This is a genomic window from Amycolatopsis eburnea (genome assembly GCF_003937945.1).
Classification (GTDB): Bacteria; Actinomycetota; Actinomycetes; order Mycobacteriales; family Pseudonocardiaceae; genus Amycolatopsis; species Amycolatopsis eburnea.
Genome location: NZ_RSEC01000060.1, coordinates 1 through 57136 on the forward strand (window position 1 = coordinate 1; position 57136 = coordinate 57136).

General features: G+C 71.2%; 53 protein-coding genes (1 of these 53 cut by a window edge). 6 read left to right on the plus strand and 47 right to left on the minus strand.

All coding sequences use genetic code 11. From position 1 onward, the window contains the following. Window positions 1–422: 422 nt before the first annotated feature. Window positions 423–1079 (minus strand): TetR/AcrR family transcriptional regulator, encoded by a 657-nt coding sequence (locus EIY87_RS35590; RefSeq protein WP_225440244.1) that lies wholly within the window; start codon window positions 1077–1079, stop codon window positions 423–425. Window positions 1080–1215: 136 nt separating this feature from the next. On the opposite strand from EIY87_RS35590, the gene EIY87_RS35595 reads away from it, so the two are divergent. The 3 genes from EIY87_RS35595 (at window position 1216) to EIY87_RS49350 (ending at window position 3757) form a co-directional block, all read left to right on the plus strand. Then, window positions 1216–2421 (plus strand): cytochrome P450, encoded by a 1206-nt coding sequence (locus EIY87_RS35595; protein ID WP_225440245.1) that lies wholly within the window; start codon window positions 1216–1218, stop codon window positions 2419–2421. A gap of 8 nt (window positions 2422–2429) precedes the next feature. Continuing rightward, window positions 2430–3365 carry a ketopantoate reductase family protein gene (locus EIY87_RS35600; RefSeq protein WP_225440323.1) on the plus strand — a complete coding sequence of 312 codons (936 nt, stop codon included), beginning with the start codon at window positions 2430–2432 and terminating at the stop codon, window positions 3363–3365. A gap of 224 nt (window positions 3366–3589) precedes the next feature. Next, entirely contained in the window at window positions 3590–3757 is a 168-nt protein-coding gene (locus EIY87_RS49350; protein WP_225440324.1) for a GNAT family N-acetyltransferase, read from the plus strand. Here EIY87_RS49350 and EIY87_RS35610 read toward each other — a convergent pair. The 4 genes from EIY87_RS35610 to EIY87_RS35625 are packed head-to-tail and all read right to left on the minus strand — an operon-like array spanning window position 3720 to window position 7383. Then, entirely contained in the window at window positions 3720–5216 is a 1497-nt protein-coding gene (locus tag EIY87_RS35610) for an MFS transporter (RefSeq protein WP_225440246.1), read from the minus strand. The genes EIY87_RS49350 and EIY87_RS35610 overlap by 38 nt on opposite strands. A 54-nt stretch (window positions 5217–5270) precedes the next feature. Further along, window positions 5271–5576 carry an EthD family reductase gene (locus EIY87_RS35615; protein ID WP_125314351.1) on the minus strand — a complete coding sequence of 102 codons (306 nt, stop codon included), beginning with the start codon at window positions 5574–5576 and terminating at the stop codon, window positions 5271–5273. 17 nt (window positions 5577–5593) lie between these two features. Then, window positions 5594–6511 (minus strand): aldo/keto reductase, encoded by a 918-nt coding sequence (locus tag EIY87_RS35620; RefSeq protein ID WP_125314352.1) that lies wholly within the window; start codon window positions 6509–6511, stop codon window positions 5594–5596. Then, window positions 6508–7383: a helix-turn-helix transcriptional regulator gene (locus tag EIY87_RS35625; protein ID WP_125314353.1), complete on the minus strand. Its 876-nt coding sequence runs from the start codon at window positions 7381–7383 to the stop codon at window positions 6508–6510. The genes EIY87_RS35620 and EIY87_RS35625 overlap by 4 nt, the downstream gene beginning before the upstream one ends. Window positions 7384–7555: 172 nt before the next feature. On the opposite strand from EIY87_RS35625, the gene EIY87_RS35630 reads away from it, so the two are divergent. Next, on the plus strand, window positions 7556–8434 hold the full coding sequence (locus EIY87_RS35630) for an NADP-dependent oxidoreductase (protein WP_158641425.1): 879 nt from the start codon (window positions 7556–7558) through the stop codon (window positions 8432–8434). 51 nt (window positions 8435–8485) lie between these two features. Here EIY87_RS35630 and EIY87_RS35635 read toward each other — a convergent pair whose 3' ends face one another. The 13 genes from EIY87_RS35635 to EIY87_RS35695 all read right to left on the minus strand — a co-directional run bounded on the left by EIY87_RS35635 (window position 8486) and on the right by EIY87_RS35695 (window position 21586). After that, window positions 8486–9793: an MFS transporter gene (locus tag EIY87_RS35635; protein WP_125314355.1), complete on the minus strand. Its 1308-nt coding sequence runs from the start codon at window positions 9791–9793 to the stop codon at window positions 8486–8488. 66 nt (window positions 9794–9859) lie between these two features. Then, entirely contained in the window at window positions 9860–10336 is a 477-nt protein-coding gene (locus tag EIY87_RS35640) for a (2Fe-2S)-binding protein (protein ID WP_125314356.1), read from the minus strand. Then, entirely contained in the window at window positions 10333–11148 is an 816-nt protein-coding gene (locus tag EIY87_RS35645) for an FAD binding domain-containing protein (RefSeq protein ID WP_125314357.1), read from the minus strand. The genes EIY87_RS35640 and EIY87_RS35645 overlap by 4 nt, the downstream gene beginning before the upstream one ends. Next, window positions 11145–13454 (minus strand): xanthine dehydrogenase family protein molybdopterin-binding subunit, encoded by a 2310-nt coding sequence (locus EIY87_RS35650; protein ID WP_125314358.1) that lies wholly within the window; start codon window positions 13452–13454, stop codon window positions 11145–11147. The genes EIY87_RS35645 and EIY87_RS35650 overlap by 4 nt, the downstream gene beginning before the upstream one ends. 37 nt (window positions 13455–13491) lie before the next feature. After that, a complete protein-coding gene (locus EIY87_RS35655) occupies window positions 13492–14292 on the minus strand; it encodes an enoyl-CoA hydratase/isomerase family protein (RefSeq protein ID WP_125314359.1) in 801 nt (266 codons plus the stop codon). After that, window positions 14292–15077: a cyclase family protein gene (locus tag EIY87_RS35660; protein WP_125314360.1), complete on the minus strand. Its 786-nt coding sequence runs from the start codon at window positions 15075–15077 to the stop codon at window positions 14292–14294. The genes EIY87_RS35655 and EIY87_RS35660 overlap by 1 nt, the downstream gene beginning before the upstream one ends. A 79-nt stretch (window positions 15078–15156) precedes the next feature. Further along, window positions 15157–16134, minus strand: a complete 978-nt coding sequence (locus EIY87_RS35665; protein WP_263855652.1) for a LacI family DNA-binding transcriptional regulator — start codon at window positions 16132–16134, stop codon at window positions 15157–15159. A gap of 117 nt (window positions 16135–16251) precedes the next feature. Further along, complete coding sequence (locus EIY87_RS35670; protein WP_225440247.1) at window positions 16252–16677, minus strand: VOC family protein; 426 nt, start codon at window positions 16675–16677, stop codon at window positions 16252–16254. A gap of 78 nt (window positions 16678–16755) precedes the next feature. Further along, window positions 16756–17583, minus strand: coding sequence for a helix-turn-helix transcriptional regulator (locus EIY87_RS35675; RefSeq protein WP_225440248.1), 828 nt, complete (start codon window positions 17581–17583; stop codon window positions 16756–16758). A 197-nt stretch (window positions 17584–17780) separates the two neighbouring features. Beyond that, entirely contained in the window at window positions 17781–18722 is a 942-nt protein-coding gene (locus tag EIY87_RS35680) for an amidohydrolase family protein (protein WP_263855653.1), read from the minus strand. Between the two features lie 47 nt (window positions 18723–18769). Beyond that, window positions 18770–19648 (minus strand): aldo/keto reductase, encoded by an 879-nt coding sequence (locus EIY87_RS35685; RefSeq protein ID WP_125314363.1) that lies wholly within the window; start codon window positions 19646–19648, stop codon window positions 18770–18772. A 74-nt stretch (window positions 19649–19722) separates the two neighbouring features. Next, window positions 19723–20649 (minus strand): ketopantoate reductase family protein, encoded by a 927-nt coding sequence (locus EIY87_RS35690; RefSeq protein ID WP_125314364.1) that lies wholly within the window; start codon window positions 20647–20649, stop codon window positions 19723–19725. Further along, on the minus strand, window positions 20639–21586 hold the full coding sequence (locus EIY87_RS35695; protein WP_225440250.1) for an NADP-dependent oxidoreductase: 948 nt from the start codon (window positions 21584–21586) through the stop codon (window positions 20639–20641). The genes EIY87_RS35690 and EIY87_RS35695 overlap by 11 nt, the downstream gene beginning before the upstream one ends. A 445-nt stretch (window positions 21587–22031) precedes the next feature. Here EIY87_RS35695 and EIY87_RS47860 point away from each other — a divergent pair, with 445 nt between their 5' ends. After that, the gene (locus EIY87_RS47860; RefSeq protein WP_158641426.1) at window positions 22032–22199 is read left to right on the plus strand and encodes a hypothetical protein; all 168 of its coding nucleotides are present in this window, start codon (window positions 22032–22034) and stop codon (window positions 22197–22199) included. A gap of 153 nt (window positions 22200–22352) precedes the next feature. On the opposite strand, the gene EIY87_RS35700 is transcribed toward EIY87_RS47860, so the two are convergent. The 24 genes from EIY87_RS35700 to EIY87_RS47865 form a co-directional block, all read right to left on the minus strand. Further along, complete coding sequence (locus tag EIY87_RS35700; RefSeq protein WP_125314365.1) at window positions 22353–23198, minus strand: FAS1-like dehydratase domain-containing protein; 846 nt, start codon at window positions 23196–23198, stop codon at window positions 22353–22355. Next, entirely contained in the window at window positions 23195–24349 is a 1155-nt protein-coding gene (locus EIY87_RS35705) for an acyl-CoA dehydrogenase family protein (RefSeq protein WP_125314366.1), read from the minus strand. The genes EIY87_RS35700 and EIY87_RS35705 overlap by 4 nt, the downstream gene beginning before the upstream one ends. Next, window positions 24346–25146, minus strand: a complete 801-nt coding sequence (locus tag EIY87_RS35710; protein WP_404800128.1) for an HpcH/HpaI aldolase/citrate lyase family protein — start codon at window positions 25144–25146, stop codon at window positions 24346–24348. Before EIY87_RS35710 ends, EIY87_RS35705 begins: the two co-directional genes overlap by 4 nt. Continuing rightward, window positions 25143–26324, minus strand: coding sequence for an acyl-CoA dehydrogenase family protein (locus EIY87_RS35715; protein WP_125314367.1), 1182 nt, complete (start codon window positions 26322–26324; stop codon window positions 25143–25145). The genes EIY87_RS35710 and EIY87_RS35715 overlap by 4 nt, the downstream gene beginning before the upstream one ends. Before the next feature lie 44 nt (window positions 26325–26368). Then, window positions 26369–27238 (minus strand): TIGR03621 family F420-dependent LLM class oxidoreductase, encoded by an 870-nt coding sequence (locus EIY87_RS35720; protein ID WP_125314368.1) that lies wholly within the window; start codon window positions 27236–27238, stop codon window positions 26369–26371. Then, window positions 27219–28841 carry a PQQ-binding-like beta-propeller repeat protein gene (locus EIY87_RS35725; RefSeq protein ID WP_125314369.1) on the minus strand — a complete coding sequence of 541 codons (1623 nt, stop codon included), beginning with the start codon at window positions 28839–28841 and terminating at the stop codon, window positions 27219–27221. The genes EIY87_RS35720 and EIY87_RS35725 overlap by 20 nt, the downstream gene beginning before the upstream one ends. A gap of 30 nt (window positions 28842–28871) precedes the next feature. Next, the gene (locus tag EIY87_RS35730) at window positions 28872–30350 is read right to left on the minus strand and encodes an aldehyde dehydrogenase (protein WP_125314370.1); all 1479 of its coding nucleotides are present in this window, start codon (window positions 30348–30350) and stop codon (window positions 28872–28874) included. Further along, window positions 30347–31579, minus strand: coding sequence for a CoA transferase (locus tag EIY87_RS35735; protein ID WP_125314371.1), 1233 nt, complete (start codon window positions 31577–31579; stop codon window positions 30347–30349). The genes EIY87_RS35730 and EIY87_RS35735 overlap by 4 nt, the downstream gene beginning before the upstream one ends. Then, on the minus strand, window positions 31576–31986 hold the full coding sequence (locus tag EIY87_RS35740) for a Zn-ribbon domain-containing OB-fold protein (RefSeq protein ID WP_225440251.1): 411 nt from the start codon (window positions 31984–31986) through the stop codon (window positions 31576–31578). The genes EIY87_RS35735 and EIY87_RS35740 overlap by 4 nt, the downstream gene beginning before the upstream one ends. Then, the gene (locus EIY87_RS35745; protein WP_125314373.1) at window positions 31983–33116 is read right to left on the minus strand and encodes a thiolase family protein; all 1134 of its coding nucleotides are present in this window, start codon (window positions 33114–33116) and stop codon (window positions 31983–31985) included. The genes EIY87_RS35740 and EIY87_RS35745 overlap by 4 nt, the downstream gene beginning before the upstream one ends. Beyond that, the gene (locus tag EIY87_RS35750) at window positions 33116–34132 is read right to left on the minus strand and encodes an alcohol dehydrogenase catalytic domain-containing protein (protein WP_125314374.1); all 1017 of its coding nucleotides are present in this window, start codon (window positions 34130–34132) and stop codon (window positions 33116–33118) included. The genes EIY87_RS35745 and EIY87_RS35750 overlap by 1 nt, the downstream gene beginning before the upstream one ends. Continuing rightward, the gene (locus EIY87_RS35755) at window positions 34114–35508 is read right to left on the minus strand and encodes an FAD-binding oxidoreductase (protein WP_225440252.1); all 1395 of its coding nucleotides are present in this window, start codon (window positions 35506–35508) and stop codon (window positions 34114–34116) included. Before EIY87_RS35755 ends, EIY87_RS35750 begins: the two co-directional genes overlap by 19 nt. Next, a complete protein-coding gene (locus tag EIY87_RS35760; protein WP_125314375.1) occupies window positions 35502–39014 on the minus strand; it encodes an indolepyruvate ferredoxin oxidoreductase family protein in 3513 nt (1170 codons plus the stop codon). The genes EIY87_RS35755 and EIY87_RS35760 overlap by 7 nt, the downstream gene beginning before the upstream one ends. Before the next feature lie 29 nt (window positions 39015–39043). Next, the gene (locus EIY87_RS35765; RefSeq protein ID WP_125314376.1) at window positions 39044–39961 is read right to left on the minus strand and encodes a TIGR03620 family F420-dependent LLM class oxidoreductase; all 918 of its coding nucleotides are present in this window, start codon (window positions 39959–39961) and stop codon (window positions 39044–39046) included. After that, window positions 39958–40356, minus strand: a complete 399-nt coding sequence (locus EIY87_RS35770) for a Zn-ribbon domain-containing OB-fold protein (protein ID WP_125314377.1) — start codon at window positions 40354–40356, stop codon at window positions 39958–39960. The genes EIY87_RS35765 and EIY87_RS35770 overlap by 4 nt, the downstream gene beginning before the upstream one ends. Window positions 40357–40358: 2 nt before the next feature. Further along, on the minus strand, window positions 40359–41540 hold the full coding sequence (locus tag EIY87_RS35775) for a thiolase family protein (RefSeq protein WP_125314378.1): 1182 nt from the start codon (window positions 41538–41540) through the stop codon (window positions 40359–40361). 19 nt (window positions 41541–41559) lie between these two features. Further along, a complete protein-coding gene (locus EIY87_RS35780; protein WP_125314379.1) occupies window positions 41560–42519 on the minus strand; it encodes a cyclase family protein in 960 nt (319 codons plus the stop codon). Then, the gene (locus tag EIY87_RS35785) at window positions 42516–44105 is read right to left on the minus strand and encodes a class I adenylate-forming enzyme family protein (RefSeq protein WP_125314380.1); all 1590 of its coding nucleotides are present in this window, start codon (window positions 44103–44105) and stop codon (window positions 42516–42518) included. The genes EIY87_RS35780 and EIY87_RS35785 overlap by 4 nt, the downstream gene beginning before the upstream one ends. Then, window positions 44102–46153, minus strand: a complete 2052-nt coding sequence (locus EIY87_RS35790; RefSeq protein ID WP_158641427.1) for a hydantoinase B/oxoprolinase family protein — start codon at window positions 46151–46153, stop codon at window positions 44102–44104. Before EIY87_RS35790 ends, EIY87_RS35785 begins: the two co-directional genes overlap by 4 nt. Beyond that, entirely contained in the window at window positions 46150–48252 is a 2103-nt protein-coding gene (locus tag EIY87_RS35795; protein ID WP_125314382.1) for a hydantoinase/oxoprolinase family protein, read from the minus strand. Before EIY87_RS35795 ends, EIY87_RS35790 begins: the two co-directional genes overlap by 4 nt. A 185-nt stretch (window positions 48253–48437) precedes the next feature. Continuing rightward, the gene (locus EIY87_RS35800) at window positions 48438–49769 is read right to left on the minus strand and encodes an MmgE/PrpD family protein (protein ID WP_125314383.1); all 1332 of its coding nucleotides are present in this window, start codon (window positions 49767–49769) and stop codon (window positions 48438–48440) included. A gap of 1 nt (window position 49770) precedes the next feature. Continuing rightward, window positions 49771–51123, minus strand: coding sequence for an MFS transporter (locus EIY87_RS35805; RefSeq protein WP_225440253.1), 1353 nt, complete (start codon window positions 51121–51123; stop codon window positions 49771–49773). Window positions 51124–51345: 222 nt separating this feature from the next. Continuing rightward, window positions 51346–51993, minus strand: coding sequence for a TetR/AcrR family transcriptional regulator (locus EIY87_RS35810; protein WP_158641428.1), 648 nt, complete (start codon window positions 51991–51993; stop codon window positions 51346–51348). A 460-nt stretch (window positions 51994–52453) separates the two neighbouring features. Next, window positions 52454–52897 carry a PP2C family protein-serine/threonine phosphatase gene (locus EIY87_RS47865; protein WP_158641429.1) on the minus strand — a complete coding sequence of 148 codons (444 nt, stop codon included), beginning with the start codon at window positions 52895–52897 and terminating at the stop codon, window positions 52454–52456. A 99-nt stretch (window positions 52898–52996) separates the two neighbouring features. Between EIY87_RS47865 and EIY87_RS35820 the strand changes: the two genes are divergently transcribed. Next, entirely contained in the window at window positions 52997–53908 is a 912-nt protein-coding gene (locus tag EIY87_RS35820; RefSeq protein WP_125314386.1) for an NAD(P)/FAD-dependent oxidoreductase, read from the plus strand. A gap of 145 nt (window positions 53909–54053) precedes the next feature. On the opposite strand, the gene EIY87_RS35825 is transcribed toward EIY87_RS35820, so the two are convergent. From EIY87_RS35825 to EIY87_RS35845, 5 genes are all read right to left on the minus strand, one after another. Beyond that, on the minus strand, window positions 54054–55286 hold the full coding sequence (locus EIY87_RS35825) for an alpha/beta hydrolase (protein ID WP_125314387.1): 1233 nt from the start codon (window positions 55284–55286) through the stop codon (window positions 54054–54056). Beyond that, the gene (locus tag EIY87_RS35830) at window positions 55283–55531 is read right to left on the minus strand and encodes a hypothetical protein (RefSeq protein WP_125314388.1); all 249 of its coding nucleotides are present in this window, start codon (window positions 55529–55531) and stop codon (window positions 55283–55285) included. The genes EIY87_RS35825 and EIY87_RS35830 overlap by 4 nt, the downstream gene beginning before the upstream one ends. Continuing rightward, window positions 55528–56157, minus strand: coding sequence for a VOC family protein (locus tag EIY87_RS35835; RefSeq protein ID WP_125314389.1), 630 nt, complete (start codon window positions 56155–56157; stop codon window positions 55528–55530). The genes EIY87_RS35830 and EIY87_RS35835 overlap by 4 nt, the downstream gene beginning before the upstream one ends. Window positions 56158–56300: 143 nt before the next feature. Then, window positions 56301–57017: a TetR family transcriptional regulator gene (locus EIY87_RS35840; RefSeq protein ID WP_125314390.1), complete on the minus strand. Its 717-nt coding sequence runs from the start codon at window positions 57015–57017 to the stop codon at window positions 56301–56303. After that, a protein-coding gene (locus tag EIY87_RS35845) for a maleate cis-trans isomerase family protein (protein WP_125314391.1) crosses the window boundary here: on the minus strand, window positions 57014–57136 show its 3' end. 627 nt of this gene lie beyond the right edge of the window; the window shows 123 of its 750 coding nt (coding positions 628–750); the start codon falls outside the window, past its right edge; its stop codon occupies window positions 57014–57016. The genes EIY87_RS35840 and EIY87_RS35845 overlap by 4 nt, the downstream gene beginning before the upstream one ends.

The following is a 57136-nucleotide window of genomic DNA, read 5'->3' on the forward strand; positions in this document are numbered from 1 at the left end:
GAGTTCCTGCACCACTACAACCATCACCGAGCCCACACCGCACTCGGCGGCCGCCCACCCATCACCCGAGTCAACAACCTCACAGGGCACAACACCTAGGCGGCCGGCATCGGCTGATCGGCGTGCTTCGGTGATCAACGTCCGGCATCAGCGGCTCAGACGGTCCGTGGCGACGTGACGCCGTCGCACCAGTTCGGAACCAGCATCCGTTTCCGGCTTCGACGAGCATCAGGTTCGCACCTGATCCTTCTGAACCGCTGGACCACGCTGATCATGCTCGCGCACGCCTTTCCTTGCCATCGCCGCAGCCCACGCTCGCAACACACCACCGGCCGAGGACCTAACCCGTTGACCCGCGACGAGATCAGCCACCCCTCTACCTCCGGCCCGTGGAACGACGCCTCGCCGCTCGCCGGCGTGTGTCAGGCGTCCTCGCCCTGCCTCTGGACGTGGTGCAGCCCCAGCGGGCTGGCCGGAGGCAGGGGCTCGCGTTCTGCTCCGCCTTCGGTGCTGAACGTCTGCAGCAGGTAGACGACGAACCGTCGGGAGAGATCCTCCGCGTGCTCCGGCGGGGCGTTGCGGAGGCCACCGTTGGCCAACAGGACCATGACCAAGTCGCCGTAGTCGAAGTCCGGCCGCAGCCGGCCGGCCTCCTGCGCACGGTGGACGAGCTTCTTGAAAGCCGTCTCGACGTCCCTGCGCCGCTTCTCGTAGTCGATCTCGCCGGCGAACAAGGCGAGAAACGCCTCGGTCAATCCGCGGTCCTTCAGCTGTTCGGCGCAGGTGAACTCGATGAGCCGGCAGAAGCCGTGCCACGGATCCGGATCGTCGACCGCATCGTCCAACACGACCTGACAGCGTGCGATCTGTTCGGCGAACACCTCGATCACCAGAGCGTCCCTGGTGGGGAACCGCCGGAAGAGGGTCGCCACGCCGACGCCTGCGTGCCGGGCGATCGTGTTCATCGGGACGTCGATGCCGCGGGTACGGAACAGTTCCCGGGCTGTCTCGACGATCCTCGCGCGGTTGCGCGCAGCGTCGGAGCGCAAGCCGGTCTCGTCGGTCCGTGCTGCATCCACGCCTCCAGTGAACCGCACGCGACGTCGGACTTCCAGCCGGCTTGCGCCGTAGCGAGATGAGTCACCCGGACGACGGTTGTTCTCACTTCCGCAGGAGCGGACGAACCGCTCGATTTCCGGGGTTATTGTCAACGAAGTGATCATCGGAACACATTCGGGAGAATCCGTGACAGCAAGTCGTACCGATCGGCCGGCAGATATTCCGTTGCCCATGCGGCGGGCTGGTCTCGATCCTGCTCCAGAGCTGCTTTCCTTGCGCGACCGCGATGGCGTTCTGCGCATCTCGAGCCCGCTCGGTGCTCCGGCCTGGCTGGTCACCCGGTACGCGGACGTCAAAGCCGTCCTGGCGGACACGGACCGGTTCAGCAATGCCGCTCCGCTGCCGGGATTCGCCGAAGCGACCACTGAACAGAAGCAATCCGTCGCCGGCAACCTGCTTCTTTCCGACCCGCCGGACCACCGCCGTTTGCGCCGGATGCTCAGCGGTCAGTTCACCATCCGGCGGATACGCGCACTCGCTCCGCGCGTCGAGCAGATCGTCGCGGACCACATCGACGTGATGGAGCAGAAGGGGCCGCCGGCCGACCTCGTCACCGACTTCGCCCTTCCGGTGCCGTCGCTCGTGATCTGCGAACTGCTCGGCGTGCCTTGGAGTGATCGCGACGAATTCCAGCGGCGCAGTGCCGAGCAGATGGACGTCTCCCGCCCCGAACACGAACGCGTGGCCGTCCTGCACGAGCTGCACCAGTATCTGAGCGGGCTGATCGTCCGAGCGCGGCGAAGTCCTGGCGACGAGTTGACAGATCCCGAACTGGCGGGGATGGCGCTGCTGCTCCTCGTGGCCGGCCACGAAACGACGGCCACCATGATCGGCTTGGGCACCTTGGCGCTGTTGCGCCACCCCGACCAGCTGGCCGTGGTCCGCGACGACCCCGCCGCGACAGAACGCGCGGTCGAGGAACTCCTGCGGTGGCTGTCAGTGGTCCACACAGGTGTTCAGCGCACCGCGACCGCCGACGTGGAGCTGGCCGGCGTCACCATCCGCACCGGTGAAGCCGTGCTCGTCGCCCTTCCTGCCGCCAACCGCGATCCCGCGTTCATCGCCGACCCCGGCGTACTCGACGTCGGGCGTGGGGAAGCGGGCCATCTCGCCTTCGGTCATGGGGTGCACCACTGCCTCGGAGCCCCGCTCGCCCGCTTGGAAATGCGTGCGGCCTTCCCCGCCCTGCTTCGCCGCCTGCCCTCGCTGTCGCTGGCCGTACCGGACAGTGAGGTCGAATACCGCGTGTTCAGTTCCGTCTACGGCGCCGCTGCGCTACCCGTCGACTGGGAGATCCGATGAAGGTCCTGATGTTCGGGCGGGGGACGATCGCCACCCTCTACGGCTGGGCTCTGGAGAAAGCGGGGCACCAGGTCGATTTCTACGTCCGCCCTGGCCGGAGTGCCACGCTCGGCTCCACTGTGGACCTGCGGATCAGGGACGGGCGGGTGCGCCGCGGCGCTCCGGTCGACCACCGGTGGCCGATCACCTTGCGAGAGGAACTGGCCGCCGGGCACGACTACGACCTGATCGTGCTGAGCGTCAACCACGACCAGCTGGACGAGGCCGTCGACTTCCTGAGCACTCGGGTCGGCGACGCCTCCGTGCTGATGTTCGGCAACGTCTGGGCGGAGCCATCGGCTGTCGTGTCCCGGCTGCCCGCCGACCAGGTTGTCTGGGGCTTCCCCGGCGGCGGCGGCGGGTTCACCGGTTCCACCCTCCGCGGTGGCGTCGTGAAGAACATCTTCATGGGTTTCTGCGAAGGCTCGAACCGGACCGAGCGGTACCAGGCCGTTCGAGCTCTGTTCCAGGATGCCGGCTTCTCGGTGTCCGAACAGCCGGACTTCCGCACCTGGCTCTGGATCCACTTCATCATGGACGCCGGACTCCTGACTCAAGGGCTGGCGGTGGGAGGGCAAGCGCGCCTGGTCGCCTCGCGCAAGGCGGTCAAGCAGTCCGTTCTCCTGGTGCGCGAAATGATTCCGCTGGTGAAGGCCAGAGGCGGAACGCCGGGAGGGGGCGCCGCCCTCCTCACCCGCGTTCCGGCGGGGCTGCTCGGCTTCCTCCTCCACCGGCTCCTCGCCGGGAAGAACCTGTACAGCTTCATCATGGAAGAGGTGGAACGGGCGGGGCACATGACCCGAGAGGGTGCGGGCCTCTACGCCAGGGACGTCCTCGCGGAGGCACGTCGAATCGGGTTCCCGCTGCCACGGCTCGCAGCCCTGGAGACCGTTTTCGCGGCATGAGTGGCCACCCACGCCACCTTGGGCGTGCCACTACCGTGGGCTCATGGTCACCACATGACTGGCAGAGCCGTCGGAGGTCGACGGCGTCACACGACTGGCGCAGGATGCCTATGAGGGCTACGTGAGCCGGATCGGCCGCCGTCCGGCCCCCATGGACACCGCCTACGCCGCCATCGTGCGCGAGGGAAACCTGTGGGTAGCGCTGGATCGCGACCGGTTGCTCGATTTCGCCGTCCTGGTCGACGCCGACGGATCACTTGCTCCTGGACAACGTCGCCGTCGATCCCCGGTTCCACGGGCGAGGCGTGGGCACGAAGCTGTTGGCCTCACATCGGCCAGGACGCGGACCGCGTGCTACCGAGCACGAGCCCGTAGCCGTGTCCGCCCGGTAGCAGACCTCTTCGACGGCCGCGCGGGGTTCTCGTTCAGGTCACCTCCGGTCAGCTCGCGGCGGCGGACCTCCGGGGCCGCTTCGGGTTGACGTGCCCTGTGGATCTCCGAGAGCGTGTCCAGGGAGGGAACGCGTTCGGCGCGCAGCGACAGCAGGGCGGAGGCGAACAGCAGCGTAGCGATGAGGATCGACACCGCGGTGATGGCGGCGGTCGACCCGTACGCGCCGGCCACGGTGTAGAAGAGACCGCCGATGATCGCAACCGACAACGCGGCGCTGATCTGCAGGGTCGCGTTGACCAGACCGCTGGCCAAGCCGGCGAACGCGCGCGGGATGTGCGTGACCGTGAGGCGGATCAGCGACGGCAAGGCGAGCCCTTGACCGAAGCCGATGAGCGCCAGGGGCGCGGCGGTCCACGCCGTCTGGCCGAACGCGGCGACGAGCCCGGCGAAGGCGAGGAAGCCGACGGTCTCCAAGCACAGACCGAGCGCGGCGATCCGGCGCCCCATGATCCGAACCAGGTACGGCACGGTCAGCGGGCCGATCAGGAAACCGATGCCCAGCGGCAGGATGTCCAGGCTCGCCTGCAGCGGCGTGCGGCCGACCGTCTGCTCGTGTTCGGAGAAGACGAGGAAGAACGCAGCGATCGAGTAGAACAGCGCCACCGCCACGAGCGCGACCCGCACACCGGGAGCGGTGACCGCACCGGGTGGCACCAACGGCATGCGCCGATCACCGTCGAGGGATGACTCGTGACGCCAGAACCTGCGCAGCAGGATGACGGCGGCGACGACCAGGACGAAGCACCACCAAGGCCAGCCCAGGGCGCGCCCTTCGACCAACGGGATGACGATCCCGGCCAGACCTGCGAAGAGCAGGACGGCGCCGATCCAGTCCAGCTTCTCCGCGCCCCGGGTGTGCGGGTCGCGCAGGAACAGGCTGCCCAGCAGGGCCACGGCCGCGACGGGCAGGTTGATGAGGAAGATCGCCCGCCAACCCAGGCCCCAGACGTCGGCGGTGACGAGGAGGCCGCCCAGGGATTGGCCGATGACCGCGGCAAGGCCGAGGGTCGCGCCGTGGAAGCCGAGGGCGACCGTCTGGTCACGGCCGTCGAGACTGGCGCGGATGAGAGCCAGCGACTGCGGCGCCATCAGCGCGGCCGTCAAACCCTGCAGGACGCGCCCGACGAGGAGCAGCCCGGGCTCACCGGCCGAACCGCACAGCAGCGAGGCCAGGGCGAACCCGACGAGACCGACGAGGAAGGCCCGCCGCCGCCCGTACAGATCACCGAGCCGGCCACCGAGGGTGAGCGTCACGGCGTAGGTGGCCGCGTAACCGGCCACGACCTGCTGCCCCAAGATGTCGCCGCCACCGAGGTCGTCTTGAATCGACGGAATGGCGAGGTTCACGATGAAGAAGTCCAGAGGCGGCAGCAGCGTGCCAGCCAGCAACGTGGCCACGCCCACCCACGTCCGGGCCGGCGTTTTCGAGGTGGAATGCATTGCGTGGGTCTCTCAGAAGGTGAAGTCGGTGCCCCGGAGCCGGATGGGGGTGAGATCGGTGTAGCGGAGAACGTCGTCCATCACGGCCGCGCTCTCTGGTGCGCCAAAGGCTTCGATGGCCGCCTGTTCGTCGCGGAACTCGTTCACCGCAACGGCCACGATGCCGTCGTCGCCGACCGGGTAGAGCGCCGTGGTGGACTCGAGACCGTACTGCTCCCATGCCTTGCGCACCAGCGGGAGGTGCTGGGACTCGTAGTAGTCGCGGTCGAAACGGAATTCTTTTACTGTTGCCCGGTAGATGACGAAGACGGTTTCCATGGATATCCTTTCTCGTTTCAGCCGCGCGAAGGAGGGCACGCGGCCGCGTCGAGCTCGGCCAGTTCCGCTTCGGTGAGGCGGAGCCGGGATGCGGCGAGGTTCTCTTCCAAGTGGGCGACCTTCGACGTGCCGGGAATGGGCAGGACGACGTCGGAGCGGTGCAGCAACCACGCCAGCGCCACGTTGGAAGGAGTGGAGCCGTGCGCCGCGGCGACGTGGTCGACCGGTCCTCCGGGGCTCGCCAGCTGCCCGGCGGCGACCGGCGCCCACGGGATGAACCCGATGCCGTGCCGGGTGCAGTAGTCGAGGACGTCGGCAGAGCTTCGGTCGGCGATGTTGTAGCGGTTCTGGACCGTGGCGATGTCGGCGACCAGCCGCGCCTGCTCGATCTGGCCGACCGTGACCTGGGACAGTCCGATCGCGACGACCTTTCCCTCGTCGTGGAGGTTCTTCAGCTCGCCGACCTGGTCCTCCAGCGGAACGCCGGGGTCGACGCGGTGGAGCTGGAACAGGTCGATCCGGTCGAGACCGAGCCGGCGCATGCTCAGCAGCGCCTGCTGGCGGAGGTACTCGGGGCGCCCGACCGGTGGCCAGGCTCTCGGACCGAGCCGCACCAGCTCGTCTCCTCGACTGATGGTGTCCGGACCGTTGCGCGTCAGGCCCGCCTTCGTCGCGATGACGACGTCGTCCGGGTAGGGGTGGATCGCCTCCCGGATGATCTCCTCACTGATGTGGGGCCCGTACGAATCGGCGGTGTCGATGAGCTGCACGCCGAGTTCCACGGCGCGCCGCACGACACGCACACACTCGGCGCGGTCCTCCGGTTCGCCCCAGATACCGAGTCCGGTCAGGCGCATGGCGCCGAAGCCGAGGCGGGCGACCTTCTTCCCGGCGATCTCAAAGGTGCCCACGCTGTCCGCGAGGGAGGTGGTCATGATCGGGTGTCGCCTTTCTCCAGGACCTCGTCCTGGTCGGCGTTGTCGGAGGCGGCTGTCTGCTCGGCGAGCCGGCGCAGGAGGACCAGACCGTCGTGGCTGGCGCTACCGGGTTCGGCGCTGTAGACGGACAAGTGCTGCCCGGGGGCACTGGCGACGGCCAGCGTCTCGAAGTGCAGCCGCAATTCCCCCACCTGTGGGTGCACGAAATGCTTCACCTCGGTGGTGCGCGGCCGCACCTCGTAGCGGGCCCACAGGTTCGCGAACGCCGGGCTGCGCAAGCTCAGTTCGCCGACAATCCGCTCGATGTGCTCGTCGGCGGGGAACTGCGAGGACGATGCCCGCAGGTTGCTCACCGCAAGCCGCGCCGCGGCGTCCCAGTCACCGTAGAAGGACCGCGCGTACGGATCCAGGAAAATCATGCGCAGCAAGTTGTCGTACCGGGCGAACCCGCGGTAGAGCTCCCGCGCCATGGCGTTCGCGCCCAGGATGTCCTGCGCCGCGCTCACCAGGAAGGCAGGCACCGCCGGCATGCCGTCCATCAGCCGCACCAGCTCCGGAGCGGCGGTCGGCGACGTGACCGCACGCGCCCCGAACACCGGCAGGCCGAGCCGGAACAAGTGCGCCGCGGCGTCGTCGTCCAGTTGCAGCGCGCTGGCGATCGACCGCAGCACTTGGTCGGACGGATGCCGTTCCCGGCCTTGCTCCAACCGCATGTAGTAGTCCGTGCTCACCCCGGCGAGCAGTGCCACCTCGTCGCGGCGGAGACCCGGCACCCGCCGCGGGCCGTCGTCGGGCAGACCGACGTCCTGCACCCGGAGCAGCGCCCGCCGGGCTCGCAGGTAGTCACCGAGCCTGTTCTCGCTATCCACGCCAACGACAGTAATGCGGCCCGGCGCCCGATGCGTGGGTGCAGCGCACCCATGTTGAACCGCCCGCGCCGACCTACCTTCGAACGTGAAGGCATTCACTCCCGAAGGAAACGAAGACTCTGTCATGAAAGCAGTTCGGATTCATCAGCACGGCGGCAGCTCGGTTCTGCGGGTGGAATCGGCACCCGCGCCGGTTCTGGGCGCAAACGACGTGCTGGTCCGCGTGCACACCGCGGCCGTCAACCCGGTGGATTCCCTGGTGCGCGAGGGGGTCTTCAAGTTCTCCGACCGCCCGTTCCCGTGGACCTTGGGCTGGGACTTCGCCGGCACCGTGGTCGACCTGGGCACGTCGGGCACCTCGTTGTCCCTCGGCGACGTGGTGTACGGACGTCCCGCGCTCGACCGGGACGGCACCTACGCCGAGTACCTTGCCGTCGATCCCGGCGAGATCGCCCCGGCGCCGCGCAGCATCACCCTCGAACAGGCAGCCGCCCTCCCCCTGGTCACCTTGACCGCCTGGAAGGCGCTCTTCGACATCGGCGAGCTGAAGCCGGAGAGCACCGCCCTGATCCACGCCGGCGCCGGTGGGGTCGGCTCGATGGCCGTCCAGCTGGCCAAGCACCGCGGAGCCCGGGTCGTCGCGACCGCCTCCGGTGACGGGATTGACCTCGCTGCCTCCCTCGGCGCCGATGAGGTCATCGACTACCGGAACGAGGAGTTCGCCGCCCGCGGCCGCTTCGCCGACGTGGTGCTGGACACCGTCGGCGGCGACACCCTGGAGAAGTCGTACGGCGTCGTCGTCCCCGGCGGCAAGCTCATCACCGTCGCCGGGGCACCGGATCCCGGTCGGGCGCGAGAGCACGGGATCACGGCCGACACGTTCGTCCTGGACTCCAACGGACCACGCCTCGCCGAGATCGCGGAACTCGTCGACGGTGGGGTGCTCCGGCCCGTCGTCACGAAGACCTTCGACCTCGACGACGTCCAGGAGGCCCACGACCGGATCGACTCCGGGCGGACCCGGGGCAAGATCGTGCTCCGCGTCGCCTGACCCCGCGTGAACCCTGGGCACGCCTCTCGCGGCGCGCCCAGGGGAACGCGCTCAGCGCAGGTCCTTCCCTCGCGTCTCCGGGCTGAGCAGCGTCGTGACGAGTCCGATGAGGACCAGCACCACCATGTACAGCGCGAACACCCATTCGAGCCCCTGCTTCGACAGCCATGTGAGCAGGTAGGGCGCCGTGCCACCGAAGATCGCGACGACGAACGAGTACGGCACGCCGATCCCCGAGGCGCGCACCGCGGTGGGGAAGAGTTCGGCGAAGTAGGCCGGCATGATCCCCACGAACGCGCCGAGGAAGAACAACGCCACCACCATGATCACGAACAGCCGGAGCGCCGACTGGTCGATGAGCAGCAGGAGCGGGAACGACAGCGCGGCGAACGCGACCGAGTAGGTGACGAACACCGGCTTGCGACCGAACCGGTCGGACAGCTTGCCCCACAACGGCAGCGTCAGCATGAACACCGCGTTGGCCGCCACGCTCGTCCAGAGCCCCGCGGACGTCGGCACCCCGCGCGTGGTGATCGCGAACCCGGAGGCGCCGATCGCCCACGTGTAGTAGACCACCGTGCTGGCGAGGCTGAAGCCGACCATCCGCAGCAGGCTGCGCTTGTTCGCGGCCAGGCCCCGCAGCAGCTCACGCACCTTGGTGCGGCTCGGCCGGCCCCGCTGCTCGAACGCGTCCGTTTCGGGCAGGGTGCGGCGGAGGTACAGGCCGACGAGACCCAGCAGGCCGCCGATGAGGAACGGGATGCGCCAGGCCCACTCGCGCAGCGCGCCCGCACCCAGCGTGCTGCTCGCTGCGGCGCCGATCAGCGAGGCCGTCACGATGCCGGCGGTGACCGACACGTAGAGGCTTGTGGACCACAGGCCACGACGTGCGCGAGGGGCGATTTCCGCGATGTAGGTGTAGGACGCGGCGATCTCCCCGCCGTGCGCGAGGCCTTGGGCCAGCCGCGCCAGCACCAAGACCACGGTCGCCCACAGACCGACCGAAGCGTGCGTGGGCGCGACCCCGATCAGCAGGCTGCCGGCCGCCATGAGGACCATCGACGTCGTCATCGAGAACCGGCGGCCCCGGCGGTCGGCCAGCCACCCGAAGAGGAAGCCGCCGATCGGGCGCATCACGAACCCGACCGCGAAGACCGCGAGCGCCGAGAGCAGCGCGGCGGTGGCTCCGTCGTCGACGAAGAACTGTGCGGCGAAGAACGGGGCGAAGATGGCGTAAACGCTCCAGTCGTACCACTCGAGCGCGTTGCCGATCCCGGCGCCGAGCAACGTGCGGAACGCGTGCGGCGCCAGCTCTTGTCGTTCGGTGGAGCTGGTCGAGGTGTGGCTGGGAACGGACACTGGCCCTCCTTTGGGCAGGTTCGATCGCCGCCGGGGCGGGCCACCTCGGCGGTGTGGTGCTGGTGGTCAGTCGGTCGCTTCGGCTGCGCGCCGGACGGCGCGCACCACGTTCACGTAGCCGGTGCAGCGGCAAAGGTTTCCGCTCAGCGCGTCGCGGATCTCGGCGTCGGACGGGTTCTTCGTCCGCGCGAGGAGTCCTTCTGCCGCCAGCAGCATGCCGGGAAGGCAGAAGCCGCACTGGAAGGCGTATTCCGCCATGAAGGCTCGCTGGACCGGGCTTGGCTGTTCTTCGGTGCCGAGGTTCGCGATCGTGGTGACCGATGTGCCGTCGGCCCGCCCGGCGAGCACCAGGCAGGTTTTCAAGCAGCGGTCGTCGACCACCGCGGTGCAGGCGCCGCAATCTCCGTTGCGGCAGCCCGCGCGCACGGCGGTGCTGCCGAACTTCTCCCGCAGGAGGTCGACCAGAGTGGTGTCGGCGTCGACAGTGACGGTTTCGGCGCGCCCGTCGACTTCGAGCGTGATGGTGACGGCGTCGTCGGTCACGCTGCTGCTCCTTCCGCTTCGGCACAGGCACGGGCCGCGATCTCCGGCGCGACCCGCCTGCGGTAGTCCCAGCTCGCCCGCAGGTCCGCCCAGCGGTCTTCGAGGGGCAGGTCGTCCAGCGCCGCGGCGACCGCGGACCGCACGTCCGTGGTCGCCGGAGTCACGGACACCGGCACCCGGGCCACACCGCCGAGCACGATCCGCCCGGGCAGCAACGCGGACGCCGTCACGACCGGCCAGGACGACTCCGCGAACTTCAGTTTCACGTACCCGGCCCGGCTTTCCCGCAGGGGAAGCCGGATTCCGGTGACGAACTCCCCCGGCCGGAGATCGGTTTCTTCCGCGCCGCGGAGGAACTTCGCCGCCGACACGACCCGCGATTCGCCCCAGCCCCGGATGACGACCTGCGCGTCGAGCGCCACGAGTGCCGCCGGTGCGTCCGACTGGGGCCTGGCCGCGCAGAGCGCGCCGACGAGCGTGCCCTGGTGCCGGATCTGGATGCCGCCGGTGATGCCCGAGCACAACCGGTGCAGCAACGGGAAGTGTTCGGCCACGATCGGCGAGTCGAGCAGTTGCTGGTAGCTGACCTGGGCGCCGATCGCGATCTCGGAACCGGCCGGCTCGATCCGGTCGAGGGCGGTCCGGCCGAGGTCGACGACGTCGGTGGGCGTCAGGTCACCGCGCGTCAGCGCCGGGACGGTCAGCGTGCCGCCGCCGACCAGCACGTAGCTCCGGTTTGCGACCAGGATGCGGTGCAGCACCTCGGCCGCTTCGTCGGCGCTGCGGGGGAAACCTGCCCGGAAGGCGCTCATCGGACCCCCGCGTCGAGCAGGCCGGTGACGACCGGCGGGCTGAGGGGCACCGACGTCACCGGCGCGGCGCCCAGGCGGTGCAGCACGTCGTCGACGGCGTTCGCGATCGCGGCGAGCGCTCCGCCGACGCCCGCTTCACCGGCGCCCTTGGCGCCGAGCAGGGTGGCCGGCGCACGGGTCTCGTGGTGGCCGATGATGAAGTCCGGCAGGTCGTTGGCCCGCGGCACCAGGTATTCCTTGAACGACGTGGTGGTCGAGGTGCCGGTCTCGTCGAACCGGCTTTCCTCGGTGAGGGCCAGGCCCGCACCCATGGCGATCGCGCCCTGCAGCTGGCCTTCGACCAGCACCGGGTCGAGCACCCGGCCGCAGTCGTGCACGGCGGTGAGGGCGCGCAGCTTGACCACGCCGGTGAGCGGGTCGACCCGGACCCGGGCGACGTAGGCGCCGCTGGAGAAGTACGGGTAGCTGTAGCGGAACTCCGGGTTGTGCGGTGGTTCCGGTCGGTAGCTGCGGGTGACCGACGCCGTGCCGCCTGACTCGGTGATCTCTTTGGCCAGCAGGTCGAAAGTCAGCGACCCGGCGGCGCCGGCGTGTGCTGCCTCGCCGGACAGCACGATCCGCTCCGCGGGGACTCCGGTCAACCCGGCCGCCGTCCGTCGCAACCGGTCCGCCAGCTCGCCCGCGGCGAGCACGACGGCGGCTCCCCCGACGGCGACGCCGCGGCTGCTGGCGCTGCCGGTTCCCGGCGGGCACAGCGCGGTGTCGCCCTGGACGACGGTGATCCGGTCGCGGCCGGTGCCGAGCTGCTCGGCGGCGAGGCGGGCCAGAACCGTGGTGTTCCCACCGCCGGGATCGGTCACGCCGCTGAGCACGGTGATGCGACCGCGCTCGTCGAGTGACACCGTCGCGCTCTCCGGCGCCGCGATGATCTGGCGCTCGCCGGAGACCACCCGGCCGGATACGTGCCCGCCGCCTTCGGGCGTCACCTCGAGCGCGATCCCCGTCCCTTCGAACTGGTCCGCCGGGTCGTCCCCGGCCAGCTCGAGCACCTGGCCGAGCAAGGCGCCGAAGTCGCCGCTGTCGATGCGGTACCCCGAGGGCATCCGGTGTGGCATTGCCTGCGGGGTGAGGATGTTGCGCCGCCGCACCCCGGCCGGGTCGAGACCGAGCCGCCGGGCGACGAGGTCCATGATCCGTTCCATCACGAACACCGGGGCTTCTTTCCCGAACCCGCGGCAGGAGTGCCACGGCGGCTCGTTGGTGGCCACCACGCGGGAGCGGACCGCGATGTGCTCGATGTCGTAGGCGGTCGGGAAGACCGCCGCGCTCACATAGGACTGCCGCCAACCGGGCGAGACCGATTCGGCGCCCACCGGCAGCACGGCGTGATCCCGCAGGGCGTGGATCCGCCCGGTCCTGTCGAACCCGACGCGCACGCGATGCACCTGCTCGCGACCGCCGCCGAGGAAGCACTCAGCCCGGCTCTCGATCCACTTGACCGGGCGCTCGCACAGCATGCTCAGCAGGGCCACCAGGGGCTCTTCGACCTGCCCGCTCATCTTGAGGCCGAACGACCCCCCGATGTTCGGGACCACGACCCGGACGTCGGCCACGGGCAGGTCCAGCACCTCGGCCAGCATGGCCCGCAGCTGGAACGGCTGCTGGTGCGAGGCGTGCACCAGCAACGTCCGCGCCGCCCGGTCCCACTCGGCGACGTAACCGCGCGGCTCCAAGGGCGCCGTCGTGCTGCGCCCGACCGAGAACTGCTGCTCCAGGGTGTACGGCGCGGCTGCGAGCGCGGCTGCCACGTCACCCCGCTCGATCACGTGTTCGGCGATCAGCCGCCGCCGGTCCTCGGCGCCGAGGTCACCGGCGCCGAGGAAACGGCTCGCGTCCAGCAGCGCCGGACGATCCTCATAGGACACCTGGACCGCCGCGGCCCCGGCGCGGGCCGCGCCGGGAGTTTCCCCGGCCACGACGGCGATCGGCTCGCCGACGTAGCGGACGACGTCCACGGGCAGCGCGGGCAGGACGCTCCGGCGGCCGCCGATCAGCTCCGGTTCGCCGAACTGGTAGGGCATCGGGCGAAGGTGCCGAGCGGCTTCCCGTCCGGTCAGGACGCGGACGACTCCCGGGACGGCTTCGGTCGCGGCGGTGTCGACGTCGACGAGCCCGGCGTGCGCGCGGGTACTGCGCACGACGGCCATGTGCAGCAGTCCGGGCGGACGGACGTCGTCGACGTAGCCGGCCGTGCCGCCGGCGAACGCGAAGGCGTCCTTGCGTGGCCACGGGGTCGTCGCTCTCATCGCACTCCTCGTCGAGTTCGACCGAACAGGTGGGTCGTCAGCTGGTCTTCATCCGGGCGAGGCCTTCCAGGGCCAGCCCGTACCCGAGCAGGCCGTGCAGCCGCTGCCGCAGTTCCTCGGTCAGCACGGTGCGGCTGTAGCGGCGCACCAGACGGGGCTGCTGCAGCAGCAGCCTGGCCAGCTCACGAGCCCTTGGCAGGAGTTCGTCGCGGGTGAGAACTTCGTTGACCAGGCCGATGTCCCGGGCCTCCGCGGCCCCGATCCGCTGCCCGGTGAAGAGGAAGTAGCGGCCGCGGGTCGGTCCCATCAGCAGCGGCATCACGATGTGCATGCCGTCGCCGGGCACCATGCCCCCGGGGAAGTGGGCGGTGTCCTGGAAGTAGGTGTCCTCCGAGGCGAGCACGACGTCGGACACGAGCGGGATTTCCGCGTGCCGCACCGCGGGCCCGTTGATCGCCGCGATGACCGGCGCCTCGATGGAGAGGAGGTTCGGCAGCAGTTGCTTGCCTTCCCATTGGATCGGGTCGTAGCTCTCCGGGGTCATCGTGCGGCGGTTGGGGTGCTTTCCCGGTTCGATCGCCGGGCCGCTGAAGGCGTCGCCGGTCCCGGTCAGGATCACCACGTCGTTCTCGCGGTCGCGACCGATTTCGAGGAAGGCGTCTTCGAACTCGGCGTGCGCCTGCAGGCTCCACTGCAGCGGGCCGTCGTCGGTGTGGAAGCGCACCTCGAGGATCCCGTCGGTGCGGTCCATCCGGATGTTCTTGTACCGGTCCTTGTACGCCGGGAAGTTCGAGGGCGCGCGGTCCACTTGCGACATCGCGGTGGCGTGGTCGGCCATCAGGCGGCTCCGTTCTCGTCGAGGATGGCGACGGCGCGGGTCCAGCCCGCCGACGCGGCGTGGATCTTGAAGGGGAAGCAGACGACGGTGAACCCGTGCGGGGGCAGTTCTTCCAGGTGCCGGAGCTTCTCGATCTGGCAGTACCCGGTGCGCCGGCCGGCTTTGTGGCCTTCCCAGATGATCGAAGCGTCCTTGTCCCGGGCGTAGCGTTCGGCGACGTAGCTGAACGGGGCGTCCCAGCTCCACGCGTCGGTGCCGACCACCCGTACCCCGCGGTCGCACAGCCACAGCGTGGCTTCCCGGCCGACGCCGCACCCGCTGGCGGCGTACTCCGGGGTGCCGAACCGTGCGGCGGCCGAGGTGTTGACCACGACGATATCGAGCGGCTGCAGGTCGTGCCCGATCCGCTTCAGCTCGGCCTCGACGTCCGCCGCCGTGACCACGTAGCCGTCGTCGAAGTGGCGGAAGTCGAGTTTGACCCCGGGCCGCATGAACCAGTCGAGCGGCATCTCGTCGATGGTCAACGGCTTGCTGCCGTCCTCCATCAAGGACGAGTAGTGCCAGGGCGCGTCCACGTGGGTTCCGTTGTGTGTGGACAGCCGGACCGTTTCGAGGGCGAAGGCCTCGGCGTTGGGCAGGTCCTCGGGCTGTAGTCCTTCGTACCGTTTCTGCAGCACGGCCAGTGTGTCCTGGTGCGACGTGTAGTCGATCTGGAACTCGTACCCCGGTGGGTCGGACGGTACGCCGTTTTCCAGCGACATCGAGATGTCGACTATTCGTGTCATCGGTGCGGATCCCTCACAGAAAGGCTGCGGACGTCTCGTCAAGCTACGAGCACGCACCCGGAGGGTCAAACGTTTGATATCAAACCCGCGCGGTCGAGCTCCGCGGGATCAGACGCGGCGCGTCGGGAACGACGACCCGGCGTGGCGCACCACCATCCACCAGCGACAAAGCGAGGTCCACGGCCTCCGCGCCGAGCTTGGCCGCGGGCAGCATCACCGTCGTGAGCCGGGGCACGAGGTAATCCGCGAGGCCGTCGTCGTGAATGGACACGACCGACATCCGGTCCGGCACCGCCAGACCCCGCTCGTGGAAAGCCGAGAGCATGCCGACCGCCATCGGGAACGTCGCCGCGACCACGGCCGACGGCGGCTCCCCCGCGTCGAGCAGCCGAAGGGCACCCTGAAAGCCGGCGCCATGATCCCGGCCGTCCACTTCGGTCACCACCGGCTCCACCCCGGCCTTGGTGCACTCTTCGACGAAGCCGTGGCGCCGCCGGACCATCGTGTCGAGCGTGCGCGGGCCGAACACCCCGCCGATGCGCCGGTGTCCCAGCTCGGCCAGGTGCCGCACAGCGACGGCCGCGGCATCGGAGTCACGCAGCACCACGCTCGCCGCGACCCCGCGGACCTGGCGGTTGACCAGTACGAGGGACTCGGGGATGCGGCGCACCAGCTGCCGCAGCGCCTGGTCTTCGATCCGCCCGGACGCGACCAGCAGCGCGTCGACGCGGCCGCGCATGACCATCTCCGTGATCACCTCGTGCGGGTCACCGGCCGCGTGAGTGCCGATCACCAGACCGTAATCCCGCTGGTCCGCACGTTCTTCCACACCATGCGCGATCGCGGAGTACACCGGGCTGGAGAACCCCGGCAGCAGCAGCCCGAGCGCCATCGTGCGGGAGCTGCGCAGACCGCGGGCCGCCTCGTTCGCCCGGTAGCCGAGCTCCTTCGCCGCCGTGCGGATCCGCTCACGGGTCTCCGATGAGGCGAACCCGCTCGGGTCGTTGCGCAGCACCCGCGACACCAGGCTCGGGTGGACGCCGGCCCGACCGGCCACGTCCGCGAGGGTGGCCCTGCGCTGCCGCCCAGCTCCACCCATTGCTCGCTCCGCACGTCGACTCGACGACCACCCTAACCGCCGGCCCACGGTCCAGCACCGCGGCCGGGCCTGTGCTCAAGCCGAGGGCGGGTAGCTGAGAACGTTGATCAGAACGCCATCAGGGTCACGGATCATCGTCGAACGCAATCCGTCGGCGGACAACGTCCGCACCTTCCAGTCGAACGTGACGTTGCACGATTCCAGGTATTCCGTGATGCCTTCGAGGTCATCGGTGCGAAACACGATGGCTTTGACGCCACTGGTTTTGAGGTGAGGTCCCGGCACGATGTCCGCGTCGGGATTCCGGCGGGCGCCGTCCTGCAGGAGCAGTTCGATCCTCGCGCCATCCCGGTGGATCACGACGAGCTCCGCGTTCACCGCAGTGCTGAAAGTTCTGTAGAGAACCTTGAAACCCAACACTCGCTCGTACCACTCGAGCGAGCGATCCAGGTCGGTGACGGACACTGCGACATTGTCGAAATCCAGGTTGGCGTGCGCCATTGTTCCCATCTCCTTTGACGGTCGCCGGTGAGCTGGAAAAGGTTATCGAGGGTGACGCGGATCGCCTAACGTTTGATATCAAGATTCGGTCGGCGCCGGAGCCGCCAAGCGCGCCAACAGCCCGATACGCGCCGCACTCTCGCTGCCAGGCTTCGCCATGTACGTCGACATCGTCTGACCTGGAGCGCTGGTGATGGCCATCGATTCGTGACTCAGCCGGAGCTCCCCGACGTCGGGATGATGAAAGATCTTCGTGTCACGTGCTCTCGGTTGAATCTCGTAACGCGACCACAGCCGCGAAAAGGCGGAACTCCGCTGGGTCATCTCGCCGACCAGGTGGACGACCCGCGGATCTCGCGGGAACGATGCCGACGACGACCGCAGGTTCTTCACGGCGACTTCGGTGGCCCAGCTCCAGTCGTCGAAGAACTGACGCGCGAACGGGTCCAGGAAGATCATCCGGATCAGGTTGTCGAACCGCTCGAACCCGGAATAGAGGGCGACAGCGAGGCGGTTGGCGGCCAGTACGTCCTGGCTGGGTCCGATGATCAGAGCCGGAACCTCGCTCAGCCGATCCAGCAGCTGGACGAGATCGGGTTCGACCCGCTCGGGCGACGGCCCCTGGGACAGACCGGAGATCCCGAGCTGGAACAGGTGTTCCCGGGCCAAGTCGTCCAGCTGCAGCGCACCGGCCAGAGCAGCCAGGACCTTCGGTGAAGGCGTACGCTCCCGCCCTTGCTCCAGATGCGTGTAGTAATCCGTGCTCACGCCGGCGAGCACGGCGACCTCCTCCCGGCGCAGGCCGGGAACCCGCCGGGACTTGTCCGGGGGAAATCCCGCCGCGGCCGACGACGCGAGGTTCCGCCGAGCACGCAAGAACTCGCCGAGCTCTCCTCTCCCATCCACCGGCACGATGCTAAGTGATCTGCCACCCCCGAGCATGTCGACCGCACACTTTTCCCGCCTCGGCGGCGGCCACTGGCTCGTTCGCTCGTCGCCGGTTCGCCCGGCGCCACTGCATCGGCTCTCCGCGCCCATCGGACACGAGGCTGATGTCACCCGGCGAGCGGCGCCCGGCCTACCGCCGGAACCCACGCGATCTCTCACCGACACCGCGCCTCGGTTGCCGTGGCAATCCTGGCAGCGGCCGTGGGAAAGAGACCGAACGCGTTCCGCCCGATCGCTCGAATCTGTTCCCCGGTCAAGCCGTCGTACCTCAGGATTTCGCGCAGGTTGGTGTTCATGGTGGCGTCGGTCGTGCACGGCACCCCGCAGTCGGACCCGTACACGAGGTGATCGGGAGAGGTCATCGCCAGACCGCCCGCCAGGCCGTTCGGCGCTGTCCCTGCGGTGTCGAGGTACAGCCGACGCAGATGCTCCTGGATCTCTGTATGGGTGATTCCGTGCGGGTTCGGGACCCAGCGCTCGGTTCCGAGCAGCTGCAGGCGGCCGGCGATCGAGGGCAGCGCTCCGCCGCAGTGGGCGACGATGAACCTGATCTCCGGGTAGCGCCGGAACACGCCGCTGTAGAGCATGTCGGCGAACGTGCGAGCGGTCTGGAATGCGACTTCGAAGACAGCGTCGGGGCGCCCCATCGTGGCACGGTAGGCGTCGGGGTGGGCGGAGACGACGGCCTTGCGGCGGTTGAGCTCCGCCCACACCGGCTCGAGGAGGGGGTCGCTGAGGTACGTTCCCTTGTAGAAGGACGTCACAGCGAATCCGTCTGCTCCCAGCTGATCCGCACGGCCGACTTCGGCCAGGCACGCCGACGGATCGTCGGTGGGCAGGGCGGCCAGGAGCCCGAACCGGTCCGGGTGGTCCGCCACGACCGAGGCACCGAAGTCGTTCGAGTCACGCAGGGCCTCGAGCTCCATGGGGATGTTGCTGAGCAGTTGCATCCGGATGCCGGTCCGGTCCATGTAGGCCAAGGTGGACTCGGCATCCCACCGTGGTGGTTCGTCGACCTGCCAGTACGCCTCGCGCAGCCGCTCCACCTGCTGCGCCGCCATCTCGGCGGTGCGCGGTGGGCTGAAGTGCGCGTGCACGTCGATCCACCCGTCGACCAAGGCGCCGGGTGTGCGCGCCGAGCCGCTCACTCCGCGACGGCCCGGGTCAGCGCCTCGACGTCGGCGTCCGACAGGTCGACGTCCGCGGCGGCGACGTTGTCCTCCAGGTGCTCGACGGACGAGGTGCCCGGAATGGGCAGAATGGCCGGAGAACGGCGCAGGAGCCAGGCGAGCGCGAGCTGTGACGGGCTCGCTCCGTGCTCCTCCGCGATGGCGGCGAGCGGGCCACCGCTCTTGACGAGCTTTCCGGTGGCCAGGGGGAACCACGGGATGAACGCCAGCCCGTTCCGCTCGGCGTACTCGAGGACGGGCTCGGCACTGCGGTCGGCGAGGTTGTAGAGGTTCTGCACGGACACGATTTGCGCGGTTTTGGCTGCCTCCTCAAGCTGGTCCGCGGTCACCTCGGACATCCCGATGTGCCGGATCACGCCCTCTTCCTGCAGGAGCTTGAGCTCTCCGATCTGGTCGGCGAGCGGCACCTGCGGATCGACGCGGTGGAGCTGGAACAGGTCGATGCACTCGACGCCGAGGTGGCGAAGGCTCAGGAGTGCCTGCTGGCGCAGGTACTCGGGGCGCCCCACCGGCCGCCAGTCGTGGGGACCCGAACGGGTGAGCCCGGCCTTGGTGGCGATGACGATGTCGTCGGAGTAAGGATGCAGGGCCTCGCGGAGCAGGGGCTCGGCGACGACGGGGCCGTAGGAGTCCGCGGTGTCGAAGAACGTGACCCCGAGCTCGGCTGCGTGGCGGAGGACGCGGATGGCCGCATCGCGGTCGGCGGGCTCGCCCCAGATGCCGGGACCGGTGAGCTGCATGGTCCCGTACCCGAGGCGTGTCACCGGCAGGTCGCCGCCGAGTTCGAACGTCCCGGACGCGGCGGCGTTCGGCACGGTGGTGTTGCCAGTCATGTAAGTACCTTTCGGACGAACTGAAGATGTTGGTGCGCTGAAGGGATCAGGACGAACAGTCCGGCCCGGTGTCGTCAGGGAGCCGGCCGGGCCGCGTCGTGGACACGCAGGCGCACGAGCGCCGCGTCCAGCAAGCCGGGAGCGGAGTCCCGGCGGCGGGCGACGAGGTCGCCGAGGATGTGCTCGGCCTCGGTGCGCCGGCCGGCCCGCAGGTCGGCCAGCAGGGACGGAACGAGCGTCGAGCCCGGCTCGGTGATGGTGCGCCGGGAGCCGGCCAGCGCCGCCTCCTGCTGAGGATGACCGTTTTCCGCGGCGATCGCCGCGGCCTCGGCCAGCATCCGGGCGCCGATCCAGGCCCCGCCCGCGTCGACGAGCTCGCCGACCGTGCCGCCGACCATGCCGGTCGCCCCGGCCGCCGCGGCGATGAAGACCCACTTCGCCCACATCTCGGCGACCACGTCCGGCGCGCGCCGCACCGTGAATCCCGGGCTGGTCAGGATCTGCTCGATCGTCTCCACGGGGAGCCGCAGGGCCCCGCGCGCGCCGAAGGTCAGCCGGGCGGGGTTGCCGTCGTGCCGGATCGTGCCGCCGCCGGCGCGGTGCACCGACACGAAGCACGAGCCACCCAGCACCGCCTCGGCCCCGAAGCGCTCATCGAGTACGTCGAGTTGGCGCATGCCGTTGAGCAATGGGAGCACGACGGCACCCGCGCGCACTACGGGCTCGATGTCCGTGACCGCCGCCTCGAGGTCGGGCGCCTTGCAGGCCAGCAGAATCAGGTCGAACGGCCCGGCTCGTTCGAGCTCTGCCGCGGTGACGGTGTGCGGTCGTGCCAGCCGGACAGGCACCGTCGTGCTTTCGACGGACAGCCCGTCGTCGAGAACGGCCTGCCGCGCCGGACGGACCAGGAAGGTCACGTCCCGCCCGCCGGCCGCGAGCTGGGCGCCGAAGAAAGCGCCGATGGCGCCGGCCCCGACGACGAGGACGCGCTCACCGGACACGAAGGACGATCTTTCCGCGGGTGCGTCCGGAGTCGATGAGGCGGTGCGCCTGCGCGACGTCGTCGAGGTCGAGCACGTGGGAGACGACCGGCCGCAGCTCGCCTGCGTCGACGAGCGCGGCGATCTCGGAAAGCCTCGGGCCGTTGGAGTCGAGCACGAAGGTGTGCACCGAGATGCCCAGCTCGGCGGCCTTTTCCTCGTTCGGGGCGCCCGCGATCGTGACCAGCGCACCGCCCGATGCCACCACGTTGTACGAGCGTTCGAGCGTCTCACCGCCGACGGCGTCGAGCACCACATCGGCGAACCGGCCGCGGGCCGCGAAGTCCTCACCGCGGTGGTCGATCACCTCGTCGGCACCGAGTGAGCGGGCCAGCTCGACGCCGTCCCCCGACGCCGTCGCCACCACCTTGGCGCCGCGGTGACGGGCGAGCTGGATCGCCATCGTCCCCACCCCGCCGGCCCCGGCGTGCACCAGCACCGTCTTACCCGCCTCGAGACCGCCGAGATCGAACAGCGCCTTCCACGCGGTCAGCGTGACCAGCGGAACCGCGGCCGCAGACTCCAACGACAGCGTGCGCGGGACCGCGGCGATCTCACCGGCGTCGACCGCGAGATACTGAGCGTAACTGCCGTCACGGGCCAGTGACGGCCGGCCGTACACGACATCACCGACTGCCCACCGCGTGGTTCCCGACCCGACTGCTACGACCGTACCTGCGAAGTCCCAGCCCAAAATCCACGGCATCGGTCGGTCAGAGACCGCGAACAGTCCTCGTCGGACAAGTGAGTCGACCGGGTTGACGGCCGCTGCGTGCACGCGGACGAGGACGTCACCGGGGCCTGGCTGCGGGATCGGTACGTTCTCCACTGTCAGCACCGACTCGTCGCCGAACCGATGGATCCGAACGGCCTTCATACCGTCGCCGGACATCGCCATGCTCCTTCTACTGAGAATGCTTTCGATATCGACGTTAGGTTCAAGTTCAGCTCACTGGGTAGGTGCACTACACCCACCTTGATGGGCTCACACCGGCGCGCAGGTGGCGCACCACCGTTATCGGCACGCTCGCGGAGTCGAAGTGAAGTAGAAGGATGAGGGACGAGACCGACCAGGCCGACGGCCGCGCAGTCGAGCTGCGGTGCGGGCGTACGTCCCGCTGACATCGCGGGCAGGCGCCGCGTGGTCGAGGAGGCTACCGGGCGAACAGGCCGGAGACCCGGTGCGGTTATGCCGCCGCTGATGCCGTGGGCTGTCTCGAGCCGACCGGGCGGGTCGTTCGGCCGGCGCACCCGGACAGGACGCGGGACGAAGCCTGGGCAAGGGGGGCGTCGATGGTCCCAGCGTCGCCGATGCGAGCCGAATCGAGTGGTTCGTCGCCGACATGCCCGCTCTTCTGAGGACGGCGACGACAACGCTCCGCGACGCCTGGCTGTCCCAGGTGCGAACGGGACTGCGGGTGTCCTTCGGCGTGTACAACACCGGCGACGACGTCGACCGCTTCACCGACATCCTCGAACGCGGCCTGCGGACCCTGCGACCCGCCGGGTGATCCGGTCACTGCGACGCTGAGCCCGGAGCAAGCGACAACCGGGTCTACGGCCCGGCGCAAGCCGGCGCGTTCGACAACGTGGCGGTGCCGACCACGTCGACGTAGCCGGCGGCGCCGTCGGGCACTCGCACTCTCTCGTTGTCGCTTCGTCTCTTATCCGGACGCGAAGGTCGCGGTGCCGGTGATCGCGGTGGCGCCGCCCTCGACCATGCCCGACAACGCGAGCTTCCCGCCGTCGCGGCGTCCGTGGGTCAGCACGGTCGCGCCGGCGAACACCGGGCTGAACAAGCGGTATCCGAACGACGTCACCGGCCGGTCACCGTGCCGGCGCGGGATCTCCAGCAACAGCAACGCCAGCAGCGGGCCGTGCACGACCAGCCCGGGATACCCCTCGACCTCGGTCGCGTACGGCCGGTCGTAGTGGATGCGGTGGGTGTTGTAGGTCAGCGCGCTGAACCGGAACAGCAACTGCGGCCCGGTCGGCGTGCTGATCTTCCACTCGTGCGGCGGCTCGGCGGCCGCTTCCGGTTCGGCGAGCCGCCGCCGTTGCCCGGCGGGCTGGGACCGGTAGACGACGTCCTGGTGCTCGGTGAGCAGGAGTTCGCCGCCGCGCCGGTATTCGTGGCGGACGGTCACGAACGCCAGCTGCCCGCTGCGGCCCTCCTTCACGGTGACGCCGGCCAGTTCACTCCGGCGGTCGATCTGGTCACCAATGCGGATCGGCGCGCGGACCTCGAGGCGGCCACCGGCGATCATCCGGCGCCGGTCCGGGATCGGCGGGAAGAAGTGCCCCTCCGCCGGGTGGCCGTCCTCGCCGAGAGCGGCCTGCGGGGTCGGCTCGAGGAAGTGGAACCAGTGCCACAACGGCGGCAACGGCCCGGCCGGCACGGGCCGGTCGAGCAGCGCCGAAAGCGCCGTGGCCGGCCACGCACCGATCACCTCCGACGCCTCAACAGGCTCAGGCCACCACCCGCTGACCACGTCGTGCAAGTTCGTCATGGTAATCCTCCGCGAGCGATGAGCTGCTTGACGATGACGTTTTGCTGGATCTCGTTCGTGCCCTCCCCGACGATCATCAGGGGCGCGTCCCGGAAGTACCGCTCGACGTCGAACTCCGTCGAATAGCCGTAGCCGCCGTGGACGCGGATCGCGGCGAGCGCGACCTCCATCGCCGTCTCCGAGCAGAACAACTTCGCCATCCCGGCTTCCAGGTCGGCGCGCTCACCCGCGTCGTACCGGCGTGCGGCGTGCAGCAGCAGCTGGCGGGCGGCGGTCAACTTGGTCGCCATCGTCGCGAGGTGGTTGCCGACCGACTGGTGCTGCCAGATCGGCTTGCCGAACGACTCGCGTTCCTGGGCGTACTTCAGGGCGTCGTCGAACGCGGCCCGCGCGACGCCGGTGGCGCGGGCGGCGACCTGGATGCGGCCGATCTCCAGCCCCCGCATCATCTGCGCGAACCCCTTCCCCTCGGTCTCGCCGAGCAGCGCGTCCGCCGGCACGCGGCAGTCGTCGAAGGTGATCTCGCAGCTCTCGACGCCCTTGTAGCCGAGCTTCGGCAGGTCCTTGGAGACGGTGAACCCGGGAACCTTCTCGACCAGCAGGATGCTGATGCCCTTGTGCGCGGGCTGGGCGTCCGGATCGGTCTTGCACAGCAGGGCGACCAGGCCGGACCGGCGGGCGTTGCTGATCCACGTCTTGGTGCCGTCGACGACGTACCCGCCGCCGACCTTGCGCGCGGTCGTGCGCAGGGCCTGCAGGTCGGAGCCGCCACCCGGTTCGGTCAGCGCCATGGTCGCGCGCAGCTCGCCGGTCGCCATGCGCGGCAGGTAGCGCTGCTTCTGCTGCTCGGTGCCGAAGGTGAGGATCAGCTTCGCCACGACGGTGTGCCCGCCCATGGCACCGGCGAGGCTCATCCAGCCGCGCGCCAGTTCCTCGGTCACCAGCGCGTAGCACTCGGTGGAGACCCGCAGATCGCTGTAGGGTTCGGGGATGGCCAGCCCGTAGACGCCGAGCCGCTTCATCTGCTCGATCAGCTCTTCGGGGTAGGTGTTCGCGTGTTCGAGCTCGCGCACGACCGGCCGGACGTCGCGGTCGACGAAGTCGCGGACGGTGTCCACGATGGCCTGCTCGACGTCGTCCAGCCGGTTCATCGGATTTCTCCCCGAGCGTGGGCTTCGAGCAATCGCCGGGCCCGGTCGACGACGGGTTTGTCAACCAACTGCCCGTCGATCGCCGCTGCAGACAACCCCGCCGTCTTGACGATCCGCCGTGCCCAAGCCAGCTCGCTCGTGGTCGGGGCGAACGCGGTGCGCACGGGTTCCACCTGCCGGGGGTGGACGCAGAGCTTCCCACCGAACCCGAGCCGGCGAGCGCGTCGCGCGTCCTCACCGGCGCGAGCCAGGTCGTCGAGCCGGGTGGTGACGCCGTCGATCGGAGCGGGCAGCCCGGCGGCCGCCGAGGCGAGGACCAGCCGGGAGCGGGCGGGATCCATGGCCGCCCGGTCGTCGTGGGCGACACCGAGCTGGGCGGCGAGGTCGACGCTGCCGAAGGCGAGCCGCGCGACGCCGGGCGCGGCCGCGAAAGCGCGGGCATTCTCGACGCCGAGGGCCGTCTCCACCAGCGCGATCACCGGGAGCCCGGTCAGCTCGGCGAGCACCGCGGGCTGTTCGGTTTTCGGCAGCATCACCGGTGCCTGCGCGGCGCGGACGAGTTCGGCGTCCGCCTCGAACCACTTCGTGCCCGCGGCGTTGATCCGCACGACACCCCTCCCGCCCGCGGCCAGCCAGCCTCGGGCGTCCTCGCGCGCTGCGTCTTTGTCGCCGGGGGCGACGGCATCCTCGAGGTCGAGGACGACGACGTCCGCGCCACTGGCGGCGGCCTTGCCGAACCGGTCCCGGCGGTCTCCGGGCACGAACAGGAACGTGCTCGCGGAGTCGAGAGCGATCACCGGCCCGCCCTCCCGAGGAGCGCGTCGGAGACGATCCGCTTCTGGATCTCCGAAGTGCCCTCGAAGATGCGCGTCAGCCGCGCGTCCCGCCAGTACCGCTCGACCGGATAGTCCGTGGTGTAGCCCGCACCACCGTGGATCTGCAGGGCTTCGCTGGTCGCCCGCTCGGCCATGTCGGAGGCGAACAGCTTGACCATCGACGCCCGGACCGGGTCGGACCGGCCGGCGTCGACGTCCGCGCAAACCTGGTACATGAGCGCGCGGGCCGCCTCGATCTCCGTGGCCATGTCGGCGATCTTGAACCGGATCGCCTGGTGGGCCCCGATCGGGCGGCCGAACTGCACCCGCTCGGCGGCGTAGCGGATCGAGTCCTCCAGCCCGCCCCGGGCCAGGCCGATCGCGCGAGCCGCGGTGTGGACGCGGGCGGTGTCCAGATCACCCATCGCGATGCGGAAGCCGTCACCCGGCTCGCCGACCACCTCGTCGGCCCACGCGTCGTCGAACGACAGTTCCCAGGTTTTCCAGCCGTGATAGCCGATCTTGCGCACCGGGGTGCCCCGCACGCCCTCAGGCAGTGTCCCGCGTTCCTTGTGCATCAGGAAGCAGGTGATCCCGCGCGCCCGGTGGGCCGGGTCGAGCGGCTCGGTGCGGGCGAAGACCTGGAGGTAGTCCGCGCCGTCGGCGAAGGTGCACCACATCTTCTGCCCGGTGATGCGCCAGCCGGTCCCGTCGCGGCGGGCCCGGGTGGTGAGCGCGGCGACGTCCGACCCGGCGTCCGGTTCGGAAAGGGCGAACGCCGAGAGGAACTCGCCACGCGCCATGCGCGGCAGGTATCGCTGCCGCTGCTCGACGCCGAAGCCCGCGGTGAACTGCTGCCCGCGGGCGACCAGGCTCGCGACACTCATCCAACCGCGCGCCAGCTCCTCGACCACGATCGCGTACTCCGACAGTCCCAGCCCGAGCCCGCCGTATTCCTCGGGGATGAGGATGCCGAAGAAGCCCAGGTCGGCCATCTTCGCGCGCAGCTCCATGGGGATTTCGCCGCCCACCGGGTCCAGTTCGTTCGCGACGGGCAGCACCTCGCGGGCCACGAAGTCGCGAGCCATGGCCTGGATCGCCAGCCGCTCCTCGGTGAGGAACGGGCTGCCGGGCGGGACGGAAGTCGCCGTGTCGGCCATTTCTCTTCTCCTGTCGCTGGTTGTCGTTCCGGCGAGCGGCGCAGTCAGCGCAGCAGGCCGATCACCTCGGCGAAGCTCTCCATCGCGGGCTCCGGCACTGTGAGGTAGGTGAAGCCGAGTTCGGTCCGCAGCCGTTGCACGTCCTCCGCGATCCGGGCCGGTGAGCCGACGAGGAGCGTGGGGACGTCCTCGGGCGCGGCGTCGAACCGGCGGAGCCCGGCGGTGACGTCCCGCCGGGTTCCGCCGAGCGCGACCGCGTGGATCAGGAGGTTGAGCTCCGGGCGATCCACGGCGTGGCTCGCGACGTACCGGACCCGCTCGGCGAGTTCGTCCCGGCCGAGCAAGCGGTGCTTGCCCGGCCGGGAACCAGGTGCGGCACCGCTGAGGGCGACGGTGTCGGCGTGCCGCGCGGCGAAGCCCAGCACCCGGTCGCCGTTGCCCGCGATGGTCAGAGGAACCGACGCACGCGTCGGTCGTGGGGCGTGCGCCGGGTCGTCGAACAGCCGCCGCACCTCGGACACCGTGCGTTCGAGGTGGCCGACCCGCTCCCGCGCGGTCGGCCACGGGATGCCCGCGGCGTCGAACTCGGCTTTGACGTATCCGGCGCCGAGGGCGGCGTCGAGCCGTCCGTCGGTCAGCTGGTCGGTGGACGCGAGGTCTCGGGCCAGCAGCGCCGGGTTGTAGAACCCCGCGTTCAGGACGAAGACGGCCAGCCGCGGCCGGGTCGTGACGGCCGCCGCGGACACGAGCGCGGGAAACGGAGCGGGCATGCCGAGGTGGTCGGCGACGGCGATGACGTCGTAGCCGAGATCCTCGGCCCGGCGGCAGCGGTCCTGCCACTCGGCCCGCCCCACCGGGCTGAGCAGGTTGACCCCGAACCGGAAGGCGGCGGGATCAGGTCCGGCGGAGGGCATGAACGGAGTTCTCCTTGTCGGCGCAGATGTACACGGTGCCGTCCGGCGTGACGGCGACTCCCCCGGACCGCGGGTAGGGCTTGTCGAGGTACCCGGTGGCGAGGCCCTGGGCCAGGACGGTGGGCTGGGTGGCGCCGGGTTCGAGCCGGAGCACCCGCCCGTCCGCGTCGAGCAGGACGACAGCTCCGCCGGGTGCGGTCGCCACGCTCCGCGGCGCACCGAGCCCGGTGGCGGCCACGGTGACCGTCCCGTTCGCGGGGTCGACGCCGAGCAGCCGCCCGCCGGAGGCGTCGGTGACCAGGATCCGGCCGTCGCCGGTGACCGTGAGCCCGGTGGGTGTGCCGAGTCCTTCGGCCAGCGGCCGCGGCGCCCCGGTGCCGTCGGCTCGGACGAGCCGCCCGGCCGCGGGCTCGGCGACGACGAGGCCGCCGTCGTCGAGTTCGACGGCGTCCGCGGGCTGCTGGAACCCGGCGGCCTGGCGGACCGGGTGCCCGGCGCGATCGAGGACCTGGACCGTGCCGATGAGGTCGGAGGCGAACACCAGGTGGTCGCCGTGCACGCTGACGCCGCTGGGGAACTGGATCTCCGTGGCGAGCCTGCGGGCGAGTTCCCGGACCTGCCCGGTGGCCGGGTCGATGAGCCGGACCGCGGTGCTGTCGGCCACGACGACGCCGTCCGGCCCGGTCGCGATGTCCCGCGGGAACGTCAGCGGGCTGCTGGTGACGACCCGCTGCGCGCCCGTGGCCAGGTCGACGTCGACGATGCTGCTGTCGGCCATGTTGCTGACGTAGGCGTGGTCGTCCGGCCCGATGATCATGTTGTCATCGGCTGCGGGCAGCGTCACGACGGTCTGCTTCGCGCCGGTCGCGGGATCGACCCGGATCAGCTCGCCGGTGGCGCCGTCGAGGACGTACAGCCGGTCGTGGGAGTCGAACCGGGCCGAGACCGGCTGGGTGAAACCACCCGCCACGTCCTCGGTGGCCCCGGTCCCCGGATCGACCCGGACCACGGCCTTGCGCTTGCCCACCGGGGCGTAGATCCGGCCGTCGGGCCCGAAGGCGAACGCGTTGGGCTGACCTAGGCCCTTCGCGATGAGACGTTTCGGCGCCACGCCCGCGGGGTCGATCTCCCAGAGCGCGTCCCCGAAGAAGGTCTGCCCGGCGAAGAGCCGCGTCCCGGCCCGGTCGTAGGCGATCGAGTTCACACCTGGCAGGTCCCCGGCGACCGTCCGGACGGTGCCGTCGGCGTCGCGGGCCTTGACCGCCCCGGCGAGCGGATCGGTCCACAGGACGTCGCCCCGCGGTGAGACGACGACGTCGTCCGACCGGCCGTCGGGTGCCTCGACCAGCGGCTTGAAAGCGCCCGTCGCCGGGTCGATTTCGGTGATCGTCTCGGCGGCGAGACTCGCGGCGACGAGCTTGCCGTCCGGCCGCAGGGTGATGCCGTTGAAGCTGTGCAGCGCGGTCCCGGTCACTACCCGCTCGAGCCGGTAGCCGTCGGCGGCCCGCGGACCATCCTCGGCGGGGCTCGCGGTCGAACAGGACGTGGCCAGTACGAGCATCGCGATGATGACGGTGGGTGTCACGCGGCGTCGGGTGAGCACGGTCCGTCCTCTCTGTCGTCGGGGACGGGGTCAGCGGTCCAGCTGGGCGGCGCTGGCGTAGATGCTCTTGAACTCGAGGTAACCGTCGAGCGCCTCCGGGCCGAGTTCGCGGCCGATGCCGCTGGCCTTCATCCCGCCGAACGGCGCGCCGAGGTCCTGCTGGTAGTAGTTGATCCCGATGGTGCCGGTGCGGATCCGGCGGGCGATCGCGAGCCCGCGCTCCTCGTCGGAGGTCCAGACCGAGCCGCCGAGGCCGTACTCGCTGGCGTCGGCGAGCCGGATCGCTTCGTCGTCACCGTCGTAGGGGGTGATGGTGACGACCGGGCCGAAGATCTCCTCCTGGGCGATGCGTTCGGCGTTGTCCACGTCGGCGAACACGGTCGGCCGCACGAACCAGCCGCGGTCCAGCCCGGCGGGCCTGCCCCCACCGGCGACCAGCCGCGCGTCGCTGCGACGGCCGAGCTCGATGTAGCCCAGTACCCGCTCCAGCTGGGCTTCGCTGGCCATCGGGCCGCAGGCGACGGCCGGGTCGAGGGGATCCCCGACGGTCATCCCGTCGGCGAATCCGGCGACCGCGTCGACGATCTCGGCGTAGCGGGACCGCGGGGCGAGGATCCGGGTCTGGGCCGTGCAGGTCTGGCCGTTGTTCGGGAACGACGCCGCCCCGAGTCCCGCCACGAAGGAGTCGAGGTCGACGTCGTCGAGGACGACGGCGGCGGACTTGCCGCCGAGCTCCAGGCTGCAGCGGCGGATCGACCGGCCGCATTCGGCGCCGATGAGCCGGCCCGCCGCGGTGGAGCCGGTGAAGGCGATCTTGTCCACCAAGGGGTGCGAGACGAGCGCGGCGCCCGCGTCGCGGCCGGCGAGCACGATGTTGAGCACGCCCGGCGGCAACCCCGCCTCCGCGGCGGCGTCGCCGAGCACGTAGCCGTCGAGCGCGGTTTCCGGCGACGGCTTGAGCACCACGGTGCAGCCCGCCGCCAGCGCGGGCGCGATCTTCATCACCGCCAGCACCTGCGGGTAGTTCCACGGCGTGATCGCCCCGACGACGCCGACCGGCTCCCGGCGCACGACGGTCGAGCCGGCCGGGCTCGGCCGCACCGATTCCAGCGGGGTCGTCTCGATCAGGTCGGCGTACATCTGCAGCAGCCCGGCGGGAGCGGCGCCGTTGAACGCGGCCGACAGCCCGATCGGCATCCCGTTCTCGCGGCTGACCAAAGTGGACGTCGCGTCGGCCCGCGCGGCGAGTGCCGCGGTGAACCGGCGCAGCACGGCGGCGCGCTCGCTCGCGGTCGTCCGGCCCCACGGGCCCTCGTCGAGTGCGCGGCGGGCGGCCCGCACGGCGGCGTCGATGTCGGCGTCCGTGCCGAGCGCGGCGGTGCCCAGCGGTTCCCCGGTCGCCGCCTCGAGCGCCACGTGGGTGCCGGTGCCGAGCGGCTCGACCCAGCGGCCGTCGATGAAGAAGCGGGTGCGGTCCAAGTCGGTGGTCCGCCCGGTGGTGAGAGTCATCGTTCGCTCCAGGTGTCGGTGTTGTCCAGGGGGCCGATGACCCCCCGCTGGTGCAGCCCGCCGATTTCGGCGGTCGTGAGGTGGAGGATTTCGGCCAGGACCTCGGCGGTCTCGCGGCCGAGCGCGGGCACCCGGCCCACGGGTCCGTGGTCGCCGTCGAGCCGCAACGGCGACCGGGCGGTGATCGCCCCCTCGCCGTCCGGCAGGGCGATGTCGGCCAGCACGGGATGGGCCCCGGCGCGGTGGGCCGCGACGACCTCGGGCATGCCCCGGTAGCGGCCCCACAGCACCCGGGCCGCGTCGAGTTCCTTGCTGACCTGTGCGACGTCGCGCTCGGCGAACCAGGGCCGGATGACCGCGGCGATCGTCTCCCGCAGCCGGTACCGCTCGGCCTCAACGTCCAGGTCCGCCCCGAGCGCTTCGGCCAGTGCGGTGAACACGGCCGTCGTGCCGGTGACCTGCTGCAGTGCGGTCCACTGCCCCGGAGTCAGCGCCACGACCATCACCCGGACGCCGTCGCGGCACTCGACGTCGACCCCGAAACTGCCGTAGACGTGGTTGCCGTGCCGGGGACGTTCGCGGCCGCGGTCCGCGGCCTCCGAGAGCCAGCCCAGGTTCGCTACCCCGGCCAAGGCGACGTCGGCGAGCGCCAACTCCAGGAGCCGGCCCCGGCCGGTGCGGACACGCTCGTGCAGCGCGGCCAGCACGCCTGCCGCGACCGTCATGCCCGCCGCGACGTCCCAGGCGGGGAAGACGTGGTTGACCGGCGCGGCCAAGCCCTCGGGACCGGTGATGGTCGGGACGCCGACCTCGGCGTTGACCGTGTAGTCGACCGCGGGCCGCCCGTCCGGGTATCCCTGCACCCGCAGGTGAATGAGGTCGGCTCGCCGCTCGCGGAGCCGCTCCGGCGTCATCCACCGTCGCCCCACCACGTTGTCGACGAAGATGCCGCGACCCGGTCCCGGCGCGGTGATGAGGGCCAGCACGAGCTCGCGGCCCTCATCGGAACGCAGGTCGACGGCCACCGAACGCTTGCCGGTGTTCAGCGACGCCCAGTAGTAGCTCGCCCCGCTCGGGGCGACCGGCCAGCGGTGCAGATCGCTGCCACCGCCGAGCGGGTCGATCCGGACGACGTCCGCGCCGAGCTGGGCCAGCGTCATCCCGCCCGTGGGACCGGCGACGAAGCTCGCGCACTCGACGACGTGCAGGTCCGCCAGCGGGCCCCTCACCGGTCTGCCCGCCGTGGCCGGAACCGGACCTCCGGGGCACCGCCGGGCCCGAACACGGGCTCGAGGGCGTCGCCGATCCGGAGGGTGTGCGGGTCCGCGTCGACGATGTTGGTGACCAGCCGCGGTCCTTCGGCCAGTTCGACGACGGCCACGGTGTAGGGCGGCTGCGGCGCGGGTGGCGGCAGATAGGCCTTGTGGAAGACGCAGAACGACCAGATCGTGGCCTGGCCGCTCGCCCGTTCCCAGGCGAACGGGCCGGGCGCGTGGCAACTGGGACACGCCGACCGCGGCGGGAACTGGGCCCGGCCGCACGCCGCACACCGGATGATCCGGATCTCGCGCTCGCGCAGGCCGTCCAGGTGGTGCCGCACGCGCTCGGCGCCGGGTTCGCCGTTCACGGTGCTCACAACTCCTTCCCGTAGATCACCGAGGTGACGATCGGGGACGCGCACGCCCACTGGATCAGCGACGCGTCCGGGACCTGCCGCGGTCCGCATTCGCCGCGCAGCTGGCGCACCGCCTCCACGGCCAGTGCCCAGCCCTGCAGGTAGCTTTCCGACAGGTGACCGCCGGAGGTGTTGATCGGCAGTTCGCCGCCGAGCCCGATCCGGCCGCCCTGGATGAACTCGCCCGACTCGCCTGGTGCGCAATAACCCAGTCCCTCCAAGGTGAACAGCACGTTGGGACTGAAGTTGTCGTAGATCATCAGAGCGTCCACATCGGACCGTTCACGGTCCGCCGCCGCCCACGCCCTTGTGTCCACTTCGGATAACGCGCCCGCCCAGAAGTCGTCGGGCGGGAAGTCGGACTCGACGAGCTGGGCGGACTGGGCCGCGCCCAGGACGTAGACCGGCGGCCGGGGGTGGTCGGCGGCGGCCTCGGGGACGGTGAGGATCATCGCGGCTCCGCCGTCGTTGATCAGGCAGTAGTCGAGCAGGTGCAGCGGTTCCACCACGAACCGCGACGAGCGGTAGTCGTCCAGGGAGACGGGCTTGCGCATCACCGCGTTCGGGTTCAGCCGGGCGTGCTCGCGGAAGGTCATCGACACCGTGGCGAGTTGCTCCTCGGTGGTGCCGTACCGCGCGCGGTGGCGCTGCAGCATCATCGCGTAGAACGCGCCCGGCGAGGTCATCCCGTACGGGGCGGCGAGCGACGCCGAGGTGCCGTAGGCCTCGCCCACGCCGCCGCCGTAGGTGGCCCCGGCGGACGCGCCGTCGTTGCCGTAGACCAGCGCGACCGTCCGGCACTGACCGGTCGCCAGCGCGACCAGCGCGGTGTGCACGGCGACCCCGGCCATCCGGCCCTCGGCCGGCAGGTGCGTCACCCAGCGCGGCTGGATGCCGTGGTCGGCGGCGATCGCCTCGTAGCTGCTCACCCTGCTGGTGATCAGCCCGTCGATGTCGCCGGCGGTCAAACCCGCGTCGGCGAGTGCTTCGCGCAGGGCCCAGCCGCCGAGGTCGTCGGCGGTCAGGCCGGGCAGCTTGCCGAACGACGTCGTGCCGACGCCGACGACCGCGGCGCGTGGTGCGCCTGTCATCACGAACCTCCGGTGGCCGGGACCAGGACGGCGCGGCCGGTGATCCGGCGGGCGTCCAGGTCGTGGAAGGCGCGGTCGACGTCATCGAGTGGGTAGCGGGTCACCAGCGGGGTGACCCGGCCGTCGGCGACCATCGCCAGCGCGTCGGTGAAGGTGGACATCAGCGTGGAGCCGGATCCGGTGAGCACCGCGTCCTTCGCGAACACGAACGCGGGGTGCACCCGCAGGGGCTCGGCACCGGTCTGGCCGGTCAGCACGTAGCGGCCGCGGTCGGCCAGCGCCCGGAAGGCCTGCCGGAACACCTCCGGCCGGCCGACGTTGTCGAGGACCACGTCCGCCCCACGGCCGCCGGTGGCGTTGAGGATCGCCTGCCAGGCGGTGTCTCCCGTGGCGACGACTTCGTCGGCACCCAGGTCCCGCAGCCGGGCGGCCTTGCCGGTGTCGCCGGTCAGCGCGACCACGCGGGCGCCGAGGGCGGCCGCGACCTGGACCCCGTGCAGGCCGAGGCCGCCGCCCGCGCCGGTGACCAGCACCGTCTCGCCCGGCCGTAGCCCGGCGCGGGCACGGAGGGCCTGCAGGCCGGTGCCCACCGCGCACGCCACCACCGAGGCGGCGACGAGATCCACCCCCGGCGGCACGGTCAGCAGGGACGTCTCGCGGAGCACGGCGTACTCCGCGTAGCCGCCGTAGGTGAAGGCGCGCTCGGGGCACCGCAGCTCGTCACCGGACGTGCAGGGGACGCAGTGCCCGCAGGTCGCGAACTGCTTCGCCGCGACCCGGTCGCCGGGACCGAACCGGGTCCCGCCGGATTCGACGACGACGCCGGAGATCTCGTGGCCGAGCACAGCGGGCAGGCCGAGCTCGAGCAGCCCGGCGCAGTCTGCTTGGTCGTGCCCGCAGATCCCGCACGCGGCCACCCGCACGAGCACTTCGCCCGGCCCCGGCCGGGGTGGGTCGACCTCGACGAGGTCGAGGACGCAGGGCCCGCCGGTGCGGCTCAGGACCGCGGCGCGCACGCGATCACCTTGCCCGGGTTGAGGATTCCGTGCGGGTCCAGTGCCTGCTTGACCGCGGTGTGCATCGCCAGTACCGGCGCGGGCAGTTCGCGGGTCAGGCCCGCCCGCTTGAGCAGGCCGACCCCGTGCTCGCCGGTCACGGTGCCGCCCAGGGCGAGCGCGGCGTCGAGAACGTCCTCGAAGGCCGCCTCTGCGCGGCGGCGGGTGTCGGTGTCGCCGGCGGGCACGACGAAGGCGGGATGGAGGTTGCCGTCCCCGGCGTGGGCGACCGTCGCGATCCGGACGTCGTGCCGCCGCGCGATCTCCTCGATCCTGGTGAGCATGTCCGGCACAGCGCCGCGCGGGACGCAGACGTCTTCGCTGAGCACCTGGCCGAGCCGTTCGAGAGCCGGGTAGGCGAGCTTGCGCGCGGAGAACAGGGCCTCGGCCTCCTCCTCGTCGGACGAGGCGGCGGCCCAGGTGGCACCTGCTTCGGTGAAGCAGGCCAGCAGCGCCTTCGCTTCCTGTTCCCCCGCGCTGCCGGGAAGATCCGTGCGGCCGAGGAGCAAGGCGTCGGCCTCGGCCGAGAGGCCCATGTTCTTCCACTCGTCGACCGCGGCCAGCGCGTTCCGGTCGATCAGCTCCAACGCCGACGGCGTGAGGCCGGCCGCAGTCACGGCGGCGACCGCGTGGCCCGCCGCGGCCAACGACGGGAAGTACCCCGCGACCGTCCGCTCGGGGTCGCGGGCGGGCCGCAGCCGCAGGGTGATCTCGGTGATCACGCCGAGCGTGCCTTCGGAGCCGGTGAGCAGCCCGGTCAGGTCGTACCCCGCGACGCCTTTGGCGGTCCGCCGCCCGATCCGGACGAGTTCGCCGGTGCCGGTCACCAGTTGCAGGCCGAGGACGTAGTCCCGGGTCACGCCGTACTTCACGCAGCAGAGGCCGCCCGCGTTGGTCGCGACGTTGCCGCCGATGGTCGACCAGGGCGCGCTGGCCGGGTCCGGCGGGTACCACAGCCCGTGTTCGGCGCAGGCCGCGCGCAGGACGTCGTTGACCACGCCCGGCTCGACGACGGCGAGCCGCTCGGCGGCGTCGATCTCCCGGATCGCGGTCAGCTGCTCGGTGCTGAGCAGCACGCAGCCGTCGACGGTGTTCGCGCCGCCGGACAAACCCGTTCCGGCGCCCCGCGGCACGACCGGGACGCGGTGGCGCAGGCAAGCTCGCACGACCAGTTGCACCTCCTCGGCCGTGCGGGGCCGGACCACGCAGACCGGTGGCCCGTCCTCGGCCCACGGTGCCTGGTCGCGCCGGTAGGCCGCCATGACGTCGGGCTCGACGATCACCCGCCCCGGCGGCAGTTGCCCGCGCAGGTCGTCGGCGACAGCCGCGGTCAGCACGGCTCCCCCGCCTTGACCGGTGCGCGAAACCGTTTCAGCGCTTCAGCGAGCGCGGCACGGTAGGCGGCGACGTTGCCGAGCTTGATGTCCTCGTAGCCGCGGACCGCGTCCGGCAGGCTCGCGATTTCCACGGCCAGATCGTGGTTTTCCGGGCGCACCGAGTGTCCCAGCTCGGCCAGCACCGCGCGGTACTCGGCGACCAGGGCCCGCTCGGTGCGCCGCACCGCGGCCCGGCCGAACGGGTCGAACGGCGTCCCGCGCAGCTGCCGGGCGGCCACCAGTGCCGCGAACACGGGCCGGAACCACGGTCCGAGTTCGAGCTTGCGGCGCATCCCCATGGCCCGCAGGACCGGCGGGTGCAGCCGGAAGGCGATCCGGGCGTCCGCGCCGTAGCGGGCGCGGATTTCCCGTTCCTGGCCGGGGTCGAGGGACAACCGGGCCACCTCGTACTCGTCCTTGTAGGCCATCAGCTTGTGCAGGTGGTGGGCGGCCGCTTCCGTGAGTGCGGTGGAGCCGGGTACCGCGGCCGCCTCGGCGCGCCGGAGCCGCTCGATGTCCTCGACGTAGCGTCGGGCGTAGGCGAGGTTCTGGTAGGCGACCAGATCCGGGACACGGATCGCGAGCAGCCGGGCGAGCTCGGAGCCTGCGTCGGCGCGGACCCGCTCGAGTAGCGCCCGCACTCGGGCGGCGGGCTCAGCCGGTGGCTCGGGTTCGCCACGCAGCTCGCGCACGGTGGAGTCGAACGCGGCGCGGTCGGCGACGAACTGCCGGCCCCGACGGAAGGCCTGGATGTTGGTCTCGGCCTTGGTGCCGTTGAGGGTGATCGCCTCTTCGACGGCGGAGGCCGGGATCGGCAGTGCCCCGCGCTGGTAGGCGATGCCGGTGAGGAGCAGGTTCGCGTATTGGTCTTGGCCGAACAGGGTTTCCGACACCGCCCGGGCGTCGAGCGCCTGCACGGTCCGCGGGTCGGTCGCCGAGCCGATCCGGTCGAGCAGCTCGGTCACGTCCGGGAACGCGGCCGCGGTGTCGGTGACCATGGCGCCGGTGGGGACCTGCGCGGTGGACACCACCGCCGCGGTCCGGCCCGGCGCGGCCACCGCGAGCTGGCGCGGGTCGGCGGCGACGAGGATGTCCGCGCCGAGGTAGAGGTCGCAGGTTTCGGCCGTGGCCTTGTTGGCCGCGACGTCGCCGATCCGGATGTCCGAGACGACCGCGCCGCCCTTCTGCGCCAGGCCCGTCTGGTCCAGCGCGCGCACCGGCAGCCCCGCGATCGTGGCCGCGGTGCTCAGGATCTGCGAGAGCGTGACCACCCCGGAGCCGCCGACCCCGGTGATCCGGGCGGTGAACCGCTCGGTGCCGAACACCGGTACCGGATCGGCGAAGGCGTCCGCTATCGGAGTGGCCCGGCGGGCGGTGACGGCCCGCTTGCCGGGGAGCACCGTGAGGAAGGACGGGCAGTCCCCGTCCAGGCACGAAAAGTCTTTGTTGCAGGACGACTGGTCGATCCGGGTCTTGCGGCCGAACTCGGTGGCCACCGGCTGGACCGACAGGCAGTTCGACTTCGCCCCGCAGTCCCCGCACCCCTCGCAGACCCGCTCGTTGATCACGATCCGCTGGGGCGGTTCCGGGGCCAGCCCGCGCTTGCGCTTGCGCCGCAGCTCGGTCGCGCACTCCTGGTCGTGGATGAGCAGCGTGACGCCTTCGGTGCGGGCGAGCACCTCCTGCGCTTCGGTGAGCCGGTCCCGGCTCCAGACCTGGACGCCCTTCGCCAGCCCAGCTCGCCGGTAGCGCCGCGGGTCCTCGGTCGTGACGATGATCCGGCGCACGCCTTCGCTGCGCATCGCGTGGGTGATCTGCGGGATCGTCATGACGCCCGCGGGCTGCTGTCCCCCGGTCATCGCGACCGCGGAGTTGTAGAGCAGCTTGTAGGTGATGTTCACCCCGCCCGCGACGGCGGCGCGCACGGCGAGGCTGCCGGAGTGGTGGAACGTGCCGTCACCCAGGTTCTGCAGCAGGTGGTCACGGCTCAGGAACGGCGCCATTCCCACCCACTGCGCGCCTTCGCCGCCCATCTGGGTCACGCCGGTGATCTCGCCGGTGCCGGCGGTGTCCATCATCAGGACCAGGCTGTGGCAGCCGATGCCCGCGCCGACCAGCGAACCTTCGGGGGTCTTCGTCGAGGAGTTGTGCGGGCACCCGGAGCAGAAGTACGGCGTGCGGGTGGCCAGCGGCAGCGTGATGCGCCCGCGCGGTTTCCGGCGCCCTTGCACCCACGCGATCACCGACGGGAAGTCACCGAGCGCCGTCAGCCGGCCGGCCAACGCACCCGCGATGACATCCGGGTCGAGCTCCCCGTCCGCGGGCAGCAGCGCCGAGCCGTCCGGGCCGCGTTTGCCGTGGATCGCGGGGGCGCCGGTACGCCCGTAGAGCAGGTCTTTGAGCGCGGTCTCGACGAACGAGCGCTTCTCCTCGACCACGACGATTTCCCGCAGCCCCTCGGCGAACCGGTGGACGATGCCCGGCTCCAGCGGGTGCACCAGGCCGAGTCGCAGCAGCCGCACGCCGCGGCGGGCCAGCTCGGCGTCGTCCAGGCCGAGCAGCCGAAGCCCCTCGCGCAGGTCGAGGAAAGTCTTGCCGCAGGCGACGATGCCGATCCGGTCATCGGGTCCCGACGCGACAATCCGGTTGAGCGGGTTGGCCGCGGCGTACCGGCGGGCCAGTTCCAGTCGTGCCCCGTCGCGGCTGCGTTCCAGCCTGCCCAGCTCGGGCTGCAGCATGCGCGCGGTGACCTCGTGGGTGAACGGGCGGCCGTCGATCGTGGGGTCCGGGAAGACCGGGACGACGCGCTCGGGGTGCACCTGGGCGGTGCCGGTCCCGTCGGCGACGTTCGTCGCGATCTTGAACCCGACCCACAGGCCGCTGATCCGGGACAACGCGACGGCGTGCAGGCCGAGGTCGAGCACCTCCTGGGGGTCGGCCGGGTAGAGCACCGGCATCCCGAGATCGGCGAGCAGCGGCTCCGAGCAGCCGGGCAAGGTCGAGGACTTCGCCGCCGGGTCGTCCCCGACGAACGCGACCGCGCCGCCCGCCCGGGTGGTGCCCATCAACGTGTTGTGCCGCAACGCGTCCGCCGCCCGGTCGAGCCCGGGCGATTTGCCGTACCAGTAGCCCGTGACGCCGTCGACCCGGCGGTCGGCCGAGCGCGCGGCCAGCTGGGCGCCCTGCACCGCGGTGGCGGCGAGCTCCTCGTTGACCCCGGGCCGGAAGACGACGTCGTGCTCGGCCAGCAGCGCGGCCTGCCTGCCGAGCTCGAGGTCGTACCCGCCGAGCGGCGAGCCCTCGTAGCCGGAGACGAACGCGGCCGTGCGCAGACCGGCGCGCACGTCGGCCCGGCGGGCGTCCAGCGGCAGCCGGGCGAGGGCCTGGACGCCGGTCAGGTGCACCAGCCCGTCGGTGACGCGGTAGCGGTCGTCGAGCGCGCGCGGGGGCGCGGCGGAGTCACTCACGTGGTGGTTCCTTCGTTCGCGGGAGGCGGTCAGTGCTGAGCCGCGGCCTTGGTCAGGTGGGGCGCGAGCGCGCGCAGTGCGGCGAGCCCGCCGGGGTCGTCCGGGGTCCCGGTGAGCGGGTGGACGGCGACGTGGTCGGCGCCGGCGTCGAGGTGCGCGCGGACCCGCTTCGCCACCGTGGCGGCGTCGCCCCACGCGACCAGGTCGTCGACCAGGCGGTCGCTGCCCGAACCGGCGAGATCGGCCCCGCCGTAGCCGAGCGCCTCGAGGTGGGCGAAGTAGTTGCGCAGCCGCAGGCGGGTGGCGACGTGCGCCCGCGCGATCCCGCGGGCCGCGGCGGGATCCGGGCCGACGACGACCGCCTGTTCCGGGGCCAGGAACGCGTCCGGCCCGATCCGCGCTCGGACCGCGGCGGTGTGCGACGGCGGTACGAAGAACGTGTGCACGCCGTCCGCGCGGTCGCGGCCCAGCTCCTGCATGCGCGGCCGCAGCGCCGCCAGCACCCGCGGCACCGGGACGTCGGACACCGGGCCCCGGTAGGGCCGCTTGTCGAGCACGTCGAGGTATTCGCGCAGCGCGGTGAGCGGCCGGTCGTGCCCCTGCCCGCGCCCGGCTTCGGCGTGGCTGGCACCCAGCCCGAGGACGAACCGGCCCGGGTACGCCTCGCCGAGTGCCTGGGCCGCGCCGTCCGCGGCCACGGCGTCCCGGCCCCAGATGGTGGCGATCCCGGTCGCGACGACCAGGCGGTCCGTGCCCGCGAGCACCAGGCCCGCGTTCGTGAAGATCTCCTTGTGCGCAGGCGATTCTCCGAGCCACAGAGCGCCGTAGCCGAGGCGCTCGATCTCCCGCGCGGCGGCACGGGCCGGTGCGGCCGGGATCTCCGCCAGTGCCGCGAGCCAGACGCCGACCGCGCCGACCCGGACCGCCAGCTCCCGCCCGCGCGTCACGAAGCCACCGGACCGAACTCGGGCAGCGCGACGCCGTCGCCGACCTCGCGGAAGGACACGCCGACCGCGCCGCCGACGGCGGGATCGGCCGTCCCGGCCCACGTGGTGGTCAGCCTTGGCCCGCTGTCGAGGCGGACCTGCACCACCACGTAGGGCACGGCGTCTCCGGCGAAGTAGCGTTTGTGGAACCGCACCCAGGAGTTCACCGTGCCGGTGCCGGGATCGGTCACCCAGCCGACGTCGGTGCCGAAGTCACGGGGACAGACCGGGCCCGGCGGCCAGAACTTCTCGCCGCACCCGTGGCAGACGGGGATCCGCAGCTCCCCGCGGACGGCGCCGTCGAGGTGCTCGGCGTCCTCCGGGTAGCGGACGGGCAAGGGACGTGTGCTGCTCATGATCACCGGTCCTGGGAGAGAATGACGGAGTCGCCGAACGGCGTCGCCCACTGGACGACCTCGCACCCGGCGACCTGGCGTGCCCCGGCTTCGCCGCGCAGCTGCCGGACGGCCTCGACGAAGTGCCCCCAGCCGCAGATGTGGGCCTCGGCGAGCAGCCCGCCGGCGGTGTTCACCGGCAGCTCGCCGCCGACCTCGATGCGCCCGTCCTGGATCCACGACAGGGCTTCGCCCTCGCCGGTGAACCCGAAGCGCTCCAACACGAACGGCACGTTCGGGGAGAAGGCGTCGTAGAGGGTCAGCACGTCGACGTCCTGCGGGCCGGCCAGCCCGGCCATGCCGTAGACGGGGTTGTCCGCTGGCCTGACCGGCCGCCGCTCGTCGGTCTGGGTGAAGACCCCGAGGCCGGGCGGGGCGAAGATGAATTCGTCGTGCCCCGCGTGCAGGCCCTGCATCCCGCCGACCACCACGGCCGGCCGGCGCAGGTCGCGGGCGCGCTCCACCGTCGTCACCAGGAGAGCGCCGCCGCCGTCGCTCAACAGCGCGAAGTCTGGGCGGCGCAAGGGTTCCACCACGTACGGCGCGGCCCGGTAGTCCTCGAGTTCGAGCGGTTTCGTGAGCTGGGCGTTCGGGTTGAGCCGGGCGTTCCGCCGGGCCGCGAGCGGCACCGCGGCGATCAGCTCCGGGTCCAGGCCGTAGCGCGCGCAGTACCGGCTGAACGCCATGGCCGCGCCGGCGCCCGGCGCCGTCATCCCGTACTGCGGGAGCTCACCGTGGGAGCCGCCGCCCTGGCGGACGCCCTCGACATCGCCGGAGCCGCCGACGACCCCGATCCTGGAGAACGACACCCCGCCCACGCAGGCGGCGACTTCGGCGGTGCCGAGCGCGACGGCCTGCACCGCGGCCTGCAGCGCGGGCCCGACGAAACGGCCGTGGCTCCAGGTCTGCACGGCCGAGCGGATCCGCAGCCCGAACGCCTCCGCCAGCCGGTCGTAGTCCACGGCGAGCGGGAACCCGACGTTGGTGAACAGCCCGTCGACGTCGTCGCGGTGCAGGCCCGAGTCGTCGAGTGCCGAGCGCAGTGCCTCGGCCGAGAAGTCCAGGGCAGTGCGGGGCGAGACGCGGGCGACCTCGGTCATCCCGATGCCGACGACGGCGACCTGCCGCAGGGGTCCGAGAGGCATGGCCTCTCCTTTCCGATTTCTAGAGGACGGCGTGCGCGTTGGCCGGGCTGCCGACGCCACGCGGAAGCGGGAGGATCCCGGACACCAGCAGGAATTCGTGGCTCCCCCGCTCCGCGCAGGCTTGAGCCAGCCGGGCCAGGTGCCACAGCTCGCCCAGCGGCATGCCCTGCAACGCGATCAGCCGCCGGTGTAGGAAGCCCTTGGCCCGGTCGACCGGGAAGACCTCGACGCCGACGTTGTCCATCGCCACCGCGGCGAACTCGTGGTCCCACAGGTACGCCGCCATGTCCTTTGTGGACTCCAAGCCGGGACAGGCGAAGCCGGCACCGATGGTGCCGCGCAGGCGGGCGCGGTGGTCGGCGGGCAGGGCGCGGTACCATTCGGTCCAGCCGGTGCGCACCACGAGCACGTCGCCCGACCGGAACGTGGTGCCCTGCGCCGCGGCGACCTCGTCGAGCAGCGCGGTGGTGATCTCGTGCGGTTCGTCCGCCCGCAGCGGCGTGCCGCGGGCGGCGAGGTACCCGGCGACGTCCACCAGCACCCCGCGGCCACCGAGCCCGTGTTCGGCCCAGCGGTCCACCCCGAGCACATCGGTGGCGGCCAGGTCCTCTTCGGAGCGACCGCCCCAGTAGCCGTGCCTGCCCGCCTTGATGTGCCGCAGGCCGTCCCACTGCGAGGAGCCCTGCAAGTAGAACTCGTCGAGCCGGTCGTCGTGCCCGGCCGGGGTGTCTTCGACGATGTGGGTGTAGCAGGCACGCTCGTCGAACAGTCCCGGGTCCGGCTCGTTCAGCGGCAGGGTGAGCGAGACCATCTCGCCGGTGCGCACGGTCCGGGCCGCGGCGACGCGCTGCTCGGGCCCGATCAGGTTGACCGTGCCGAGTTCGTCGCCGCGACCCCAGACGTCCCAGGCGTGGCGCTCGTCGCGATCGGGCAGGGTGGGCAGATCGGCGAAGGCGGGGGTGCGCCGCACGTCGGTCACCGGTTCGCCTCGATCTGCTGGCGCAGCTTGAGCTTGGAGACCTTTCCGGTGTCCGTCTGCGGGATCGCCGTGACGTCCATCAGCAGGAACCGGGACGGCACCTTGTAGCTGGCCACCTGGGACCGGACGTGCGCGGTCAGCCGCTCCACCAAGTCCACTTCGGACGCACCGGGCTCGGGCACGACCACGCCGACCATTTCCTGGTCGCCGTCCGGGGTGTCCAAGCCGATCACGTAGACCTGGCTGACCTCTTCGTGCGCGGCGACGATGCCCTCGATCTCCATCGGGGCGACGTTGATGCCCTTGACCTTGAGCATTTCCTTCCAGCGCCCGCCGAACACCAGCCTGCCGTCCGCGTCGATCAGGCCGAGGTCACCGGTGCGGAACCAGCCGTCGGCCGACCGGGTGCCGGCGTTGACCGCGTCGCCGCCGAGGTAGCCGTCGATCACGCAGCCGCGGACTTCGATCTCGCCGCGTGTCCCCGGCGGGCACACGGTGCCGTCGGGTGCGACGATGCGGACCTCCTGGGTGGGCAGCACCGTGCCCTGGGTGTGCAGGCGATCCTCGAGCGGGTCGTGCGCGTCGTTCATCGCCGCGAAGCCGTAGGACTCGGTCAGCCCGTAGGCGCTGCAGCCTTCCACCAGGTGCAGCCGTTCGATCTGCTGGCGCTTGTCCTCGGCGGTGAAGCCAATCGGGCCGGTGCGGACCGCGGACAGGTCTCGGGTGGGCAGGCTCGGCGCGTCCAGCAGGGTCCGCATCGCGGTGGGCATGGCGTAGACGACGGTGCACCGCTCCCGCTCGATCATCTCCAGCCCGGCGTCGCCTTCGACCTTTTCCTGCAGGCACAGTGTGACTCCGTGGGTCAGGGCGACCGGCAACGCGTTGCAGGCACCGAACCCGAAGAACATCGGCATCGCGATCCAGAGCCGGTCCGCCGGCCGCAGGTGCATGCGCTCGCCCATCGCGCGCCCGTTGCGCAGCAGCTTTCCGTGCCGCAGCGGCACCGCCTTCGGCAGGGCCGTGCTGCCGCTGGTGTAGAGGATCATCGCCAGGTCGTTCTCGGTCACCAGGGGCGGCGGCGCCGGGCTCGCCGCGAGCGCCGGCGGCAGCTTCTCGGCTCGCGGCCACAACACCGCGCCGAGGTAGCCGTCCCGACGGGTGCCGTCGAAGGTCTCGCCGTGCCCGGCCGCCGTCAGCTCGGCGACGACGTCCTTGCCGAAGACCTCCGCCTGCGAGATGACCAGCCGCAGGTCCGCGCTGCCGATGAGGTGGCCGAGCTCGCTCGAGCGGTACCACGTGTTCATCGGTACCGCGACCAGCCCGGCCCGCTGGGCACCGAGCAGCGCGACCAGCCACCGGAGACTGTTGGGCAGCAGGATGCCGACGCGGTCTCCCGGCCGCAGTCCCGCCGCGGCGAGGGCGCCCGCGAGGTCGTCGACGCGCGCGGCCAGCTCGGCGAAGGTGATCCGCCCGTCTGGGGCGACCACGGCCTCGGCGTCCGGCCGACGGACCGCGAGGTCGGCGAGCACGGCCGGGAAGGTCTCGGCGACGTCGTGCTCGCTCGTGGTGGGCGGGCTGGCGGTCATTCCGCTGCTCCTTCGTTCTCGGCTGGGTGGTCCGGGTTGACGACGACCTCGGCCCGGACCAGCGCTCCGGTTTCCGGGTCGGCGTATTCCACGAGTTCGATGCCGGCGCGGTGGTGGCACCATTGGCCGCGTTCGGCGAGCCGGGCCGACACCGGACCGCGGCGGACCGCGAACTCGCCTTCGCGAGGCCAGCCACGCCGTTCGGCGCGCTGCCGGGCGCGTTCGGCATCGGTCGCGGCCGGGTCGGGCATGCCCGACGGACCGAGGACGACGCCGTAGGAGCGCCGGGCGGCAAGGGCGGTGACGGCGCCGCGCGCCACATCCTCGGCGACCGCCGCGGGATCGCGCTCGAGCGGGTCGCCGTAGCCCCCGCCGCCGCCCACCCGCAGGTGGATGACGTCACCCGGGCCGACGGGCAGGCCGAACTGCTTTCCCGCCAATGCGCGGGCGGGCACAGCGAAATCCGCTACGGAGCCGGGGATTCCGCCCGCGGCGAGGGCCACGTCCACCTTCGCGCCGGTGACGAGCGAGGCGCCGCTGGCCGACCCGGGGTAGCCACCGAAGACGCCGGCCGGCGGCACCTGCCAGCAGGCGGCCATGACCGACTCCTGGCCGCCCACCGTGTACCAGGGCGTGAACGCCAGGTCGATGCCGGCGCCGCCGCGGAAGCGGCCCGGGCCGCCGGAGTCGGGGTTGAGCCGCCGCCACAGGTAGAGCACCGGGTACGCGAGCTCGTTGACCTCGATGTCGGGAATGCTGTTCTGGGGCTGGGCCAGCACGCCACTGACGTCCATGCCGTCGGCGACGGCCTGGGCTCCGGCGCCACTGCCGCCGCCGTTCATGTCCGGGAAGGGCACCAGCCGCCCCTGTTCGTCCGGCGCGTAGAAGAAGCTCGCGCTCCACGAGTCCTGCCAAGGCGCCATCACGTGGTCGCGGACGAACGGGTTCCCGCTGGCGGCCTGGAGGTCGCCGAGCAGCCGCGTGACGACCTTCCCGATCCGGAAACCCGTCTCGACGTGCCCGGCGCCCGTGGGCGCGGGCAGCCGCGCGTCGCAAAGGGTGCCGGGCGAGGTCAGCACCGTGAGCGGGCGCAGCGTGCCCTGGTTGATGGGCAGGTCCGGCAGCAGGCCGCTGAGCACCGGCGTGACGACGGCCCCGAACGCGGTGGCCGCGCTGACGTTGATGTACCCGTCGGTCTGCGGCGCGGACTCGGAAAGGTCGAACGTCAGGTGGTCGTCCTCGACAGTCAGCGTGCACCGCACCGGGTACAGCTCGTCGGTGTGCCCGTTGTGCTCGGCGTACTCCTCGGCGGTGTAGGTGCCGTTGGGCAGGTCCGCGATGCGCCGCCGGACGGCCTGCTCCGCGAGGTCCTTGGCCGCCTCGACCCGCCGCCGGAAGGTCTCCGGGCCGTGCCGCTCGACCAGGTCCCGCAACCGCTCGTCGCACCGGTGGCACGCGGCGATGAGGCAGCGGATGTCGTTGAGCACGAGGTCGGGGACCCGGATGTTGGTTTCGATGAGCCGCCAGAGGTCTTCCACCGGTTCGCCCTGGTCGACGATCTTGATGCCGGGCAGCCGCAACGGTTCGCCGTAGGCCTCGGTGGCGATCGGGTTCATCCCGCCCGGCGCGAAGCCACCGAAGTCGTTGACGTGGGCCTCCGCCCAGCACCAGGCGGTGAGTTCGCCCCCGACGAAGATCGGCCGGACCACCCCGACGTCGACGGCGTGGGCGTTTCCGGTGGTGTAGGGGTCGTTGCAGAGGAACACGTCCCCCGGCCGGATCCGGTCGCGCGGATAGGTTTCGAGCAGGTGCCGCACGGCCTGACGGGCGGCACCGAGGTACACCGTGATGAACCCGGCGTAGCTGATGACGTCGCCCTCGGCGTCGGCGATGAACGTCGAGAAGTCGTAGGCCTCCGCGATGGCGGGGCTGCCGGAGGCCCGCATCATCACCAAGCCCATCTCCGCGGCGATGTTGTCGAGGGCCTTGGCCAGGATCTCCACGTCCACCGCGTCGATGGCCGCTTCGGCCTTCGGTGTGGTCGTCATGCGACGTCCTCGCTCTCGGTCAGCAGGTAATGGCCGTGCCCGTCGAGCCGCAGCCGCCACCCTGATGGGATCCGGATCGTGGTCAGAGGGTGTTCGAGCACCGCGGGTCCCTCGACCGGGCTCCCCACCGGCAATGACTGCGCGTCGTAGACGGCGACGTCGACCGGGCGCCCGTCCGTGTGGATCCGGCGGGTGCCGCTGGGGGTCGCGGCGGTCCCGGCGTCGAGGTGGGCGGCGACCTCGACCTGCGGAACCCGGCCGGTGGCGACGACCCGGACGGACATCAGCACGACCGGGCTGCCCACCCAGGCCGTCCCGGGTCCGTACTCGGCTTCGTACAGCCCGGCGAACCGGTCCTGGATGTCCGCGAGGTCGGCCGCGATCCGGCGCGGGTCGCCGCCGGGGCGGCGCGGGATCGGGACCTGGAGCTCCCATTGCTGGCCCGCGAATTTGAATTCCCCTTGCCACACAACGTCGATCCGGTTCTCGGGATGTCCCGCGGCGCGCAGGGCGGACACCGACTCCTCGTCGAGCTCCCGCAGCGCGTCGATCACGGCGGTGGCGTCGCCTCCCTGCCACATGGCCGAGCGGGAGCGGGTGCGGACGTCGTCGCCGGCCAGCAGCCCACGCGCGGAGAAGACGGCGGCCTCGGCGGGGATCACGACCTGCCGGATGCCGACCGACCGGGCGATGTCGGCTGCGAACGTGCCCAGGGCGCCGCCGTAGGCCACCATCGCGAACCGGCGGGGATCGTGCCCGCGTTCCACGGTGACGGCCCGGACGGCGTTGCTCATGTCCGCGATCACCATGCGGTGCACCGCGGCGGCCGCGGCGGCCGCGTCGACGCCGAGCGGCTTGCCGATCTCCCGCTCCAGCCCGTCGCGGGCGGCGGCGACGTCGAGCGCTCGCCGTCCACCCAGGAACGATTCGGCACCGAGCAGGCCGAGCACCGCCGAGGCGTCGGTGACGGTCGGTTGGGTTCCGCCCTTGCCGTAACAGATCGGGCCGGGTTCCGCGCCCGCGCTGCGCGGCCCCGCCTGTGGCACGCCCCGCGCGTCGACCCAGGCGATGCTGCCGCCGCCGGTGCCGATGGGCAGCACGTCGATCTTGGCGAGCGCGGTGAGGAACCGCTCGCCCAGCAGGGCCCGCTGGGTGATCCTCGGCGTGCCGTTCTCCAGCACGGACACGTCGAACGAGGTGCCGCCCATGTCGGCGGTGACGATGTCCGTGAGCCCCAGCGTGCGGGCGAGCGCCCGGGCGCCGATGACCCCGCCCGCCGGCCCCGAGTCGACCAGGGTGATCGGCCGGGTCCGGGCCTCCTCGGCGGAAACGGTGCCGCCGAAGCCTTGCATGAACCCGACCGGGACGGTCAGTCCGCGGCGGGCCAGTTCGTCCTCGATGCGGCTGGTGTACTCCGCGACCCGCAGACCGGTGAACGCGTTCAGGACCGTCGTCATGGTGCGCTCGTACTCGCGGATCACCGGGTGCAGCCGCGACGACACCGACAAGAACAGCCCGGGGTGCTCGTCCTCGACGATCCGGGCGATCAGCTCCTCGTGCGCTGGGTTCGCGAAGCTCCAGAGCAGGGACACCGCGATCGAGTCGACACCCGCGGCCACCAAGGCACCGACCGCGCGGCGCGCCTCCGCCTCGGTCAGCGGGACGACGGCCCGGCCTTTGCGATCGATCCGCTCCTCGACCTCCACGACGTGCTCGCGGGCCACCAGCTGCGGCAGGTTCACCTGCTTGTGGTTGTCCCGGTGGGCGTTGCGCGCCGAGCGGGCGATCAGCAGGTTGTCCCCGAAACCCTTGGTGGTGACGAGACCGACGGTCGCGCCGCGGAGCTCGGCGATGGAGTTGGTGACCACCGTCGTGCCGTTCACGAACCGGGTGGTCGCCCCGAGCAGGCCGGGCAGCGGCAGCCCGACCCGCCCGGCGAGGTTCTCCAGCGCCGCGAGGAGCCCGGCCGAGAGGTCCGCGGGCGTGGTGTCGGCCTTGTCCGCGAACACGGTGCCGTCGGAGGCGATCGCGACGACGTCGGTGAACGTGCCACCGATGTCGCACCCGATGTGGAACGACGGTGAGGAGTGCAGCTTCATTGGTCCCTCCTGGACGGATCGCGGCAACGGAATCCCGCGTCCGGCACATCCGAGATTAGACACGACAGACTGTCGAGTCAATCCACAATATGTCGTGAATTTGGGCGAGGTCGAGTCACTGAGTCCACAGAGGACACGAACGGACCCTCGGCGGCCGACATGCCGCGAGGTGCTTTCCGGACTCCCTAGCCGAGACGCGCAACGAGATCCCGCGCAGCCCAGTCACCGGGTCCACAAAGGACACGGGCGATCTCGCCGGCCGCCTGCTCGCCCAGCGCGGGAGCCGCGAGCGTGCGGAACTTGTGGAACACACCGGCGGGCGGAAGGTCGACGTGTTCCGCACTGGCCGCCACGGCGGTTTCGCCGCCGGCCAAGGCAAGCTCCACCCGCGCGTCGAGCCGGCCGGGGTAGGCCCGGTCGTACTCCGGATCGATCACGACGCGGGTCCGGGCCGCGAGTGCGGCGATCGGGGCGTCCACCGCACCCTCGTACCGGCTCGGCACCAGCCGGCCGTCGGTCAACGCCGCGGCGACGCCGAACTGCAGGCTCATCTGGCGCGCGATCGGGGTCGCGAACGAATCCGCGTTGTCGCAGCCGGGATACGTCGCCGCCGCGGCCGAAGTGTGGATCGTCGCGGCCGTAACCGCACCGGGATCGATGCCGCGGGCGTGCAGGCGGACCGCCGCGTCGATCGCGTGCTGGGTGAACGCACAGGACGGGTGGGCCTTGAAGAAGGCTCGGTCGATCGCCGGCCGCTCCGCCGTGACATCCGGTTCGCCGACGCTGTCGGCCGTCCCGCCGAATGCACGCCGGAGGCCGAACAGTCCTTCGACCGCGCTCCCCGCCCCGGTCGCCCCGGCGCGGGCCAGCAGCACGGCGACAATGCCGCCCCGGGCGGCCGACGCGGGCTGGAAGAAGACTTCAGTCGTCCCCGCCGGCGCCCATTCGCAGACGCCCGCCGCCGAACCGGCGGCGATGCCGAGGGCGTGCACCGCCGTCGCCCGGTCCAGCTCGAACAGGTACGCCGCGGCGGCGACGGCGCCGAACGGCCCGAAGACGCCGCTCGCCCGCCAACCTCGGGCGACGAAGTCCTCCGTCAGCGCGGTCCTCGCCACCTGGGCCATCGCCTCGTATCCGAGAACGACGGCGCGCAGGACGTCCGCCCCCGAGGCGCCGACGAGTTCGCCGACCCCGAGCGCGGCCGGTACCGCGACGGTCCCGGGATGCACCCGGCTCTCCGGGTGCGTGTCCTCGTACAGCAGCGAATGGCAGCCGACTGAGTTCGCGAAGACGGCGTCCGCGAGCCCGTGACGGGCTCCACCCGACGCCCAGACGGCGCTCTCCCCCGCACCACCGGCGTCGGCGACCGCGCGCGCTTGCGAAACCCAAGGCATCTTCCGGCCGCCGTAGACGCACGCCAGCGCATCGAGCACGCAGAGACCCGCGCGCTCGAGGTGTTCATCGGTCACCGCGGAGGCGAGAGCCGAGAGCTGATCGGCCAGCTCGTCGAGGTACATCTCAGACCTGCTCGGCTTCGCGCCGCGGCGACTGCCCGTCCGCGACCGCCACCCGGTCCGCCAGCAGCGGTGTCGCCCGCCGGCGCCGGACGGCCAGCGCCGCGAACAGGCTGAGGACCGCGCCGAACATCATGAAGTAGGCGGGTGCCCGGTGGTCGCCGGTGACCTCGACGAGGAACTGGCTGACGTAGAGGGCGGGTCCGCCCAGCAGTGCCGCCGCCACCGCGAAGCCGACCGCGAAGACAGTGCCGCGAACCTTGGCCGGAAGCACCTCGATATACGTCGCGGGCGCTACCGACGTGTAGAGCGCGGGCACGACACCCAACGCGACCGTCATCAGGACCAGCAGGGGCAGGCTGCGCGCCGAGGAGAGGCCGGCGAAGAGCGGGTACGCCGTCACGATCATGACCACCGAGAGGCCCAGCAGCATCCGCCAGCGGCCGATCCGGTCGGACAGCGGACCGCCCACGAAGACCAGGACGATGGCGACGGCGATGCTGACCACCGTGGCCAGCGTCGCCTGCCCCGGCGTGAAGCCGAGCTGGATGATGTAGGACTGCGCGTAGGTGAACGCGACGTAGTACCCGATCTGCTGGAACGCCGCGACTCCGAAGACCAGTACGATCAACCGCCAGTGCCGGGCGAAGGCCTCCTTGACGGGTGCCGCCGGGAGTTCCCCTGCCTGCGCCAGTGCCCTGAATTCCGGGGACTCCTCGAGCCTCGTCCGGATGTAGATCCCGAACAGGCCCAGCGGCAACGCCAGCAGGAACGGGATCCGCCAGCCCCACGCGGTCATCGCTTCGCGGGTGAGCGTCGCGTTGAGCAGCAGCACGATTCCGGCGGCGAGCAGGAGACTCACCACGCTGCCCAGCTGCACCCGGCTGGTCATGGCCCCACGCCGGTTCTGCGGCGTGAACTCGGCGGCGTAGACCATGGCGGTGCTGTACTCGCCACCCGCGGCCAGGCCCTGCAGCAACCGCATGAGCACCAGCAGGATGGGTGCCCAGATGCCGATCGACGCGGCGGTCGGCAGGAGCCCGATCACCGTCGTCGCGCCGGCTACGAGCACGAGCGTGCCGAGCAGCGAAGTCCGGCGCCCGAAGCGGTCCGCGATCGCGCCGAACACCAGGGATCCCAGCGGGCGCACGACGAACGCGACACCGAATACCGCGAACGCGGACAGGAGCGCCACCCCCGGCTGCGCACCGGGGAAGAACAGCTTGGAGAGGATGACGGTCAGGAATCCGTAGACCGCGTAGTCGTAGGTCTCGATGGTGTTGCCCGCGGCGGCGGCGAAGGTGACGCGTCGCATCGCGCGGGCCGACAGCACGGGGGGTTCAGGGGAAGAGGGCATCGGTGGCTCCCGAGTCGGCATTGACGAAAGGGACCTGACGTGGCGGCACCGTCCCTCGGGGTGCCACCGTCGATGATGGAACGAGCGGGCGCGCGGACAGGGACTCCGTCACGCCCACACCCGGGTGGCCGTGCGCCACCGGACGGAAGCGCTGCCCGGGTCTCGACAGAGATTAAGGACGACAGGCTGTCGAGTCAAGCATCAGGTTGCCGATCTTGGCCGCTAGGAGGGGTCGGAGCCGCGCCTGAGCTGCAGGGAGTCGAGCCACAGATCGCAGACGAGATCCAGCAGGACGTCGCGTTCGATGACGAAGACCTTCTGCACGATGGTCCGGAAGCACAGCTGGTCGAGCTGCATCACCATCAGCTGGACCCGCAACCGCCGCGCGTCGCGCTCCTCTTCCGGGAACTGGCCGAGGTACCCGCGCAGCTCGCCCGCGAGCTCGTCGAGCTGGTCCTTCCAGCGCGCGGCGACCTCGAGATCGCTCGCCATGGCTTCGTGGATCGCGGGCAGCAGCGCCGCCTGCTCCTCCCACCAGGCGAGGGCGCGATCAAGCACCCCTCGAAGGGCGGCTTCGGTCCCCGCCGTCAACCCCTCGTCCAGCATCGCCCAGTACCGGCCGGTCTGGTGCTGCCGGACCTCGGCGTAAACCTCGTTGAAGACTGCCGCCTTGTTCGCAAAGTGCAGGTAGAAGGTCGCGCGGTTGACCTTGGCCGCCTTCGTGATGTCCCCGATCGAGGCCTGGCCGTACCCGCGATCCTCGAAGACCCGCCGAGCCGCCTGCACGATCCGGCGCCGGGTCATGAGCCGCTGTTCCTCGCGCACCGACAACAGCACGGCGGCCGGTTCGTCCGCGGAGGAAGGAGGCATGAGCCGCATGATAGTGGTCTTCGCGCCGGGAGCGGACGGTGGCGTCAGGCCGTCAGCGACCACTCGTCCGCGATGCGCATGCTCGCCGGCGACTCCGGCCGGTGTGCCGGCCAGCCCGGGGTCGCCGCTGGTGATGAACGAGACCCAGGCGTGTGCGTGCAGGCCGCCGGCACGGGATCCGGCCGTCTGCGGCCGAGCAACGCCGACTCGCCGTACAGCCCCGGCAGGCCGGCGTGGTCGAACACGAACGGCTCGCGTACGAGCCGGTAACGTCAGCCGACCGCCCTCGCGTTGACGAGCACGACCATGGCTGCTCGCCCGGTTTTACCGTCGCTGCACGACCAGCGGAGCGACGTCGTCCTCCGGCTCGGTGGAACCGATCAGCCGTGCCACGGCGCGGGTGCATACTCGCTCGGGGTCGGCCGCGGTCACTGCTCGAGTTCCCGCAGTCCCTCGTCGATCACTCTGCGGCAGCACTTGACCAGCCCGTCGGTGTAGAGGCGAGCACGCTGCCGGCAGGCAGAGCGACCTGTGTCGCCCGGCGTGGCTTCGCCGCGACCGCCATCCCGATCGGGGGGGGGCGATGGGAGTCGCTATCAGCTGACCTGGCTGGTGGCCGGAGGCGAGGACCGGTGCGGGGGGACCCGGCCATCGACAACGTCATCCGTTCGCGGCCCTGATCGATCACGCCGTAGGCGACGGTGGCCATGGCGCCGATTTCGAAGTGCGTCGCCTCGCGGTCGAGCTTGCCAAGTACCTCGGCGGGATCGTCGTCGAGAGCATAGGCCCGCAGGAAGCTGCGCAAATAGCCCATGATCACCGCCGCTTCCAGGCGCTGGCTGGCGACGTCGCCGACGACGAGGCCGTTGGGCAGCGGGAACAGGTCGTACCAGTCGCCGCCCAACCCGATCGCGGCGCCGCCGACGTACCGAGCCGCGGTCCGCAGCCCCTCGACCTCGGCGGGCGGACCCGGAACTCGACCGGTCCACGGTGGCGGCGAGGCATGGCCGCGCTGGCGCCGCTGAGCCGCGAAAGCATCCCGGCCTTCGACGCCCTGGTCGCCGGCGGCGTCACGGCCGACGTCCGCAAGGGCACCATCCGGATCGGGTTCACCGACGGTGAGGACACCACTGGCCTCGAACACGAATTCGCGGCCGCCCGCGACGCCGGCCAGCACGTCCCCTACCGGACGAGCACCGGTCACGAGCCCCCGTTTTCCGCCCGTGTCCAGCAAATCGTGCACCTGGACGGCCAGCGGTTCGTGGCACCGGGCCCATTTCTCGACGCGCTCGCCGGCTCCTTGCGCGAGCGAGGCGGCGAGATCGTCGAAGGCGCGCAGGTGCGATCGATCGGGTTCGGTCCCGGCGGCCTGCAGGTCGACACCTGGTCCGGAGCACCACACCGCGCCGACGCGGTGGTCCTGGCGACCGGAGCATGGCTGCCGGACCTGGCCCGCCGACTCGGCGTCCGTGCGCCGGTCCAGGCCGGGCGCGGCTACTCCTGCAGCATCCCGCTGGCCAAGCCGATCACCGCGCCCGTGTACCTCCCCGGCGTCCGGGTCGCCATGACCCCCTACGGTGACCGCGTACGCGTCGCAGGAACCATGGAGATCGCCGACCGCGACACACCGTTCGACCACAGGCGCCTCGATGCGATCCTGCGTTCGATCCGCCCCCTGATCGACGGCGCCGACTGGACCGACGTACGCGACCACTGGGTCGGCGCCCGCCCCTTGACACCCGACGGCCTGCCACTCATCGGCCGGACAAAGCTCGAAGGTGTCCACGTGGCGGGCGGGCATGGCATGCGGGGAATCACCTTTGGGCCCGCGACAGGCAAACTCCTGGCTCGCCAGCTCATGACGGGCACCGACGCGCCCGACCTCGCCCCCTTCCACCCACTCCGGACCGGCTGAGCAACCGCCGGTGCGTTGCGGGGTCAGGCTGAGACAAGCATCCCGACAGGAGGTCAGCACGGGAGGATTGCGCCACGCGGTGGCTCGGGCGACCCCGGGACGCTTCACTGCTCGAACCCGGTCCCACGAGCGGCTGGCACAGGACTCAGGCGAGTTTAAAGCGTCCACCCAGCCATTCGGTGATTTCCGCAGCTGCCAGTTCGTTGCCGGTGGGCTCGCCTTCGCTGATAGCGGCTCCGAAGTGGAGACCGCGGACTTTGGCCGTGGTCAAGTCGGTGGCACCGAGAGCTTCGATCATGCGACGGGCATCCGCAGGGAAGGCGGCCTGATCACCGGTCAACTCGACGTACAACGTCGGTACTTCGACACCTGGCGCGCACCGGACGAAGTCGGCGTACGAGCTCAACCCGGACCACGTCGACAGCCAAGCCTCCGGGGTGGCCAGGCGGCCGAACCCGACCAAGCCGTAGTTGATCAGGTCGGGTCGTCTGCCGAACAGCGAGCCGTACGGGCGGTCGCTGGGGTCCAGCGTGAGGTCGACCGTGCGCGGGTCGGCGTCCGTGCGGAACACCGTCAAGATCCGCGGCGCCAGTGAGCGCCGCCGCTGCGTAGCGTCACCGCCGGCCTTGGCCACCGACCGTGCTTCGGCAGCGCGGACGACGTGGGCGCGCGCCACCGCGTCGATGCGTGCCACGCGGTTGCGCTGCGCCATGCGGTAGCGCTCCAGGAACTCGGGTGCGTACCGGGAGTGCGCTGGGGGGTCCGCGAACCCGTTGGCCGGGCTGAACGGGTCGAGGTCCGGCACCACCGACAGCGGGTCCGTCTCGTCGGCCACCGAAGGGTCGATGCATGCCAGCAGCAGCTTGCCTTGACCGGGGTGCGGCGCAAGGAAGACGGCACCATCCGGCAGCGGCATCTCCGCGTCGGCCAGCCCGGTCGGCCGGCCACCGGGAGTCGTGCTGATGCGGTCGGCAGGTGCCAGTGCGGCTTGCTCGCAGTAGTACGCGAACAGCGTTCCACCGCCGGAATGGCCGAGGACCACAACCGCGTCGAAGTCACGAGAGCGCAGGAAGGCCTGCCCCGCGGCGACGTCGAGCAGCGCCTGTTCGTGCACGAGGTTCAGGTCGTTGTTGACCGAACGGGTGTGCTGAGTCCAGACCGCGGCTCCGGCGCGGAGCAACAGCGGGACGAGTGGATGGTGCGTCAGGTCCTGACGGGGGTGCATCAGGCACACCACCGTCCGCGCACCCGGCACCGTGGCCAGGACTCCGCGCACGGTCGCACCGTCCACAGTGGTCGACTCGTGCACGGACGTCACCGTCGAGGCGGGCCGATCGCCGGCGGCGAGGTAGCGGCCGGCGCCCAGGCGTTCACTCATACCGGCTCCACGCGCAGAGCGTCCTTGTCGTGCTGGGTGATCCGGCTGTCGCGGGCGACACCGCCGACGCACGAATACCAGACAGCGTGGCGGCAGCCCGTGGCACGGCGGTCGACCACGATCGGTCCCGCGGCACTGATCTCGAAGTACGGCCCGATCCGGCCCACGGTCACCGAAGGATCCTCGGCGGCGATCTTCGCCACGGCCGTGTTCTCCGGGACGTCGAGGACGTACAGCTTCGTCATCGCACGGGCTCCCAGTCCGCCGCGCGCTCGACGATCAGCTCTGCCTTGCGCGCCAAGAGTTTCCCGAACGTCGGCTCCGGCTCGGCGACGACGTCGAGCAGCGCGTCGATGGTGAGGTTCGCGTCCAGGTCCTCCTGCGGGGTCACCGGCCGCATCGCGCGGGTGATCTCGACCATGTAGCCGTTCGGGTCGTGAGTGTAGATCGATTCGATGGTCTCGTGCTGGATCTGCATCTCGACCGGCCAGTCGCTCGCGTCGAGCCGGCGGCGGTACTCCAGCAGGTCTTCCTCGTTCTCGACGTGGATCGCCAGGTGGCGGGAGCGCACGAAGAACTCCGGGACGTCTTCGCCGAAGCGCGCGTAGACATCGCCCTTCGCACCGTCTGCGCCGGCGATCCCCGGAGTGGCGCCGAAATAGTAGAAGAACGCGATCCGGTCTTCGTTGCCGATGTCGAAGAAGAAGTGGATGAAGTCCGGGTGATCCTCCGGGCCCCAGCCCGCCGCGCAGATCGAGTGCACGACCGGGAACCCCAGCACGTCCCGGTAGAAGCGCACCGTGGCGGCGGGGTCGAAAGTCGGGAACGCGACGTGATCGACGCCCCGCACCCGGTGGTCCAGCTCGTTCATGACATACCTCCGCTTCGTTCGTCGGTTCCAACGTACGCGCGAATCGACGGACGAGTCAATATATTGACGACTATGCCGATTGCCACTGCGGGCACGCGAAACGGCCCCTCCGGCGGGTGGCGAAGAGGCCGTGACGAGGCGGTTCAGACGTCCAGGATGCGTTCCAGGTGGTCGAGGTCCTGGCGCAGCATCTTCAACGCCGCTGCCGGGCCTTCCCCGTCGAGGACGTGCTGGTCGGCCCGCCGTAGGGCGCCGACGGCCATGTCGGCCAGCTGCTCGACGACGCCTTCCGCGGTGTCCCGGCCGCCGGGGTGGAACCACCAGGCCACCCAGTTGCACATGCCGAGCACGCCGAGCGCGGCGACGCGGGCGTCGAGCGGGCGGAAGCGGCCGGCGCGCACGCCGTCTTCGACGACGCCGGCGATGGTCGTGAGCACCGCGCGGCGGCCCTCGTCGTAGGCCTCGGTCAGCTCCGCGGGCAGCTCCGCCTCCGAGCGGATGAGCAGCCGGAACCGCTCCGGCTGCCGGACCCGCCGTCCGACGATGATCTCCACGATCCCGCGCAGCTTCCGCTCCGGGTCGAGCTCGTCGTGCGCGACCAGCTCGGTGAGTTCCTCCAGGGGGCCGTTGGTGACCTCGGTGACGAGCTTGGCCAAGAGCTCTTCCTTGCTCTTGACGTAGTAGTAGAGCGCGGGCCGGGTGATGCCCATGGCGTCGGCGATGTCCTGCAGGCTGGTGCCGGCGAACCCGCGCTCGGCGAACAGCCGGGTGGCGTGTTCGTAGAGTTCGTTCTCCACCAGCTCCCGGCGCGAGGTGCTCGCCTTTTCGCGGGACCCGCCCCGCGGTGTGGTACCGCTCATCCTTGCGATGGTAGAGGTGCCGCGAGCAGCCGTCCGGCTCCCGCCAGCCGTGGCGCCAGGTTCAACCGGCGCAGCAGGGCGTACGCGCCCGCGGTGGCCGCGGACAGCACGGGCAGGCC

Coding starts and splice junctions, on each gene's coding strand:
- EIY87_RS35800 (WP_125314383.1), bottom strand. CDS start 49,769: ATGTACCTCGACGAGCTGGCCGATCAGCTCTCGGCTCTCGCCTCCGCG.
- EIY87_RS35810 (WP_158641428.1), bottom strand. CDS start 51,993: ATGCCTCCTTCCTCCGCGGACGAACCGGCCGCCGTGCTGTTGTCGGTG.
- EIY87_RS47860 (WP_158641426.1), top strand. CDS start 22,032: ATGCCCGCTCTTCTGAGGACGGCGACGACAACGCTCCGCGACGCCTGG.
- EIY87_RS35730 (WP_125314370.1), bottom strand. CDS start 30,350: ATGACTCTCACCACCGGGCGGACCACCGACTTGGACCGCACCCGCTTC.
- EIY87_RS35620 (WP_125314352.1), bottom strand. CDS start 6,511: ATGACCACCTCCCTCGCGGACAGCGTGGGCACCTTTGAGATCGCCGGG.
- EIY87_RS35835 (WP_125314389.1), bottom strand. CDS start 56,157: ATGAACGAGCTGGACCACCGGGTGCGGGGCGTCGATCACGTCGCGTTC.
- EIY87_RS35720 (WP_125314368.1), bottom strand. CDS start 27,238: ATGCCCTCCGCCGGACCTGATCCCGCCGCCTTCCGGTTCGGGGTCAAC.
- EIY87_RS35840 (WP_125314390.1), bottom strand. CDS start 57,017: ATGAGCGGTACCACACCGCGGGGCGGGTCCCGCGAAAAGGCGAGCACC.
- EIY87_RS35790 (WP_158641427.1), bottom strand. CDS start 46,153: ATGACGACCACACCGAAGGCCGAAGCGGCCATCGACGCGGTGGACGTG.
- EIY87_RS35655 (WP_125314359.1), bottom strand. CDS start 14,292: ATGGCCGACCACGCCACCGCGATGTCGCAAGTGGACCGCGCGCCCTCG.
- EIY87_RS35600 (WP_225440323.1), top strand. CDS start 2,430: ATGTTCGGGCGGGGGACGATCGCCACCCTCTACGGCTGGGCTCTGGAG.
- EIY87_RS35685 (WP_125314363.1), bottom strand. CDS start 19,648: ATGACTGGCAACACCACCGTGCCGAACGCCGCCGCGTCCGGGACGTTC.
- EIY87_RS35785 (WP_125314380.1), bottom strand. CDS start 44,105: ATGACCGCCAGCCCGCCCACCACGAGCGAGCACGACGTCGCCGAGACC.
- EIY87_RS35670 (WP_225440247.1), bottom strand. CDS start 16,677: ATGGCGCACGCCAACCTGGATTTCGACAATGTCGCAGTGTCCGTCACC.
- EIY87_RS35820 (WP_125314386.1), top strand. CDS start 52,997: ATGGCCGCGCTGGCGCCGCTGAGCCGCGAAAGCATCCCGGCCTTCGAC.
- EIY87_RS35645 (WP_125314357.1), bottom strand. CDS start 11,148: ATGAGCGCCTTCCGGGCAGGTTTCCCCCGCAGCGCCGACGAAGCGGCC.
- EIY87_RS35660 (WP_125314360.1), bottom strand. CDS start 15,077: ATGACACGAATAGTCGACATCTCGATGTCGCTGGAAAACGGCGTACCG.
- EIY87_RS35745 (WP_125314373.1), bottom strand. CDS start 33,116: ATGACAGGCGCACCACGCGCCGCGGTCGTCGGCGTCGGCACGACGTCG.
- EIY87_RS35775 (WP_125314378.1), bottom strand. CDS start 41,540: ATGCCTCTCGGACCCCTGCGGCAGGTCGCCGTCGTCGGCATCGGGATG.
- EIY87_RS35825 (WP_125314387.1), bottom strand. CDS start 55,286: ATGAGTGAACGCCTGGGCGCCGGCCGCTACCTCGCCGCCGGCGATCGG.
- EIY87_RS35830 (WP_125314388.1), bottom strand. CDS start 55,531: ATGACGAAGCTGTACGTCCTCGACGTCCCGGAGAACACGGCCGTGGCG.
- EIY87_RS35705 (WP_125314366.1), bottom strand. CDS start 24,349: ATGAACCGGCTGGACGACGTCGAGCAGGCCATCGTGGACACCGTCCGC.
- EIY87_RS35615 (WP_125314351.1), bottom strand. CDS start 5,576: ATGGAAACCGTCTTCGTCATCTACCGGGCAACAGTAAAAGAATTCCGT.
- EIY87_RS35700 (WP_125314365.1), bottom strand. CDS start 23,198: ATGACGAACTTGCACGACGTGGTCAGCGGGTGGTGGCCTGAGCCTGTT.
- EIY87_RS35795 (WP_125314382.1), bottom strand. CDS start 48,252: ATGAAGCTGCACTCCTCACCGTCGTTCCACATCGGGTGCGACATCGGT.
- EIY87_RS35770 (WP_125314377.1), bottom strand. CDS start 40,356: ATGAGCAGCACACGTCCCTTGCCCGTCCGCTACCCGGAGGACGCCGAG.
- EIY87_RS35805 (WP_225440253.1), bottom strand. CDS start 51,123: ATGCCCTCTTCCCCTGAACCCCCCGTGCTGTCGGCCCGCGCGATGCGA.
- EIY87_RS35715 (WP_125314367.1), bottom strand. CDS start 26,324: ATGGCCGACACGGCGACTTCCGTCCCGCCCGGCAGCCCGTTCCTCACC.
- EIY87_RS35695 (WP_225440250.1), bottom strand. CDS start 21,586: ATGGCGATGTCCGGCGACGGTATGAAGGCCGTTCGGATCCATCGGTTC.
- EIY87_RS35650 (WP_125314358.1), bottom strand. CDS start 13,454: ATGAGAGCGACGACCCCGTGGCCACGCAAGGACGCCTTCGCGTTCGCC.